Below are 57671 nucleotides of genomic sequence, written 5' to 3' on the forward strand. Positions count from 1 at the left end.
CTTCTTGGGCTGGTGACAGAGCAAAGTAGAACTTATTGATATCGGGCACAAACTTATCGGTTTGATTTAAAAACAGCTGCGGGATTGGTGCTGTCGGTACTGCGGGCGCGGTAGGTGCAGAACCCGATGGCGTGCTGGTCGCAGGGCTGGTGTTGCTGTTCAGTGCCAGCAATTGATCGATTTCATTTGGCAGTAAGGGGCCAATAATAAACTCGGCGCCCGCGTTCACCGCTTGCTGATAGGCCGCTACGGCATCATTGGCGGTATCGTAAAAATTAACCGCAACCTGCTCATTAGGTTTGGCTAAATAGCTGGCCAAAATCCCTTGGCGAATCGCGTTGGCGGCACCCGCGCGCTGGCCTGTAAGCGGAAGCAGAACGGCGATATTCTTCGGCATAAAAGGCTTGGCATTGAGCGCCCGATCCAAATCGGTCGGTAATTTGGCTGCCGCTGGATGATAAGGATTCTGCTTTTGCCAGTCGCCTAAGTAACGAACCAGTTGATTGGGGTCGACCGCATAATGTTTGGCGATATAGGCGAGCTGCAACCAACCAGCAAATACTGGGTTGTTGGCATCGCGGATAAAAGTTTGCAGGGTTTGCTCATGCATTGGCTGCAACACTTGCCAGATTTGGTTATTGACTTCACTCGCCTCGGCGGGCGGTAAGTAGGTGGTCAATAAACTCAGCTCGCGCACTTGCTCGATAGGTTGCTTATTCAACTGGAATAAATGCGCTCTAAATTGATGATACGCGGCCATTTGCCAGCCGGGTAAAACCCAAGTGCTTGGATAGCTCAGGGTCTTGAGCGCCTCGACATAGGTCGATGTATGCTCTAATACCCGTGCCGACAGGTATTTATGCTCGGCCACCAGAGTGGGAGTCTGAGTCAGGCTTGGCTGCATCGACTTCAGCAGTTTCTGCGCCGCCGCATAGTCATTGGCATTGATATAGGCATGCGCCGCCAGCAGCAGGTTAGTATCGCGCTGCTGCGGATCTTTGCTATTCGCGGCCTGTGCTAAATACACATTGGGCGCCAATGGTGCAGAGGCTAAAGAGGTGGCCACTGTGGGGGCAGTACCGGTTGAGCTGGGCGCTTGGCTGCCGCAACCCGCCAACACTGCGGATAAAATGGCCACGGAAACGAACTTAGTTGTATTCAGGCTTTTTAACACTGGGCTTCACTCTGGTAAGATGCTGCCTCTAGTTTAACCTTCTCTTGCGCTTGACGAAAGTCTTGGCACTGTCATTACCGAGGTATATATGGACCAAAGCGTCGCACTCTACATTGTTCCCACTCCCATTGGTAACTTGGGGGACATGAGCCCACGTGCTATCGAAGTGCTCACTCAGGTCGCATTGATTGCCTGCGAAGATACGCGCCACAGCGGCAAGTTATTGAGTCATTTTGGTATTTCTACCAAAACTATCGCATTGCATGACCATAACGAGCGTGCCCGCGCCCAGTGGATTGTCGAGCAGTTAGCCGCAGGGCAATCGATTGCGCTGATTTCCGATGCGGGCACACCGCTGATTTCTGACCCCGGCTATCACTTAGTTTCCCATGTGCGCCAGTCGGGTTTTCGAGTGATCCCCTTGCCAGGCCCTTGCGCGGCGATTACTGCATTAAGCGCGTCGGGTTTACCGTCGGATCGTTTCTCCTTCGAAGGCTTTTTACCTTCTAAAGAGAAGGCGCGCGCCGATAAGTTACTCGAACTTAAGGAAGACCCTCGCACGCTGATTTTTTATGAATCACCGCACCGCATCGAGCATAGCCTGACGACCATGGTCGAAGTGTTAGGCGGCGAGAGGCAAGTGGTGATGGCGCGAGAAGTCACTAAAACCTTCGAGACCTTCCTATCTGGCCCTGTGGCCGAGGTGTTGACCACGGTCAGTAGCGATCCTAACCAGCAAAAAGGCGAGATAGTGCTGATGGTGCATGGGCATCGCGCCGCGGAGGATGATGACGCCATTCCGACTGTCGCCATCAACACCTTGAAATTACTCTGTGAAGAATTGCCCCTCAAAAAGGCTGCTGCCATTGCCGCGCAAATTCACGGTCTTAAAAAGAATGCTCTGTATAAGTTTGGTTTAGAGTCTGATTTATAAGCACTGGTGCACACGGGCGGGATTAACAGTGGTACACGCAGGTTGCTTAGGCTATAATCCGCGCCGAGTTGGCCAGACAGTCGCTGCGCTCGCAAGAGCGGGGAGGAAAGTCCGGGCTTCAAAGAGCGGGGTGCCAGGTAACGCCTGGGCGGTGCGAACCGACGACAAGTGCAACAGAGAGGAGACCGCCATCATAGCTTAGGCTAAGGTGGTAAGGGTGAAAGGGTGCGGTAAGAGCGCACCGTGCGGCTAGCAATAGTCCGTAGCAAGGTAAACTCCACCCGAAGCAAGACCAAATAGGGTTCCGTATGGCGTGGCTCGCGTTGGAACCGGGTAGGTCGCTTGAGCCTGCGAGCGATTGCAGGCCTAGATGAATGACTGTCCAAGACAGGACCCGGCTTATCGGCCAACTCAAACCTTTCGAAATAGAAGGCCTCGCAGCGATGCGAGGCCTTTTATGTTACAGACTGTGCTACAAACTGAGCTACAAAATCTCCCCTATACCTTTCAACGGAATGGGATCTATTACTTGCGGATTCGTGTTCCAAAACTTGTGCAAGAAGCTACAGACCTTCCTCCTGTTATCCGGCAAAGCCTTCATACCAAATCCTCAAGAATAGCGCGAAAGATTGTGGCCAATGTGATTAGTCAATTTGATGATTTAAGGAGTTCATTGGTGGCTAAACAGATAGAAAACACGATTCAAATGGGTTTAATTACCTGTCTGACGGGTTCATTTGAGTTGAAATTTGAAGGGAATAGTCTCAGCGAAGAAAGGAAAGAGCTATCTGCATTTATGAAAGAGTATCCTCAGCACTTTGAGGCTCCTCTGACAAAAGTTATTGAAGTCGATGAATGCGAGTCAAAACCTACAATTGCGGAAATGTCTAAGAAGTGGCTCGAGAGCTGTACGCATCTAAACCACGATGATATGCAAGCCAGAATTAGACATATGGCGTTGATTAATTATTTACATGGTGAACTTTCGGTTGATCTCAATGGGGCACAAGTCGATGAACTGCTTTCTGTTAGCTTGCGTATGCCAAGAGGGAACCTTAAGGATTACAAGAACAAAGAACTCTCGGAACTTATGGAGTTAGCTTTACAGGATGAAGTACCGGAAGAGGATCAAATAACGAATAATACTCATTGGCTAAAGACATACCAAGGCTTTTTCCGTTGGTTGGTCATGGAGCGAGTTTTAGATGTTTCGCCTATGGATAAAAGACGAGTTAAGTCGAAAACTGGTGAGGATAGAGGAGCGTTCGATATCCCTACAGCTAAGAAAATTATCGACTTTGCGAAGGGTTGTGAAAGACCTCATTTGAAGTGGTCGTTGTTAATCATGGCGTATTCCGGCATGAGAAATAATGAAATCCAAAAACTCACTAAAGGAAAGGTTCTACGATGCCCTATGACTGGCATTTGGTACATGCAAATTCAGTTTGGTAAAACAGATGCATCCACTCGGAAGATTCCTATCGCAGAGCAGTTAATTCAACTAGGTTTCATGGATTATGTAAATTCGTTTAAGAATGCAGAAGATCGTTTATTCGAAGTATCAGAGCGTTACCTTACTTCACGCTATCCTGAAATCCGCAAACAAATTGGTTTACCTGAAAGGGATGTTGAAGGTAACAAGCTGAGTATCTATTCATTCAGGCACACGGTCATTTCTTTGATACGAGCGAATGGGGCAAATGAGTTTCTAAGTAAGGCTATTGCGGGTCACAAATCCTGTAAACGTGGAGATGAAATTCATAGTAGATACTCTCATCTTTATCTGATTTCACTAGATAAACTCAAACCGTTATTAGACTCATTGAAATATGAGACTAAGTTTTAGTTGTAGCTATCGACGGAGACTTTGCTTGAGAGTGTTGTCTAGTTGAACAGTGACTATCCGTTTCGCGGACGTCGGAATTATTAGAGAGGGAGTCGAACCCTCTCTACGTTTTCTAAGAAGCTGATTTACGTTGGTTTTTGGTCTAAGGGAACAAAGTCTTGTTACACCTTACTGTATTTCTTCAAGAATTGAAAAGACCAAGTGATATCCATATCATAAACAAAGGAATCATGGGCACTCAGCATGAATACTAATGATTCATGCATTCCTTATATGAAAGGAATACTCATTTTCCTACCTACAGCCCTAATAGGATTGATATGCTGATTTAATGGGAAACTAGTACAATTTGTTGAAAGTCTTTATCTTACTTCTCCGAATTCCTTTGCTTTCGCATCAAATGCTTCTAGATAAATAAGGGCTCGACTTTTCTAGATAAAAATGTTGTTAGCACGAAGGGAATAGTGCTAGCTTATTGGTATTGGTTGATTATTGTTGCAACCAAAATTCCTTATTCAATAAGTAGTTAGCTTTATTAGAGGTGCAGGTGATACACTGTTAAATGCATAAGAAAATATGAGCAAGCCCTTCCAGAGAGTCGATTCCAAATCAAATGCACAAGTCGGAAAGGATTTTGAGCTTTCTGCTCAACAGTATCTTTCATCTATAGGCATTGATTTGGTTAAGGATATTAAAATCCTTGTCGGAATCAACGGCAGGCTGAAGAGACATTCATTTGACCTTGGATGTTTAAAATCAAAAGTCATCGTAGAGTGCAAATCTCACAAATGGACTTCTGGCGATAATGTTCCAAGTGCAAAATTGACTGTATGGAATGAGGCCATGTATTACTTTCTTGCCGCACCTCAAGATTTCCGCAAGATTATGTTTGTCCTGCGAGATTTCAGCAGCAAACGCAACGAAACTCTTGCGGAGTACTACATCAGAACTTATACCCACTTAATACCTGAGGGCGTTGAGATTTGGGAATACGATGACTCAGCATCTAAGGCTGTGCTGTTGTTTATTTAACAAGTAAATAAACAACGTGTTGAAGTGTGTAGATTATTGATAACGTTAGCTGTCACGGAGGAAGAATGGAAGTTCAAGTTATTGCTGCACTAATAGGGACTGTTGGGATAACATTAAGTGCAGTTTTTAGTGGTTTTGGCTATTTCTTTAAATTACGAGCGGAAAAGTTAAGAACTACACGTCAGGTATTGTTCTACCTATTAGAGTTTCGAACCTATGTATTAGCTTCTGCTGTTTCTCCGTCTGAATTGTATGAGCAGTATATCCTTGAATGTCAGAAGTATTTCGATAAGAAAAGAATTTTGGGCATAGTTATCCCGCAACAGAATCAAGATTTAATGTTAGGATATTTTTCTAAAGCTATTGCACAAGTCACACCGGAACTATCTCAGGAATTCATATCTGGGTATTCGAATACTATTAACGAACTTGCTAAAGATAAGCCCATTCTTGCTTTTCAGCTTAGAGGAAAAGACGTAGCTACGAAAATGATTCTGCTCCAAAAAGCATACTTAGAACAACTGCAATGCACTGAATTATTCACATCCAATAAAAGCATTAGTACTTTTCTCCAAAAGCAATTGGCAGACACTCACGAACATGGTCTAAAAGAAATTCTAGGCCTATTAGATGAAGAACTTAAAGTTGTATCTAAAGCATGTGGAGTTAGCTATTACATAAAAATCAGAAAAGTAATTAAAAGTAAGGTCAAACCAACGACTAATCTTGCTGATATCGGTATTGGAGAACGATTCGATCAATTTTTATTAGCATTTACTCACCATATAAACTCAGAAAAAGAGCTTGTAGAAAGTGATCATTAGCAATTTGTTCAGAAGAATTCTACACACATGAAATTTTACTATATCTTGGTTTTAATTATTTAGGCGACTTGCAGTAGCGTCGATGTTGAATGCATCTCCCCTAACAAGGCATTATGTTTACGAGGAAGTATGTTAATACATGTTGAAGTTGAATTAAAATCAAGCTTAGGCATTGATTGGATTGTTAATAAATTGAGAGATTTTGCGACAGCAAATACTTCATGGAGGCTTGATGCTACTAGGAGTCAGCAATTAGCTGACGGAATGCCAGAAGGTAAAGCAATTGTACTAACTATGCTCTATGAGTCGGTGCAGATTGCATTATGTTTATTTGAAAGCAATTCTAAATGCATGAATATTGTTAATATTGTTCCTCAAAGTGGAGACGGCTTATCGGTAGGTACCTATAATCAGATTGCGACTCGTTTTACAAATGAGTTTAAGGTATTTACCAAAGGGCAAAATATCCGAGTTTTTGCATCTAATCCAAATCCTAGTCTCAATGACATTATTTCTGCCAATGTGCCAAGAAAAGCGTTTGAAAACTATTTAAATCAACACCCTCTAAGCTTTCATCCTATTGATATAGCAAGGTTAGATAAGTTCATATGTGCATTTGCGAGGTACTCTCGAAGGCCGATGGATAGCGCCTTATTAGCTATGCGTCTTAAAGAACAGTATGGCTGGACACCGGAGCAAACTAATTGGCTGACCAATCGAATAGATATAGGATTAGAAGTCATTAAAGCATACAGAGATTACTATTAACCAGTTGATAAAATGCCTTAAGACGGTTCACTGCACTTGGTAGCTTTAGATTTAGCTGTAACGAAACAATTGGTTAGAGTTGCAATGGCGTTATCCCTTGATGTGGTGTTATATCTATTGACGTTTAATTCCATACTCTTCATCAATACTACATAAGACTTATATAGACCTTTATATCAACACTAGCCAACATCACCATGTATACTTCAATGAATACATTTGGTATAACGTAGGAATGCGGCTTTCAGAGCCAAATGAATACACCTAAATGTAATGACTTGAGACACCACATGCTGAATACACCTAATCTTACCATTCGTGCCTACCTTCGAGCTTCAACCAAAGATCAAGACAGCTTACGCGCCAAACCGGAGTTAATCGCCTTCGCTAAAGCTCACCACGTAAAGATTACGACCTTTTATCAAGAAAACGTATCAGGAAACGACCCTGACCGCCCAGAGCTAAATCGGCTTATTGAGGAAGCATCCGAGGGGGACATTCTGCTCATTGAGAAGATGGATCGCTTGAGCCGCTTACCTTGGGAAACTTGGCAGAGTTTAAAGAGCAAGATTGCGAGTAAAAGGATCATCATTGTGATAGCCGACCAACCTCAAACACATTCAGCACTAACAGCAAACGATGTGAATTCCGGCTTCATTCAAAAGGCTCTTACTAACTTTATGATTGACCTCGCTGCGGGTATGGCTCGGGACGATTACGAAACGAGAAGGGTTAGACAAGCCCAAGGCATTGCTAAAGCCAAAGCCGAAGGGAAAACATGGGGAGGTCAAAACAAGGATGAAAAGCTTCACCAAGCGATTCACACTCACCTGCAAACGATGAGTATTCGTAAAACTGCCGAGATGCTCGGGTGTTCAGTTTCAACAGTCCAAAGGGTAAAAAAGCAAAACTCGATCAAATAAGAAGCGATCGAACTAAAAGAGCAAAATATTTTGCTGGCACTAACCCGCTGATAAAGATCTACTTTTCTATATATCCACTGATTATGCACAGCTTACAAACAGTTGATGTAGCTATGTAATGTAGCTACATTTTTTCATTATGTGTATAATGCAGGTGTCTGAATCGTAAAGATTTATCCTTATACAGAGTAAAGTAAAATTTATGAGAAATAACATATCTAAAACACTAGATATCTTAATTCTGGATCTCCAAGATCAAGGTTTAGAATTAAGCTATTTAAATCAGCTTTCAGAGCACGAGATTTATCGACTAGCTAATAAATACAAGCAGAATGAACCCCAAAAAATCTCATTCGAGGAGCAAGAACTAATCAATCAACAGTCCAAGCAAAAAGAAGCGCAGAGGAAACAGAGACAGTTAGAGCAGGAGGTCAAGGAAACCTCTAAATATCAACACTTAGGTGGTTTATACCGAATCAGCGCTTCTTTAGCTAAACAAGGACTTAAATAATGTTAGATAGAATTAACTTTTGTTCAGATCTCGTTTCTACAGCCATTAACGCCATTGAGACGAATGATCAAACCTCGGCACTTGCAAACCTTAATGCACTCAAGAATGTCATTAACGGCCTAAAGTTTGGTGATCAAGTCACAGCGAAAGCAATCAAGCAGGTCGCAAAGAACACTGGCCTTGATGACATTAAAGCGTTGGAAGCCTTGGTACTCACTGGTTGCACTACTTTTGGGCGTGGTCACGGCCTACAACAATCCACATTGGCAGACTTCTTACTTCGTGAAGCTAATATTGCTAAAAACGTAACCTTGCCGATCTTGGGGGTGAAGTAATATGAGCATCAACACAAGCCACCCTATTCGTATACGTAAAGAGCTGAATGAAATCATCATTGGGCTTGCTGAGCACTCCGATATGGAGTATCGAGATTTGGTTGCGTATCTGATAGCTGAAGGCTTAAACACTCTCAGATTACGGGCAAACCTGAACGAAGAAGGAGAAGTTATTGGCTAAGACTCCGCCCCATATCGAAGGCGAAGTTTTAGCGATGATTGCGGCAGGTTATTCACTTGCCGCTGTATCAAGCCAGTTCGGCCTTTCGTATCACACCGTCAGAGGCATTCAGAAGCGAGCAGGTATCAAATCCGGTGAAATTAAGAAGCAAGTTATCCTCAAATATCAAAATGCCCTGAAAGACTCCCTAGCTAGTGATTTCATAAGAGATAAGGCATCTGCCCTGCTTATGGATGATCTAGCTTTGTCGTCAAAGCTACGCAGTAAATTACATGTGCTTTTGGATGAGCTACCGGACTCACCAAGGGACACCAAAGAGGCGGTACTTATTGCGCGTTCCCTGTCTGCAATAGCCACCAGCTTAAAGCTTTCAAACGACACCCTAAGAGCAAGCTTTAAGTTAGGTGAAGAACCTGAGGTCAACGAAGATCTACCGGAGTTGATAGTAAGAGAAATGCTAGAGGTTGAAATTCTCGATGTAAAAGGGAAATTCACTACCGTAGAAGCTTCCTAATGTCGCCTTATCTGATGCCTCTCTTGAGAGGCAATTTTTTTATTAGAACATCACTGAGTTTATAAGAGCAAACCGCTATGAAATCTAACTTCGAAACCAATCACTCTAGCCTAGAAAGTGTGCAATTTTTGCCTGAGAAAAATGGTAATGAAAATACGATTTTGGATTTCGAAAATTTAACTTCGGAAAATACCCGTATCCCAGCTGTGTTGCGGGCTATAGAGTATGCAAAAGCAGCTGGAATGGACGATAGTCCAGTAGGTAGTAATATCCATTACTATAACTTACTAGATAGAGAGCAAGAGACAACAGAGCTAGAAGAACAACAATTAGATGATTGCTTAATACAGGATGAGGCTGAAGAGTTAGAAACTCCGAAAGCAGAAGTCAAAGGTAAGGGATCACATCTCAACAGCTATCACTACAAGCCCCTAGTTAGCATCGATAGAAAAGAGAAAAAAAGAGCACGAGAAACAAAGCTATGTCTTACCAATAGTGGCGAGATTAGATTTTTCTCTAGAGAACTAGAAAACGCATTCTTGGCGATGAAAGACCTCATTATTAAGCGAATCGTTACAGGTCGCTTAGTTTTAGCCACGGTATACTTTTCTCACAAAGCCAAGGCTAAGAATCTTTCAGCTCATGCTTACGGTAAGAAGTTGAGAGAAAGAGGGTGGGGACTGCCAACCATAATTGTTTTAGAACACGGGAAGGCCTCTAAAAAGCTCTCACACGCGCATATCATCACAATCAGCGAGGAGTCTGCCTCAAATCGATTTCCTGCGCTGAGAGAGCTTCTCAAGAAGGATGCTAACCATTATGACAGTGCTATTAAGATTCAAGATAGCTACATAACAAAGTTTCGGTATACAGATTTAACCGCTTTAGAGGAAGAACAGAGTGGGAATGTGATTCCTCCAATCGAGGAGCACAATTCTGAATATTGGATGAATACGTGGCGTCCTGAAGGCTCCAATTATATCCATAGAAGATTGCCTATAGACGTCGGCATTGCAGATTATTTGTCAAAGCAACTTACCGATGAGAACGATAACCAACGACTTAATTTCATTAACTTCGGAACTATGATTAGCGATAAAAAGAGAGAGCTAGTAAAGCTATCTAGAGAGTTCAGAAAGAAATATAAGATGTATTAGTTCAGACTAGATCTGACACATCATCTTGAAAAGATGAGAGTTACCCGTTTTGATAAAGGTGTCGAAACTTAATCAAAGCAAAAAGGTAACTCTCATGCTTCATACTAACAATCCCATCATTAAACACAAAGCTGGTTTACTCAATCTCGCTGAAGAATTGGGAAACGTGTCTAGAGCTTGTAAAGTCATGGGGCTTTCCCGTGATACTTTCTATCGCTATCAAGAGCTGGTTGAAAACGGCGGTGTTGAGTCGTTGATTAATCAGTCCAGAAGAACACCTAACCTCAAGAATCGTGTTGATGATGTAACTGAAAATGCCGTCTTAACACATGCTATCGCATTTCCTGCCCATGGGCAGTCTCGCTCTAGTAACGAGCTTCGAAAACAAGGGATATTTGTCTCCGCCAGTGGCGTGCGCTCCATTTGGTTACGGCATGGCTTAGAGAACTTCAAAAAGCGATTAAAAGCCCTCGAAGCCAAAGTCGAGCTAGAAGGGATAATCCTTTCGGATGAACAAGTTGCCGCCCTTGAGCGTAAGCAGCAAGACGATGAAGCATGTGGTGAAATTGAAACGCATCATCCAGGTTATCTCGGCTCACAAGATACCTTTTACGTTGGTAGTCTTAAGGGCGTAGGCAGGATTTATCAGCAAACCTTTGTCGATACTTACAGCAAAGTTGCTTTCGCGAAACTGTATACCACGAAAACCCCAATCACCTCGGCCGATTTACTCAACGACAGAGTATTACCGTTCTTTGAAACACAGGCGCTGCCCATGTTGCGCATTTTAACTGACAGAGGAACCGAATACTGTGGCAAAGTGGAACAGCACGACTATCAGCTGTATTTAGCAATTAACGATATAGAACACACTAAGACGAAGGCGCGACACCCGCAAACGAATGGGATCTGCGAACGGTTCCATAAAACTATTTTGAATGAGTTTTATCAGGTTACTTTCCGAAAAAAACTGTACGCTAACATGGAGGAACTACAAAAAGATCTGGACGAATGGCTGGCTTATTACAACAATGAACGAACCCATCAAGGTAAAATGTGCTGCGGCAGAACACCACTGGCCACATTAATAGATGGGAAACGGTTTTGGGCTGAAAAGAATTTAGCTCAAATCTAAGCTGACAGTAGCACCCTAAAAAATGGGTAACTGTCAGATCAGGTCTGAGCTAGTACATATAAGACCCCACCAGCTTCTAAAACCTCAAAGTCCTAGAAAAAACGCGTTTCCCTAAATCCACCCGTTTCATTGTTTTTGGGGTATTTTTTGAAAATTCACCCCAAAAGCACACCAGCTAAATACTCGTTTGCAAAATTCTGACTATCCGGTAGTCTGGTTTTAGTGTGCTACATTTTGTGTCTCAAACTGAGACACAAAAGATTGTAAAGCGCCTTTAACCCTTACCATTACTGAACAGATTCCGCTGCGAGGAGTCGGCTTATCGGCCAACTCATCAAATTCAGTAAAAAGCCCGTTTATCTAAATTAGGTAAACGGGCTTTTTATTTGCAGAGTAGTTTTATTTGCTGAGTGGTTAGCGGGTTTGATAGCAATAAAAGGGGACTCTTCCCTGTCTATCTGCCGCTATGGGCTTAATTATTCGGTGTTTGTTCTACAGCTGCCGATGAGTGTTTTTGTTCGCTCGCAAGCACTTGCGCAATATTGATAAGATTCTGAGCGAGTTCTTTCGCTTTATCCTCGGGGAATTTGGTCGCCAGTGAGGCTTGCAGTTTTTCCTGCAGGTTTGCTAATACGGCTTGCTTATCGATATCTGTGACTGTCTGTTTGAGGTTGGTGACTCCACTGGCGAGGGCCTGTAGTTCTGGGAACAACTGCGCGTTCTTTAACGGGGCTAAAAGTGCTACGTCCTTTAAATTTGCGTTGTCGACTTTATTGTCTAAGGTGAGGAGCAGATTATCGACTCTGTCGAAGGTCTGTTCACTGCGACTAATTAAAGGCGCGATGGCAGCGTCTTCTATGAGTCCGGTGAATTTATCGACGGTGGCGTATAACAATCCCGCGACGATAATCAGCGGCAGCATGATCCCCGTGAATAATCCCACCCAAAAGTTGTTCAGCCCAGCGGCGAAGTTTTTCATTTTAGTCCCTTATTCCCGTTAAACGCTTAAGTTACGCTATGCGCTTTGTCGATGGCTGACAAGCGTTTACTGCTAAAACTGCGTGCTCAGCGATAAAACGAGGCGCATATCCTAGGCGCGCTAAACCATGGATTAGAAGCTGCGCTTCACCAGAAAACGCCATTCCCAACTGTTGACCGAATCGCCCCCTGTGTAGGGCACTGATAGGTCAATATGGGCGACGTTGCCGTAACTGGAGCGAGAGGAATAAATCCGCGCGCCAATACCGACACTGGCAAGCGGGCCACTGACCTCGTTATTGGCCGCTAACGGACCGCCCGATGCTTGGCCGACATCGGCAAATACCGCCCAGCCGAGTTCGGCCAATTGGTATAGGTTGATATTGGGATAATTACGGATTTCGGCGGTGAGTAACCATTGGTTATCGCCCTGTTGATATTCGTTGGGATAACCGCGAACCCCAGTTTCATCGCCGAGCCCTTCGGTGAGATCGAGGTACGTGTTATTCGACACACTCCCAAGCTTTGCCATAAGCTATCCATTTAGGATTGATTTGATAGAAGTATTCAGCCTGAAGATTGGCTTGATAGGTATCTTTTTGGGTGGTGCCTAAGGTGCTGGTGGCGCCCATTTCGAGTAACCATAAATGCTCATCAAACTTATAACCGCGGGTAGTTTGCCATTTGAAGTGGTAGCCCACTGGGTTATTGTCGCCTATGTCATTGGTTTCGATACCCAATTGAATATAGTGGTGCCAACCTAAGTTAAAGTCCTCGTTATTACGAATAAGGTGCACATTATTGAGTACCTGAAAGTCGTCCTGAATAAACTCATAGGCGACCCAAGGATACATAAAGTCCCTGTCCTGCGGTAACTCGGAAGTGGGGTACACCTCTGAATTGGCAAACTCGTGCTTATCTTGGGTAAAACCGGTGATAAAACGCGATAAGTGTTCGTTATTCTTATTGATTAACCAGCCATATTGCAGATTGAGATAGTCGACAGTGTGTTCAAACTCGTTCACCTCGTGGCCGTTCTGGCGCAAGATATCGGTGCGGCTATCATCCAAAAACTCCGCCGAGTACATGGTCTCAGTATTCAATGAATAGAAGGGCTTGCTGATATACACATGCTTAGCTTGGCCGTCGCTATTATCGTAAAACTCGGCGGCGACAATACCGTGGTCGATAATGCTAATGGGCGCTTCGAAGGCAAACTTATAGCCAGTACGGGATTCATCCGATTGATATTTTAAACGGGTGCGTATGCCTGTACCGAAGAGGTTGTCTTCTTTCACGCCAAAGGAGTAACGGGTATCACCACCCGAGCTACTAAAGCTGGCAGTGGGGAGCAGTGACCAGTTATCCCAGGTCTCAATGACAACAGACTCATCATCTGGGTGGACGTCGGACTCAGGATCCTTCTCGCTGACATAGACTTTAGCATCGCGGATATAGGGTTCGGCGCGCAGTAAACGTTGTGACTCATCGAGGTCTTTTTGGGTAACAGTCTCGTTTTCACCAAAGGTCAGCCTATCTCGAACCACATATTCCTTGGTGTTGATATGCAGATAGTTTGCCCAACGGTGGATAAAAAATGCGTCGGGATCGGACTCATCGAAAATCGGGTTGCTCACCACGACAATCTTGCTGACCTTTTTAGGGGCTTCCTCGGGGGGCGTTTTAGGCAAAGCCTCATCCGCTCTAGCTAGGTTGACTAGACCACAGAGGCAACAAGGTAGAATCGATGCATACAGGGTAAACTTCTGCATAAAACCACTCCCGTAAACTGGATGGCGACAGCTTAAGGTTCTGCTGCGCTTCACAATTTAATAACACACGGGAAGTGGCCATTAGTCAAGGAAACATTTTAATAAGATTATGATTTTACTTAAGGTTGCTTTAAGAATCGGGCTGGAGTTAGCGCCAGCCCTGAGGGGAGATGTTACAGCGTACGTCTTGGTGGTACCACGACGTTGGCAAAAATCAGTCCGGCGATAAGCGACATAAAGATCAAAAAGATCTGCGACCCAATATGGGATTGGTTGAGCATGGTTTCGCCGGAGATCAGCGCGTTCAGCCCTATGTAGGTTTTACTGCCAGGCACTAAGATCACAATACCTTGCAGCAGTGCAATCGAGGCGGGCGCCTTCATCCAGCGGGCATAGAGATTGGAATACACTCCTACCGCCAAGGCACCGAAGAATATCCCCACCGAATCCCCAAAAAAGTGTCCGCCTAACATGGCGGAGAAGAATGCCACTATCCCCGCCAGAACGCCCCAAGGTGAATCTTGCATCCGTGCCTTAAAGATAAACACCAGTGCCATCGACAGAATAGGCACCGCTGACCAAATCGCCCAGCGCGGTAAGCCCTCTGGTTCGATATGAATGGCTTCACCGAAGAAGGCTTTACCAATTGCCATCCCCAGCACTGCGCCAAAGTACAGCTTAAACAACAACATACTAGCGTCCATAATCCGCGCTGTGCCCGAGATCAGGTCGCGTGCCGCCAGTTCTGCCAACCCTAAGGTTAAGGCTAAGCCGGGAATAAAGATGATGATGGAGGAGAGGATCACCACGGGAATATTAATATTGGGGTCAATGCGGGCAATGGCGCAGGCGGCAATGGCGCAAACAATCGTCGCGAAGGGCTCTAACACTTCTGCCATGCGCGTCGAGCGCTCGGCGCGGTACACAAAGCCATAGACTAGCAAACCTAACAAGCCTGACCAAAAGACATCGTTCCAACCCGTGCCCATCAACATGGCAAAGGCGGCCGCCGAGGTACCAAAGGAAAAACAGGTTAATGCTGGGCCGTAGGGGTTGGGTTTGTTGGCAATTTCCTCTAGCCTGTCTAAGGCTTCGGTGAGTGTGCGTTTACCCGAGGTGAGCTCATCTACCAGTTCATCGGTGCGGGCGAGGGAGCCTAAATCCAATTCGCCGGGCTTAACCCGCGCAACATGGTTATATTCTTGATCGGTATCGTGTTGTAATACGAAGGTCATCGAGGTCGGCGAGATTAAAAAATAACCTTCGATTCCGAGCGTCCGTGAGACGGTTTGCAAATGGGTTTCAAGACGGTAAGCGGGTGTGCCAAACTTATGTAAAGCCTTGCCTAGCTTAATGATAAATTTACGCTTTTCGAGAAACTGTTCGTTATCCAATCGGGCTATTCACTGTATAAAAAGTTGTAAGAGATCACGCGCGCATATTAACCTATCTTGTCGCTAAAAGGTTAATGGCTTTTAAGCTTAATACAAATAAATTGCTGAATTTTTGCGGTCTACACCGCGGTGATGTTAATCAAAAGGGAATCGCTATGCCGTTGATGGTAACAGGGTTTTACGCCAGCTTGACTGGGTTGTTGATAATCGCGCTGGCTTATCGAGTGGTGAAATTAAGACGAAGCCAAAAAATCGGTATCGGTGATGGCGGCAACAATGCCTTGACGCTGGCGGGCAGGGTACATGCGAATCTGATTGAGAATGCGCCCATCGTATTGATTTTAATGCTGGTGGCCGAGGCGGGTGGCTTAGCGCATTTCTATTTGCATTGTTTTGGTACCCTGTGGATTGTGGCGCGCTTGCTCCATGCGATAGGGTTAACTCAGGGTAAAGGCGGTTATCATTTCGGCCGTTTTTGGGGCGTGTTGCTCACTTGGTTAGTGACTATCAGCCTAGCCTTAGTCAACTTAGTGCATTTTGCCCAAAGTCTGTAATGGCTGAGATAGGGTAATGGCCGTCTAAGCCATATCCATAGCCACTTTAGGGGTATTGAGCACATTGGTGCAAATACCCCGAAAAACACCTCGGCTGCTGTTTTTTTAATCGCACTTATCCCTGTTTGCCTGCTATACTCCGCGTCCCTAAATCGGTGCGGACTGTTTTTGCCTGCACCTTTGTTTGACATTACGCTTTTGGGTCAAAATCGATGCAAGTTGAATCCACACTGTTTAGCCATCCCGAGTATTGGGCCGAGTCCTTCGGCACCGCGCCTTTCTTACCTATGTCTCGCAAGGAGATGGAGAAATTAGGCTGGGACAGCTGTGACATTATTATTGTCACTGGTGATGCCTATGTGGACCACCCAAGCTTTGGCATGGCGGTCATTGGCCGGATGTTAGAAGCCCAAGGCTACCGTGTCGGGATTATTTCTCAGCCCGATTGGTCGAGCAAAGATGCTTTTATGCAGCTTGGCCGCCCGAATCTGTTTTTTGGTGTCACCGCCGGCAACATGGATTCGATGATCAACCGTTACACCGCCGACCGTCGTATCCGCAGCGATGATGCTTATACTCCTGGCGATGTGGGCGGTAAGCGCCCAGACCGTGCCGTGACCGTTTATACCCAACGTTGTAAAGAAGCCTTTAAAGATGTGCCAGTGATCATTGGCGGCATCGAGGCGAGCCTGCGCCGTATCGCGCACTACGATTATTGGTCGGACAAAGTCCGTCGCAGCGTGATTTTCGATGCCAAGGCCGACATCTTGATGTACGGCAACGCCGAGCGTCCGCTGGCCGAAGTGGCGCGTCGTTTAGCGGCGGGTGAAGCCATTGGGGATATTCAGGATGTGCGCGGCACTGCCGTTATCCGTAAAGAGCCTATGCCCGAGTGGCGTGGGATGGATTCTCGCAAGATAGATCAACTGCATAAGATCGATCCGATCCCGAACCCCTATGGCGCCGACGATGTGGGCTGTGCCAATTTATCTGGCCCATCGGATGTTAAAATTTTCGATAACGATGCGCCAAAACCCATCAGTGTGCAGCCGCCACGCCCTAAGCCTTGGGATAAAACCTATGTGCTGCTGCCTGCCTTTGAAAAGGTCTCTGAGGACAAATACTTATACGCCCATGCCTCGCGGATTTTGCACCAAGAGCAAAACCCGGGTTGTGCGCGAGCGCTGTTCCAGCCCCATGGTGACCGTGGTGTGTGGGTGAACCCACCGGCTTGGCCGCTCAATACCGACGAGATGGATGCCGTGTTCGATTTACCCTATCAACGGGTGCCGCATCCTGCCTACGGTAAGGACAAAATCCCCGCCTATGACATGATCAAAACCTCGATCAACATCATGCGCGGTTGCTTTGGTGGCTGTTCATTCTGCTCGATTACCGAGCACGAAGGCCGGATTATCCAGAGCCGTTCGCAAGAATCGATTATTAAAGAAATCAAAGATATTCAGGATAAGGTTCCCGGTTTTACTGGGGTGATTTCCGACTTAGGCGGCCCCACCGCCAACATGTATCGCCTCGGCTGTACCAGCGAAAAAGCGGAGAAAACCTGTCGCCGTTTATCTTGTGTGTATCCATCGATTTGCGGCCATTTAGGCACAGATCATAAACATACTATCGACTTGTACCGCGCCGCTCGTGCCGTGCCCGGCATTAAGAAAATCTTGATTGCTTCGGGCGTGCGTTACGACTTAGCGATTGAAGATCCGGCCTATGTCAAAGAGTTGGTCCAGCACCATGTGGGCGGCTATTTGAAAATTGCCCCTGAGCATACCGAAGAAGGACCGCTCAGCAAGATGATGAAACCCGGCATGGGCGCCTACGATAAGTTTAAAGAGCTGTTCGACAAGTATTCTAAGGAAGCGGGTAAAGAACAGTTCCTGATCCCTTATTTTATTTCGGCGCATCCGGGCACGACCGACGAGGATATGCTCAACCTCGCGCTTTGGTTGAAGGAGCGTAAGTTTAAGCTCGACCAAGTGCAAAACTTCTATCCATCGCCAATGGCAAACGCGACGACCATTTATCACACTGAGTTGAACTCGCTGAAAAACGTCAAGCACACCAGTGAGGTGGTGCCCGTGCCGAAGAAGGGCCGCCAACGCCGCCTGCATAAGGCGCTGCTGCGTTACCATGATCCAGCGGGTTGGCCTATCATCCGCGAAGGCTTGATTGCCATGGGACGTGAAGATTTGATTGGTAATAGTCCGAATCACCTCGTTCCACCAGAGGGGCGCAACGAACGAGGCCCGAAATGGATGAAGGATGCTAACCAAGGGCAAAAAGCCCTGACACGCTTCTCGGGTAATCAGTTTGATGAGCGTAAAGGCAAAGGCGATGCCAAGGGCAAACCGAGCGCAAGCAAGCCTAAAGGACCCAAGTCTGGTGCGAATGCAGCGCAAAATCAGCAGCCTAAGAGCAGCCGTCCGGGGGCTAAGGCACCTTTTGGTCAGTCTGGCTTTAAGGGAAAATCTGAGCAGGGTAAAGCTGGGCACCAAGGCCGCGGAAATAAGGCCTCTTCAGGCCGTCAGCACGCTAAGTAACGGCGAAAAAAAAGCCACTCCAGTAAACCGATTTGGAGTGGCGCAGAGATGATGGTAAACCAGCGGTACCATCCAGTGAGTGTGTAGCGAGCGTTTGTAGACGGAACGTGCGCCGCACCTCAGTCTCAAATGGGCCCACGGATATGAGGAACGTGAGCCACTATCCCTCAATGTACGGGAGAGCCTGATGAAGACTTTCCATTCCTAAAAGAAGTAGTTAATCCCTACCGCAAAGCCATTATCTTCCTGCGCTTCGAGTGCTGGATCATCCATGTCGCTGAAATCTAACTTCATTTCGGCAAACATCACAGTGTCATTACTGTAACGGTAGTGCAGGCCAAGCATGGCGAATTGGCGGGTCCATTTGCCTTGGATGGGCGTGCTCGCATCTGTATCTAAGTCCAAATAGCTGAGGACAATCATGGGCACAAAGCCATTATCGAATTGGTAGGCCGTCATCAACTCGGCACCAGTGGCATCGTAGAGGTCGCCGCCGACCAGCTCATTGTTCTTACTCTGATGGGCGTTAAAGCCGACGTAGAGACCACTGGCTTCGCGGTTATCGGCATAGTGGTAATAGTCACCATACATGGCGCCGATACCGACGATTTCGTTGGTTTCATCGACTTGCGTATTACCTAGGTGGCCTTCAAAGTCGCCACGGTTAAAGCCAGCGAGCAGTTTAAATTTGTCGGTGAGTGAGTAGGTCAGGCTGGCACCGTAACTGCTGTCGAAATCGAGTTCAGAGTTAGCCATTTCGCTGCCGTCATCGTTTTTTAAGGTGACATTACCGTTGGTTTTGGCGGCGTATTGTAGGGCAATTTGCACTGGGCCAAAGCTATTACGATAGATAAACGCGGAGTCGGCGCGGCCTGTTCCGGTTAACCCGCCATCGCTAAAGGCGTAGGCGCCGACGCTATATCCGGCGAAGACGTTCGGTAAATCCGTGGTGCCTGCGACATCATAGTAAGCGCCCCATTGCTTACCAAAGCTGAGGCTACCCCATTCATCGTGTGACATACCGACATAACCTAAACGGTTGTAGAGGAAGTCTTCGGTTTTTTCGGCGGCCAGTTTGCCACCTTGCATCACTAAACTGTCATCGCTGGACACCATGTTGATGCCCCATTCCGTGGTGGCAAAGGCGGTCCAGCCGTTTCTCTCGCTGCGTTCAAAGCTAAATCGTACACGGGAGGAGTCATCAATTACTGAGGTATCGTGGCTGTCGTTAAGTGCCGCGAAGCCTAACCAACCACTTAAATCTAATGAGTTTTTTTGATCGTTATAGAGTTCAACCGCTTGGCTGCTGGTGGCGGCCAACAGCATAGGTAGCATTAACGCGATGCATGTTTTTTTCATAGTTCCACCGAAATTAGGCAAGTTTTGTCTGGGGACCTTAGGCACTGTGGCTTAAGGTCCCTGAAGACGGATTGGTTTTATGTTTCTTATCTAGTAATGGGTGAGAATCGCTGGGGAGACGTGCTCACGCCGCTTTGATCTCAGCTGTTGGTGTTTTATTAGAAATCACCCCGTAGATGGTCCAACCGAAGAAGGTCGCGATAGCGCCTAACATCACGGCGGTTTCACCAGAGCTATAGAGGGCGTAGAAGCTATACAGGGCGCCGATAACCGCAATCACGTTGGCGACACGGGCCTTGTTCGCTGGTACTTTGAGTTGTTTTTGCATCACGCCTAGGGCTGCCATCGACAGGATGTAAGGCACAATGTTAGTCACCACGGCGAGGTTCACTAGGGCTTCAAACTGTTTGCTCAGTGATGGACTGATGGTCATCAGAGACAGCAGGGTTTGAATCGAAACGATGATGGTCATCCCCCAAATTGGTGCATCGGCTTTGCTGACTTTAGCGAACACTTTAGGGAAGAAACCTTCATCGGCAGAGGCTTTAAACACTTGCGCGATAGTAAACTGCCAACCCAGCAGTGAGCCGGTACAGGAGATAATGGCGCAGGCCATGACGATTTTACCGACCACAGGGCTAAACATTTGCGCAAAGGCTAAACCGAATGGGGCGTTTGAGCTGGCAAGCTCGGCGTTGGGTACAATACCGGCAATCACGTTGGTTGAAACAATATAGATAAGTGCTGCACCTAAGGTTCCGCCCATTACGGCGATAGGTACGTTTTTCTCTGGATTATCAACAGCCTCTGAGTTAGCGCAAGCCGATTCTAAGCCAAGGAATGCCCATAAAGTCATCGCGATTGAACCGCCTAAGGCTTTGAAGAAAGGCATATCATGTGGGTTCCAAGCGCCTTTGTAGAGGTCGATGTCGAACCAGAACCAACCGATTAATGACACACCAATTACAGGCAGAATAATCCCCCACACGGTCACACTACTCACGCGACCCGTAATGCGGGCGCCACCAAAGTTAGCCACTGTTGCTAACCAAAGCACGCCAATGGTGGCAAGACATATAGCCATTGGGCTTAAGTTTACTTCGAGCAGCACCGCGGCATAACCCACGGCGGAGATAGCGATGGCGACGTTGGCGATAAGTAGCGAAACCGCATAGGTGTAGTTCGCCATAAAGTTACCGCTGCGGCCAAAGGCATATTCGGCGTAACCGCCCATACCACCGGATTTTTTACTGAACATACCGCACTTAGCAAATGCAAAGGCCAGCGCGGTTGAGCCAGCAGCGGTAACAAGCCAAGAAAGCACAGAGATAGTACCGACTTGCGCTAATTGGGTGGGCAACATAATAATACCTGAGCCCATCATATTGACTATGGTAATAATCGTTAATTGGATAACGCCAATTTTATTTGCTGATTTACTCATAATAATGACCTAATAATATAATTCATTATAGAAGGTTGAAATTGACTGCAGAGCGGGGTTAATTAACTCTGCAGTCTGATTTCAATTATTTATTTAATACATAACCTAGGGCTTGGATTTTTCCTTCAGGGGTGCTTTCGAGGTAAACACCTTGTAATTCAGGGGAGAATCCGGGTAATAAGTTGATGCCTTCTTCAAGGGCTAAGAAATAACGTTGTACTGCGCCACCCCATATTTCACCTGGCACCATACATAACACCCCTGGTGGATATGGCAGGGCGCCTTCTGCGGCAATTCGACCTTCGATTTGCGACAGTGGCACTAATTCGACATTGCCACGAATAAATTCAAGATTGGCCTCCTGCGGGTCCATCACCTTGGTTGGGAAATGCGCCTGACGGAACATTTCTTTTTGCAGTTGTTTTACGTCATGGCTGACATAAAGGTTGTGCATTTCTTGGCAGAGTTGACGAATGGTATAGTCTTTATAACGGGCTTTATTGGCGTTATAGACGTTAGGCAATACTTCCGATAATGGCGCATCTTCATCGACTAATTTCTCAAAGCGAGATATTTGCGACACTAAGTGTTGCATCTTTGCCATATCTTCCGCAGGCGTCATCAGGAATAAAATCGAATTTAAGTCGCACTTCTCTGGAATAATATTATTTTCACGTAAGAAGTTAGCCAGAATAGTTGCTGGAATACCAAACTCAGTATATTTACCGGTTTCGGCATCGATACCAGGCGTGGTTAATAGGAACTTACAAGGGTCTACAAAATATTGGCCTTTTTCGTAACCGTCGAAGGAGTGCCATTTTTGTCCGGGTTCAAACTCGAAGAAACGTAAATCATCGGCCATTTGTTCGGTTGGATAATCCTGCCATGGGCGTCCCTCGATCATGCTTGGGATAAATGGCTTGATATATTTACATTTTTTGAGCAGTAACTTGCGAGCTTCAATACCGGCTTTAACCGCCTCACGCCACAGATAACGGCCGCTGGCGCCTTCGTGCATTTTAGCGTTCACATCCAATGCGGCAAACAGCGGATAGAAGGGGCTGGTAGAGGCGTGCATCATAAAGGCGTTGTTGAAGCGTTTATGGTTGCAGTATCTGGCTTGGCCTTTGATATGTGAGTCTTTTTTGTGAATTTGCGAGGTTTGTGAGAAGCCAGCCTGCTGTTTGTGCACTGACTGAGTCACGATAATACCGGGATCTTCAGGCGTCAGTTCGAGCAGCAGAGGTGAGCAGTCATTCATCATAGGAATAAATTGCTCATAGCCAACCCAAGCTGAGTCAAACAGGATGTAATCACATAGATGTCCAATACGATCAACTACTTGGCGAGCGTTGTAGATAGTGCCATCGTAGGTACCCAGCTGGATAATGGCTAAACGGAATGGACGTTGTTCATCGGCACGCTCAGGCGCAACCGCGCGGATCTGCTCCCTTAAATAAGACTCTTGGAAACAGTGGGCGTCAATACCGCCAATAAAGCCGAAGGGGTTACGGGCGGTTTCTAAATAAATCGGTGTCGCACCAGCTTGAATTAACGCGCCATGGTGGTTGGATTTATGGTTGTTACGGTCGAATAATACCAAGTCACCCTTCGCCAGCAGTGCGTTGGTCGCTACTTTATTTGAAGAAGAAGTTCCGTTAAGCACAAAGTAGGTTTTATCGGCGTTAAAGACCTTAGCCGCGTATTTTTGTGCATCCAGTGGCGCGCCTTCATGGATTAACAGATCGCCGAGTTTAACGTCCGCATTACACATATCGGAGCGGAAAATGGTTTCGCCAAAGAAATCGAAAAATTGGCGACCCACAGGATGTTTACGGAAGAATTGACCGCCCTGATGGCCTGGGCAGGCGAAGGTGGAGTTGCCCATTTCCACGTATTTTTTCAGTGTGCCAAAGAACGGCGGTAATAGGGCTTGCTCATATTTTTGGACGGCGGTTTCGACCTGTTTGCCATAGAAATCGGTATTGCTACCGCAGAGCTCAAATACCCCGGTAATAGAAGAGCAAATATCATCTGGGAAGGTTTCTTCACAACAAACTGATACGAAAATAGGCAGTTTCAATCCGGTATTTTTAATTTTCTCAACAATACCATTTCTAACATCATCAACAGAGACTACAGCCGCACCCACATCGCAAAAATCTGTGGTTAATACATTGACGACTTCTCTGTCTATTTCAAAACATGATCTAACAGATAAGCTGGCGGCAACTTTTAATGATTTCATCGTTAATTTCCCTTTTACTTTAAAAAGTTTTGGATACAACTTGGCCTATACCTAATTAAAAAATATTAATGGCATTAAATTAGATATGGCTATTCCGTGTGCAGATATGATGAGGCTATAAATCGTCCTAGAATAAAATAGATAGATTTATTCCGAGAGAATTATTTGGCCGCAGCTTGGCTGCACTGACTAAAGAATGCTTTGATTTGGATGCGAGATAATAAACCTATAAAAACAGTACGATAAGTGTATGTGCTTACAAGGGCAATACCACTTTAGACCTGTTAGTTGGCCTACTACCTACGCGAAGATTAGCGAAGGAAGATGTATGAATGGTCGAAATAGTCACGTTGGCTTGGCATCATGATATGTCTGGTGCGCCGGATGTGAGCCATAATTTTTGATTTCCTCTTCATATACAACTCCATTATGAGATTAGAGAAAATGATTGATACGTTTTATTACGGTATGGAGTTTATCTGTGTGTTATCAATAAAAATATGATCAGTGTCGTATTTTTAATTAGCTGTAATTATTTATTTCAATATTTTTACCAAATTTAATACAGTCAATCATCCTTAAGTATCATTATCTAAATAACGAAAGTAAATATTGTCAAATTAATAATGAAAATTAAAAAATGCATAAATTAATAAATGATAAATATCTAATTGCTCGCAAACCACAGTATTAATTTGCTTGGTGATTTATAAGGTACGCTATATTTGAATAAAAATGCAGATAAAGTCTTTACAAAATCACTTCAGTGCTTAAAGATGACAAAAAGCCGACACTTTTTCTCAATTTTGAGCATTTAGGGAAGAAACTTGGCGTTTTGAGGCAGGTTTGCCACTTAAGACTGGCGTAAATTAGCCCTAATCTAAAGGAGATAATGATGATGCATTTACATAAGTGGATAGTCGGACTTGGGTTATTAACAGCGGCATTCAGCTCGGCGCAGGCCATGACCTTATCGAGTAAAGATATTGGCGAAGGTCAGCAATTATCGAATCAATTTGTTTTTAATGGATTCGGCTGTAATGGCGAGAATCTTTCTCCCGAGCTCACTTGGCGTGATGCGCCCAAGGGCACAAAAGCCTATGCGGTGACGGCTTATGATCCAGATGCGCCAACAGGCAGTGGTTGGTGGCATTGGGCCGTCTACAATATTGGCGGCGAGCAACAACAGTTAGCCCAAGGTGCGGGCTCTAAAGCCAATGCCTTACCTAAAGGAGCGATTGCGCTGAAGAATGACTTTGGCACCACCGACTTTGGTGGCGCTTGTCCGCCGCAGGGGCATGGCATGCACAGATATATATTTACTGTGTGGGCGCTACCTTCGCCATTAGAGTTACCTAAAGAGGCATCTCCCGCGCTATTAGGCTTTATGCTCAATTCGCAGGCCTTAGGTAGTGCTAAGCTGACCGCTGTGTATCAGCGTTAATCGTGCAGGGCTGATGCATGATCCGCATGTTTGAATACGACTCTAAACTGGCGCAGTCACTTTCGCGGGTGCCAGTACATCAGCCCTCGATTATCCGCGTTATCCAAGGCGAGAAGTCGCTGCTCTGGCAAGATGATGCCCTGGCCGTGAATGCTGAGCAGCTATTATTGTTACCCGCCGGAAGCCATATCAGCTTCGTTAATCGACCGATGAGCGGGCGCTATCGAGCGGTGCAACTCCTCTTACCCTATGAGTTACCCTCAGGCGTTACGCTGGCGGCAACCGATAGGATGATACCAAAGCCCACGCAAACGATTTCACGCTCGGTCGATTTTGCCTGGAATGCGTTACTGCACAGCCTGACCCTAGCTCTACCCACATCGGTGCAGATGCATTATTTAGCCGCTTTGCTGCTGAGTCTGCCGCAGCAAGCGAGCGTCAATTGGCTTTACAGTCATAAACCTGCAAACGTGAGCCAAGCGGTGCTGGGCATACTGGGACAACATCCTTCAGCCCCATGGCAGCAAGAGGACATCGCCGACAAGTTGCATATGAGCAGTGCCAGTTTAAGACGTAAATTGGCACAGGAAGACACCAGCTTTAGGCAATTGCTCGCCGAAGTGCGTTTGTGTCAGGGCTTAACGCTGCTACAAAACTCTACGGATTCCGTGCTGCAAATTGCCTTGGCCTGCGGGTATTTGTCGGCAGAAAAATTCTCGGTGCGCTTTAAGCAGGCTTTTGGCCTGACACCCGCCGCGTATCGCCGTACTTTATGAATAATCTGAGCAGTGGAGAGGAGTGCCATCCTTGGCTGGGTTTGGTTAACCTTTCCAGTTTAAATCGAAGTCGTAGCGAACCCCGATAGCGATGCTGTTATCTGTATCTCGGTTGTCATTGTCTTGATATAAGTACTCTGCATGCAGGCGCACATTGTGGGTGGGATTCCACTCTATTGTGGTGTTAATACCTTGATAATTAAGGCTGCTATGGTCGTTTAACCCATCGTCGAATCGGAAGTAACCCAGCTTAAGCTTATAGTCCTGACCGAGTGGCAGGGCCAGTGCACTATCGAGGCTATAGCCCTCTCTGTCTTCGCCTTGATTGAGTTGGTAGTCCTTATATTGATAGGCAAATGCAAGATAGACACCATTGGTAAAGCTATAAGCCATTGCAAAGCCAATAGTATTTTCTTTGCCAGTATTAAGATTGGACTCGAAAGTATCCTGTTCTAGGTAACTTAGCCCCAGGTGCAACTGCTGCCAATCGAAGCCCACTCCAGCGTTCAGCATATCGGCACCACTGTTGGCCTCTTCGCTCTTAAATTGCGCTGATCCCATAAGGGTAAAATAGCCGATTTTGGCTTGATAAAGCGCGAGATTATCCGTAAAAAAAGGACTCTCCTGATTGTAGGCGAAAGGCGAGTTGGCATTATTGAAGATGTCGGTATATTCGGCGACTAGGCTATATTGTACGGGGCGTTGACGGCCGAGAGTGAATTGTCCCCAAGGAGAGCTTACGCCCGCAAAAGCTAAGCGTGCATCACCAAAGCTACCATCACCGTTCAGGTTTATTTTCCATTCACCCTGTGCCAGCAGTGCCCAGCCGGGGGCGAATTCAGTTTTACCCTTAATTCCTATACGTGAGAGTGCATCTCCGACATCCCAGTCGTCGGTCAAACTACTATCGCTGTAGACCAGCGTGGGTCTCACTGAGCCGTAGAGGCTAAGTTCGGTATTTTGCAGTTGAGTTGTTTGTTGTTCTAAGTGTTGTAGGCGGCGATCGAGTTGTTCCCAATCACTATTTTCTGCGGACATAGTGCCAAAAGGCAGTGTGAGACCGAGTAACAGTAGCGAGGTTTTATTCATAATTTTCCCCTTATTTTAGGGTGTAACGGGTTTTTAAGCTGCAACTAGCCCTGACCTTAAAGATCGCGGACATGGGTGTGGGTGACTCCCCCCGAATGGGGGGATACTGGCGTTAGTGACTAACTTGGAGTTGCAGGGACCCCAAGCAGTCAGCTTTTACTTGCTTTTAGGTAACTTCTGGAACCAGAGATTGTGGTGTTGTTTAGCCCAGTTCTCATCGCATTGTCCTGTGAGCATGCATTCCATACCACCTTCAGAGATCACTGTGGCCATATAGATATGTACGACTGTGAATGCCCCTAGCACGAAAGCGCTCACGAGATGCAGGATCAGGGCGAGATTGGCGCCATCTTTAGTTGCGACCAAGCTTGGGAACATCAAGACTAAACCCGAGCCAATCATCAGGGCGCCAAACAGGGCAAAACACCAGAACCAAAGTTTTTCGCCCGCGTTAGCAAAGCCTGCATCAGGGTGTTTACCTTTGAATGAGCCGAAGTTGAGGTAGCCGCCGAGCGCCTTAAACCAACCTAAGTCGCAGGCTTCGGGGAGCTGTTTGTTAGCCCATTTCACCACCATCACTAACCAACCCATTATAAAGGGGAAGGCCATAAGGTTATGAATGGCTACAGAGCTTCCAATAAAACCGATCCAACGTTCAGCGCCCATATTGGGTTCTAACCAAAAACGGCCTGCGATCATTGCCAGCCCGGTGCCGATCAATAGTAGACAGGCGATAGCTCCTATCCAGTGGAATAGCACATCCATCCCACTCCAACGGTTGACCTTTTGGCCAGAGAAGCCTTGAGTCAGTTTTGCCTTGCCGTTAATTAAAACAAACAGGGCTAAGACAAAAAACATCCCAAAGAAACTGTAGGTCAGTAGATCTGCCCACCAAGTCGCTGGAGCAAGTGTTTCGAGATAGCCTTGATTAACAGGCGCCAAAGGCGCAGGAAACTCGGGTTGTAGTGGCATACCTCGAAGTTCAGGAATGTCCCCTTGTACGGCGATTTCCTGTATGGGTTGCCATTGTTGAGGTTGGGGTATTAACGTTTCGCTCGCCAGTAGCGGTAAGCTGTAGATACCCGCAGTAAGACTAGTGATAGCAGTGATTAATCTGTTCATATTATATCCTTAAGCATCGAGTCGAGGCTTTTCAGATGAGGCATAGGCCCCTGTAATATTTAATCTGTTCGCCAAAAAGTCGGCTAGTGCCTTGGCATAGCAGTCCCAAAATTTGAGCTGAGCATGGTGTGACATTCCATTGGTGAAATCTTCAAACCAAGTACCGAGGTGTTGTTGTAAAAAACGCTGCGCCATCTGATTCAACTCATTGGCCACCGCAGGGTTTGTGTGGCTATGGTGGTGACACAAAGCTTCGGCACAAAACAGAAACTCCATTTCATTGCCAATGTAGTCAGCAGGTTCATTGAGTTTGTTATTTATTACCAAGCCAAGTTTTTGGTAAAACGAGGCCACAGCGGTGGTGTTGTCGGTGTTAAGTTGCCTTCCGCCATCGCGATATACAGACTCGTAAGGGGGGACTAACAACCGTGTCGGCCCGATACACATGCGGTTGTAGTCACATTCGAGTTCCATTGGTTCTGTGAGCCAGTTACGCGCCTCTTGCAACAGCATAGGATATTGCTGGTTATGCTCTAACCAAGTGATCAGCAGTTGCAGAGTGTCAGGGTTTGATGGGGTAAATAGCATCCCCTTGAACGCCTGATACCCTGTCGCTACTGGACCAAAATCTGCTGATGTCATAGCCGCTCCTTAACAATTACCATGTTAGGTTTAGTGACGCAGTTACCGTAACCAATCCCTTGTTTCGAGACTGAAGGTTTTTGAGCGAGAAGTTGGTTAATGCGGTCGGTATCAGGCATTTAACTGGGCAGCCATCAACACACGCAGGCTTAAGACCTTGATCAATTAGTTCTATGCACATATTGCATTTAGCGGCTTTACCATCAGTTTTCAGCATGACGACTGCATCGTAAGGACAGGCGCTGACACACAGACCACAGCCGGTACACTTATCGCGGTTAAGCACGACGAGTCCGTCACTGCGAACGGTATAAGCTTGGGCTGGGCAGGCTATTAAGCAGGCTGGATTGCCACAGTGCATACAGGAGTGGCTTAGCCATACGTCTACTGCGCCGTCATCGCGTTGTACTTCGTATCTGTCGACTTTACGAAAGCGTACGTCTTCGGGAAGTTCATTGTGGATTTGGCAGGCAATAGTGCAGGCTTGGCAACCGACACAGTTTTCTTGTCTGAAGACGAATCCGAGTTGATGTTTATTTTCCATGGGGTTCTCCATCAAGCTTTAGCCAAAGACACGCGGGTTGAATGGTAGGCAGAGCAACCACCCATATCGGTCAACCTGTCTGTTGTCAATGAGTTAGTACAACCTTCTGTGCCGTTAGGATTAAGTCTGAGCCAGTTACATTTAGGACTCATCAAGGTTCCTTGAGGGACGCCCGTCGTAATCATGGCTACAAACTTGGCATCACCGCGGTGATTACTGAGTTGAACTCTGTCGTTGTTTTTGATGCCGTAGGTTTTTGCATCTTCAGGATTGATTTTTACGTAGTAGGCAGGAATGGCGCGAATGTATTTTACATTGTAGAAAGAGCTATTCACCCGCTGTGGAACACCTGATGAGAGTAGGCGGAAGGGGAGTGCTTTTTCTTTGGCTTCCATCTCATCTTCGGGCAAACCCCAATCGAGTACAGGGTGAAAACCTGCATCGGCCATGAGCTGAGAACTAAATTCAATCTTGCCACTTGGCGTATCGTATTTACCATCGGCGAGTACAGGTTGGGGAATGTCTAGCTTGATGTATTTTTCCTTCATTAATCGCTCGTAGCTGACACCCTTATAGTAAGGTGAATCTGTTGTTAGCAACTCGCGAATGATGTCATCGTTACTGGCTTTGAAGGCGGGGTCTTCAAATCCCATGGCTTGACCTAATTCACGGAAGAAGGTCCAGTTGCACTTAGATTCTCCCAAAGGTTCAATGACTTTCTGACAAACTTGCACATAGTAGCCGTGGTAGTCGCCGACGATATCATCGGTTTCAAATTGGCTGGCCGCAGGCAGGATAATATCGCAGTACTGCAATGAGTCAGTCATGACCATATCATGGCCGACCACAAACAGATCTTCCCGTTTCATCCCTTCGATAACGGCATTGGTATCTGGGGCAACCACGACAGGATTACCGTTATAGATAATCATACCGTGGATGGGTTTACTCGGTTTGTCATGGCTGGTGGGATGCGTAGGATGTAGCGCCTTGGCTAGCTCCGTCATATTGATCCGCTGCGCATCAGGGTTGGAGCGCATATATTTACCGCTCGCTTGATACTGATTGAGTCCGCCACCTGCATGAACGTTATCGTAAATTAATCCGTTACCACGTTTACCAAAGTTTCCTGTAACGGCGAGCAACATGGCTACGGCGCGTGACATGCGGGCACCATTAAAGTTACGTTGGAAACCATAGCCCATTCGTAACATGGTTTTTTCGTTTTCACCTAGCACCTTGGCAAACTCGAACATTTTGGCGCGGGGAACCCCTGTAATCTTCTCGATTTCGTCGTAACTGATCTCATTTAAGCGTTGCAATAGGGCGTCGTAGCCGATGGTCTGTTCTGCGATAAACTGATGGTTAACAAGATCTTTCTCTACAAGATATTTCATTATGCCCGCGCAGAGTTGCACATCTGTACTGGGGCGAGGTTGCAGATAAATATCCGCTTGTGAACATAAGGGGGTCCGCTGCGGATTTACTGCTAACAGTTTGGTGCCGCGGTCGCGAGCTTGGTTAATAAGTTTGATAGCAATAGTGTTAGAAACAACTTCATCATGTCCCCAAGTTAGGTACACATCGCTGAGTAAGATATCCTCAGGATCTGGGCCTAGGAAGGTGCCATACAAGGATTCGAGTCCATCATAAGCGGCATAGGTACAGACTTTACGTTCAAGAATAGAGGAGCCGATACGGTTCCAGAAGCGCTCACCGGAGGCGGACATACCAATGGCGCCATAATTACCAGAATAGCTATAGGGAAGAATGGCCTCTGAACCGTGATCTGCAATGATCTGTTTGAAACGGCTAGATATCTTACTGTAGGCTTCATCCCAACTAATACGGCGCCATTTACCTTCTCCTTTGTTACCAACACGCTCCATTGGATGCAGGATTCTGTCTGCGGCATAGGTATACTGGACGTAGCTTTGGCCTTTTAGGCAGGGAGCCAAACCAGTCTTGGCTTGCTCTTCCGCTCCAGAGACATAGGTCATACGACCATCTTGTACTCTAAACTTGAGTAAACATCGGGCTGCACAGTTGCGTAAACAACTATGATAAACAACATCTCCATTGCGTTTTGCCAATAGACCTGTATTGGCACCTGGTTGTTTGGCATGTGCTATGCCGGGGGTTAACCCTGACAGAGAGGACAGCACAGCGCTTGCTGCAGCTCCCTGTAAAAACGTGCGTCTATCGATTTTCATCGTCATCACCCACCATTATTTGAACCTTAGGTTCGTTTTGATTATTGGCTTTGTGCCTTTTATATCGCCGGGGAACCGGCATGCCCCGAGAGAGTCCCGGGGCGAAATTACTTACATCACATAGGTTTGTAGTTGGTTTTGCCCATTGATTTGGCTAATGGTTAACAGCTTGCCACCTTGAACTAACAGTCCTTGTGGATTGGTGGTGCCAGCCAGCTTGGCCATAGGTGTTACTTCACCTGTGAGTAGATTGAGTTTTAGTACCTCGCTGCCATCATTGTTGAGGATCCAAGCTTGCTCACCTTGAACGCTGATGCCCGTTATCTGTGGTAATGCAGGAAGACCTTGCAGATTAGATTCGGCGGAGAGCGTCATATCTGTGCTGTCAAAGCGTGATAACACTAAGTGCTCATTGAGCGCATCGCGGGTCGTCACAGTGACAAATTGTGCGAGTGTATTGCTGTAACCCAATGCTAGGCTGTAGCTGGTTTTAGCGCGTACAGTGCTGAACTGGCCGCGAGCGGTTTCACCTATGCCATCGCTACTCTGATTAAAGCGGCGATAGTTCATTTCCCAGTTTTGTGCAGGATCTAGGGTCAATTCTGCCCAAGCCTTATTGAAGCCCATCACCAGCAGGCTGTTGGCGGAAGTAAAGGCAACTCCTTGAAGTGTTTCGATATGCAGCATATACATGCCATCAATTTGCGCTTGGCTAAGGATTTGCATCTGCTTATCAAGGATGTAGACCCAATTATCTGTCGTTGTCAGAGCATAAATTCCTGCATCGGCCTGATAATCAATGGCGGTTACGCGGCCATGTATTTCCGATGGTAATGTTTGTTCTGTGGCTAATTTTGCTCTTGGCGCTTCAGCAAATAACGGTTCTGTTGGCTGCCAAGTTTCAATATCAGGATTATCAATGGCATAAGCACCGCGAGCATTGGGGGCATAAGTTGGCCAGTGATCTAGTTCCCAGCTCATGTATTGAGGATTAAAAGACACTCGGCCAGGGCTATCTTGACCAACGAAGGGCAGAGGACCTGTTTGCGTAAAGGCTTGTACAATATTGCCACTGATCACGACGAGGAATACCCCACAGGCTACCTTAGGGAGCGTATCAAGTGGTTGCTTACCGTAGCCGTTATTCGGGAACTTATTGCCAAGTGTGAGCATGAGTAATGCCACAACAATAAGGACAACGACAAACACGAATAGCGCCCAAGTATAGGTATGAGCACCCATGATTTTCAGCGAGAAACCTTGACCAATATCACTACCTAAATTAATTGAGGTATGAACGGAGGCCATAAAGGCGCCATATATTCCGAGCCACACTAACGCAGCGATATATTTAGGTTTTAGACCAAAGCGAACGATATAGAGCGCAGTGAGTGCGACTAAAATCATAGCAGTGCGCTCTTGCCAACAGAAAGCACAAGGATTATCTAAATAAATGAAACCGAAAATAAAACAGGCAATACCAACGGGTAAAGCCATAATGATAATAGAAGCAAATGAAGCTAACTTGTTAAATAAATGCTCTTTCATGGTAGCCCTTTAATAATTGCCAATAGGAAGTAAAATGCCCCAAGACATCATTATCCAAATGAAGAAACTGAAACCTATGCAACCAAATAATAATTTGTCTGCGAGCGACTCTTTTTCCGGTTTTTTTAACACCAGATAAGCGGCAAATGCCGTGATACAAAAAAGTGTGAACTCCATTAACTACCTCTTTATTGACGTGTGACTTATCTCTTAAACGGCCGAGGCTAATCGCCATTCTCTTTCTAATCCATAAACAAGCTTTGATTTAACCCAGTTGAATGCGGGTGAGTTATTTATATTTCCATAGAGGATGTAATTGCCCACGGTTCTTTGTTCGCTGCGGATCTCTTTAATATCTTTAATCATCTCATCTGTTAATCTTCGATAATTTACCGAGGGGATCATATCGACAAATTGACGAGTAAATTGATTACAACTTAACGTGATGCTGTTAGATTGAGCGAGCATTTGCATGGCTGTTGCTACACTGTCGGTATAACCCGTTACATCCATTTGTAAGCCATTGTCACGGCAGAGGTTGACTAACAATGGACAGCTAAGATCGTTATAGTTATCGATTTCTAATAAAGGGTAATGCGATAATTGCTCTAACGACATTTCACCCTCTAATATGGGGTGATTATTATTGGCTAATATGTAGATATCCCCGGTTTCAGAAAAGATTTCATTATTGAGTCTGTTATCGTCAAAGCCTTCATAAACAACAACAAAATCAATGTCACCTGCTATCAGTTCATTGTTGCAGTCATGGCTTAGGCTGCGAACATCAAATCTAAGGTTGGGAGCTTCTGGTTGAATATAGTTAGCGATTACTTTGTGTACGGCATAAACGAATTCATCGTAGGCACGTATTACAAAATGACCACCTGATTCACTTGGTGTAAATACTGAGTGTTGGCGTTCGAGTAATTGATATTGTTCAACAAGATACTTGGCGTGTGGAATGAGTTCTTCCAATTTTTTAGTTGGAATTAATCCATGAGATTTACGAATGAATAAAGAATCCATAAAAATATCGCGTAGTGCATTTAATGTACGCGTGACGTTACAGTTGGATAAACCTAGTTCAGCTGCGGCAAGGTTACCTTGACCATGTTTGTAGACGGATAGCAAGACTCTAAGCTGAAGGTAATTAAGGTTATCTATTTTCATTGTCTGAACTCTTAGATTTATTTTTATATTACTATGAGTTCTTTATGGGGTTGTTGCCAAGATTAATGTGGCATTATTCCTTGGTTAATTCTTTTATTTATGAGTTTCCTCCTGTTTTTAAATGATTGAAATAATCTTATTTCTGATGGTGAAATTTAGCTTTTATTCGTTTTGTTTATGAATGTGTGAATGGATTCAAATATAAAGTTGAAATATATTTTGATATAAATATTTGTGATTTTTGTGCTTGCGTTATCTGTTATAGTGTTATAGGAAATCGTAAAAGCTAAATAACCATGTGATGTTGAGATTGAATGTTTGCTGTATTCTTTAGTGAATGTGTGATTAGTTATCCTTAATGTTCGTATATTGTTCATTTACAACAGTACTGCTGAATAGCATTACTCGTGTTATGTTTAGAGCTTAATTAATCGGAGGTTTTGATGGCAGAGGAACAATTCACTGAGACTGGTTTTTGGAACAAAATCAAAATGTTTGGTCGCCAAGCAGGGCGTGAAGTGGTTGAGCGTGCCCTGTGGCTTTACTATGCGGCGCAAAAGCCCAATACGCCTAAGTGGGCCAAGTCGGTGATTTTTGGGGCCTTGGCTTACTTTATCTCCCCCTTGGATGCGATCCCGGATTTGACACCTTTGGTGGGTTTTACCGATGACTTGGGTGCCTTAGCGGCGGCGCTCACTATGGTTATGCTCTATATTGATGATGAGGTGAAATCCCAAGCGGCTGATAAGTTGGCGCTGTGGTTTGGTGATGAGCCTACAGAGCCTAAGTCTTAGTCGCGAAATAGCGGCATCTTTTAGGCTAAAAATATGATTTCATTAGTGGTTAATGAATAGGCTTTACCCTAGTTTTTTAAGGGTAAAAATATTTTTTGTGAAACGTTTCACTATTGGTTAATTGCGCTATATGCTAGCGCTGTTTTGTGAACCCATTGTGTGTGTTTAGGCAAATAAATGAAAAATATTATGGCGGTGATCCTGTGGTTTATAGGAGTCTCTGCCGCCACCCCCGTGTTCGCCGATAAGGCCTCGCCAGAACAACTCGCCCGCCTGTACCTCGATTTTATGGCTCAGACCAGTCGCCAGAGTGAAGCCCTGTGGCCAGGATTTCGTCTCGACGATAAAGTGCACCTCTTTAGCTACGCAGGCAATGTTTGGTTGCGCCAACCCGGCGGTGAAATTATCCAAGACAACAGCGTGTTAGAGTCGGTTAACTTGCACTCTGGGTTATCGATTAACTTTGGTTTTCCCCAATATCAAGGGCAAGCGGGTGTGCTTATCCAGCTCGAGTCGCCGACAATTCAATTCGAAAGCACGACTAAAACCGCCGATTTACCTTTTGTGATTTGGGCCGGCAACAGTGTGCACGAGGCGTTTCATTTTTATGCCCAATCCGAGTGGCGGGTGTTAGAGGATGCGCGTCGATATGAAGGCGAGGTTTATCCACTCAACCTCGATGCCCGTTTTTACCGCTTACAGCTGTTCAATGCCTTAATGGCGGCCTTAAAACAACCCGATCAGCAGGCGCAGTATTTAGGCTATGCCGCTTACTGGCTACAAGTGTGGCGGCAAACGGCGCCTAACGAAGATAAAGTCAGTTATGTAAATGACTTAGTCGAAGGCAGCGCCAGATATGTCGAGTTAATTGCGGGTGCGCGCTTCTTAAGTCAAAACCAGTCCTACCTCGGCTATCAGCAAATCTTGCTGCAGTACGTGCAGGATTATTATCAACAACAGCAAATGCTCGGTGGCTGGACGGCCGAGGCCGAGAATATCGGCGCGCTGGCTGGAATATTGCTCGATAGCACTCAAGATGCCTATGTGTGGAAAGAGTCTGTGATGTCGGGCATGTTGCCCGTGGATTTACTGCTGAGTCGCATCAAGCCGATTGCTCCGCCCGTTGCCCAAAATATGGCGCAGAAGAAAAGGCTGCAGGACATGCTGGCTTACTATTCGGCGACTGAGCAAAAACTGACCCAGTTACTTAAGGATGTGCAGGACCCGAAAGTGCCGTTATTGGTGATGCCGAGTGTGAGCGATAGCAGCAGTTTTATCGACGTGGGTGAGGTGCGCTCTGGGTTTTATGTGGTGCCCTATCAAGAAGAAATGACCCAAGCCTATTTAGGTATGAGTTCACAATTCAGTAACTTAAATGTGAGTGGCAGTCCGTTGTTGGATGTGCCCTTACAGAATTATTGTGAGGGCATTGAAGCCGCAACTCTGTTACCTTTGGGGTTCACCTTTCAGCGCGAAGGTCAGTATTTGGTGTTCAATGAGCCGGAAATCCATGGCACCATCCGGGTTTCTGCAAGTGTTGTTGAGGGAAGAACCCTCTACTGTGCGATGAATTAATATGAGAAAAAATCAGCTCGAATTTACCTACATGCGCGGCATCGCGATTATTTTTATCGTGCTTGGCCACAGTATTTATAACTCTGGGGAAGGGTTTCCGTTACTGCTAGAAAATTTACTCAGGGGTGGCACGGCGTTGTTCGTGTTTATCTCTGGTTATTTTTTCCATCGGATTTTTTATAAGGACTTCGATTACGGTAAGTTTATGAAGAATAAGGTACAAAACGTACTTTATCCCTTTTTATTCGTTTCTGTTATTGGCTTGTTCTGCTTAAGTTTACGTTGGGTTTTCCTAGAGCATCAACCGCTTGAACAGGTGTTACTCAGTATTTTTTATACCGTGCGTAACGGCTACATCCTGTATCCGCACTGGTATATCCCGTTTATCATGGCGGTGTTTTTATTCTCGCCAGTGTTTTTGTGGTTTATCCGCTGCTCGCAGCAGATGCGTTGGACCCTATTCGTGCTGAGTTGTGTGGTAGCAATTCTGCTCCACAGACCCATAGGTAACGTCAATTTTATCCACTCAGTGGTGTATTTTATGCCTTTCTATTTGATTGGTATTTTATATTCCCAAGATGAACATATTGTGACGCGCTACGGCTCAATTTTCAGTGCGTTAGCGGTGATCTTCCTGGTTGTGAGTCTAGTCGAGCAAAGCTACATAGTGCAGCACATTGGTAACTACCATAAGGCGCCGTTTGAATATAATGGCATCGACTGGCAGTTTATCCAAAAGCTGAGTCTGTGTGTGTTAGTGCTTAACTTCTGTGATTGGTTGTCGAAACGCAGTCGCATCCCTTGGCTAGTCGAAACCGCCGAGATGAGCTTTGCAATTTTCTTCATCCATCCGTTATTCGACATGTTGTTTAATACGGTCGCCACAGTGTTACGTTATCGCTTACCACCGGGGTCTTGGGTCACCAGTATCCTGTTCTCGGCAGGGATTTTTATCTTCCTGATGGTGGGCAGTATTATCACGGCACGCTTTATCAAAAAACGCTTAGGCAACCGTTCACGCCTGTATATAGGTTGGTAACGCCAAGCGAGCTTACGCAGGGGAATTAAGTTTAAATTTATTCCCCTGTGTTAGCGTGTTTTTCATCGAATTTTCCATGGAAAACATAATGAAAACTATCACCCTACCACGCCTTGGAATCGTCGGCCTTATGATGGCGACACCGGTATTTGCCAATGCGGCTACCGAACCTGCACTTGCCATAGAGCAAGAGACTTTCTTCAATCAATTAGCATCCCATTGCGGTAAAGCATTTGCGGGCAAAGTGGTGTCAACGGACAGCGCCGATGCGGCTTTTCGTGATAAAGCACTGGTGATGCATGTGCGCGAATGCAGTGATACTGAGCTGAAAATTCCGTTCCATGTGGGTGATGACCACTCCCGTACTTGGGTGATCACAAAAACGGCTCAAGGCTTAAGGTTAAAGCATGATCACCGCCATCAAGACGGGACGGAAGATAAAGTGACTATGTATGGCGGCGATACGGCGAGTGTCGGCAGCAGTCAAAAGCAGTCATTCCCTATCGATCAGGCATCGATTGATAACTTTATGCAAAATGGCCTGACCCAGTCAGTCACCAATGTGTGGCATATGGAGGTTACGCCAAGTACCTTCAGCTACCTGCTGACCCGCGAGAATCGTCATTTCCAAGTGGATTTTGACTTGAGCCAGCCGCAACCGTTGCCGCCGACCCCTTGGGGACATAAGTAAGCGTCATCGGGGATAAAAGAAAACCTCCTAATCCTGTGGAATAGGAGGTTTTTTTAATGGGGACGACATGACTAAAGCTTAGTTGCCTCTGGGCTCGAAGGAGAAGGATTGTCCCGCCAGAGCCGCTTCAAACATTAATCCACCTTTGGCAACGGTAAATACCGCCATACCATTGATATAGGCGGCAGTTGCCGATTGATTACCACCCGCTTGGCCCGCGCCTGCCGAGTTGCCTGTGGTGCCCGCTTTCGCATTTGCGCCCATGTTAATCGCAACGGCCGAGGCCTGTGCATCGAACTCGAAACTGCCACTGGTGAACTCGTTGTAGGATTTGGCATCTTTAAAGAAGATGATTTCGCTATAGGCTTGTCCGCCTAGCTGAAAACCAATGGAGAGCTGGGTCAGGCTAGAGTCTCCCATATATTGACCCGCTTGAAAGACGCGACCTTTGCCGTAGGCGGCGCCAATACCTATTCCGCCTTTACCTACTGTGGGGAAAAGGGCATAGCCATAGGCGGTATCAAAAAATTTGCGGGTTTCCTTTGCTTGGTGAAAATTATTTAAGGCCTCAGTGTAGCTATCATCTGCCTGTGCTACAGGAGCCATAAAGCTGGCAATAAGGCAGGTTGATGCGGCGATAAGGGATAAAAATGATTTCATGGCGTTCTTCCTTTGTTCTTAGGGTCCATCAGACTACCCTTTGTTTTAACAAATGACAGTCTAAAGCTGCGTTCGTGTCAGCTCGGGTTCAGTTTTTCAGTGTGGCATCTTGCCTGTTTGGATTGCTAAGTGCTGTTTTAGTTCTGCTGTTTGGGATGCGTGCTGGTGATTTTTTCTGAACGCTCGTTCGACTCCTGCTGCAGTTGTTGAATAAATTCAAATTCTTCAGGTGTTAGTATTTCTGAGGATTGAGGGTCTGTTTTGGGTTGTTGGGCTGATAAATGGCCTTTTAAATAGGCGGCGCGAGTGATCTGTTTAATGCCGTATGCAGCAAGCAGGTAAAAGCTTAATAGTAAGCTTAAGCGCGGTATGGCATGGGATAGCGGTAAAACATAGTCCCCTGAGTAAAAGGGCAATACCACCAGAAATACGCGCAGTAGCCAGTTAAGTAACATGGCTAGAGTGAGGCCAAATAACCAGCGAAAACGGATGACTCTTAAGGTGTTCTGTGGCGTGCTGTTGGTTGACGGCTGATGTAATTTATATTGTTTAAGTAGCTGCCACAGAGCGGCAAAGTAGGCTGCAGTTTGGATAAATAGCAGTAACGGTAGGACTAAACTCCAGTGGCTGAGGTCGATATCTTGCCGATAATTAAAGAATTCTTCCTGAAACTCAACGACATTTTTATGTAAATTTAATCGTAAAATGATGTCCAGCACCGCGAGCAATAATGTGATGATAGCTGGCCAGTAATGCCATGAAAACCCAATGGGTTCAGTGCGTTGCTCTAAGCTACGTTTACAGTAGAGATAGAGCAACGGCATGAGTAAAAAATAAATTGGGGTGATAAGGTTAAATAATACATGGATAGGAATTGGAGTATTTTCGGGGTTGAGCATACCCGTCAAAAAATAAAAGGCGACGAGACTAAGAAAACCTGCCAGCAGCTTTTGATTACTGCCCGAATGATAGAAGTAGCGAACATAAATAGCTAACGCGAGGCAATGTAAGCCACCAAATAGGGATAACCACCAATAGGCTTGGGCAAAAAAGGTATTAAATTCGTTCATTTTGTCACCTCGACGCCCTGTTATAACAGGGAAATTCGAGGCGAAAAAGTGTTCCTAGATATTTTTATTTGAATTTGCGATACGTTGATGGCGATTAGAAGCTGCCTCGGGCACTGATGCGGGTACAGGCTGACGCTCCGCGAGTAAGTGTTTGATTGCTCTAATGGGATGCGGTAACAGCATTCGCGGACCTGCGAAAATCATGATCTCTTTGACCTGCGCCTTTTGCGCGGGTTTATAACAGTGCACTGGACATTTATTGCATGTGGGTTTGTGTTGTCCGTAGGGGCAGCGATCGAGACGAACGGCGGCATACTCTAAGAGAGCGATACATTCTTCACACAGGCCAGATGCAGTTTGTCCTTGATGATTGGCTTGGCAATAAATCTTCGCCATTGCGCAAATGGTCTCATGTTCATAGCGCAGTTTACCTGTGAGCTGGGCCGCTGAGTTCATGGTAATACCTTAGTTTGTTACTCGGTTAATTCCATCATAAGCAGCGGCGCAGGCTTGTTCAAAACGTAAGTGTCAATTTATGAAGATGCGCACAAAATAAGACTTTAAATATGCATCACCTTATCGGCATCAAGTGTCCAGCGGGTAAGATCCTGCAAAGTACCAATTTGAGTGCCTTCAATAAGCATTTCGGTACTGACCCCCCTCGCTTGAGCACAGGTTTTGCACAGTAATACAGGTACTTGCTGGGCGCTTAGGATTTCAAACATCTGTTGTAGGTTGTAACTTAAGTCAGGCGTTGTTTGATGTTTAAGGGCGCCAAAAACTGCGTCTGACATTAAAAATATTTTTAAATCAATTTGTTGATCAGTTTGATCCTTAAGTGCCAAAGCAATTCGTAGACTATTAAACAGTTTTTCTGTGCCGTAAGGGCTGGCGTGGGCAACAATAAGAATTTTTTGCATTAGTCTTTCCTTAATTTTGCAAATGGCGAAAACCCTAACAGTCTAAACGAATTGTGCCTATCGATTTGCGCGCAAGATCGGATAAAACGGCATAAATACTTGATTTTCTCAGACACTATGAACTTTAATAGCGGTTAATCTCTGCTCAACTTTTGGACAACATCCTTGCCGGCTGTAGGCTATTAAGTCGCGTTGGCAAGCCAACAGCAATAGCTTCTGACGAGAAGCTGCCATTAAAGGTGAAGAAGAATGAAAGTCTTGGTCGTTTTTATACTGATAGCTATCGGAGTGTTTTTATTTCGTCGTGCCCAGCGATTGGCGAAGGAAGAGCAAGAGGCGATGATGGCAAAAAAATCTGCTGAAAAGACAATAGAGACAAGTGCTTCGCCTGTTGCAACCGAATCTGCTCCTGAGGTTGTTTCGCCTGCTGCTCACGCGCCAGGAGAGGTCCCCACTGCTACAAAAGCCCCTGAAGTTGAATTAATGCCAAGAGAGCTGGTGCAATCTAGCCGGGTCGAGATGAGCGATGATGTTATTGATGTAGAGATCCCAGCTTCAACCAACGTTGATAGTGTGATTATCCTCGGCGATACCAATTCAGTTAATGGTAAAGAGGTTGAAATAACTCCGGTTGTATCTCTTAAGGATAAGGTTTCAGTAGTCAAGGCGACTGAGGTTAAAAATGATGCCGTAGCAGAGCCTGTTACGTCTAAAGAGAGCGTTGCTAGCACTCATGAGGCAGTAAGCACAAGTTTGGCAAAAGATGAGATACTCGAAAGTCTTGGCACATGGGCGAATGTGACTTTGCAGCGCGCAGTAGAGGAATATCAAGGTGCAGAGACTGAATTGGCTCGCTATAACGCCTTGCAAAACGTGATTGCCGAGTGTTACAAGCAGCGCAAATCGACCGAATATTTAGCCTATGGCGCAGCATTACATGCGCACTATCTTGCGTTATTCCACAGCGCGAATGCCAAAAAAACAAATGAGCTTGAGCTTAAAACCACTGGCTTTATGCAACTCGCAACATTATTAAATGATACTCAAGCCTTTGCCCAAGCTATTGCGCTTTGTCAGGAAGCGATCGCGCTTGGTTTAAGCGACGGCACAGTGACGGGATTTGAAGGACGGATTAGCCGTATCCTCAAGGCGCAGGCGAAAGCGGCAACGGTTTAATGTTGCAGCGTCCCTGTACGGATTTAAGCCTTTAATGCGAAATTCCATTAATAAGTGGCTCGATGCGTTTGAGATACCCATATCCGAAAAGCGGTTATTTAAATGGATTAAGCCGTGTAGAATCCTAATACTTACCGCGCAAAAGGCGAACTAAGGTTCGCTTTTTTTATGGGCTATTTTTTATGAAGTGTGTTTCGAGCTGTTTTAACCGAATCGTCAAAATCAAATTACCCTTGGCCATCTTATTTGCTAGCCTCAGCCTTGGCTTGAGTGGTTGCACTAAAACCCCCGAATGGACGCTATTTTATTATCCTGCGTCGATGTCACTGCCTACGACGCCATTACAACCCGATGATATCAATGGTTATTACGATACCCTCGAACAATGTCAGCGCAAAGGCCAAGGCTTACAACGCTTAACCGGGATCGGGTGTCAGTGGCTTCGAGGCTAGCGGTGCCGGCGTCTATCAATGTGGGCAACAGTGTGAGTTTAACGACAAGTCCGTGCTCGTATGTAAGCAGCTCGTTCAATAGGGAAAGCATTGATGAAGTTTAAACAGGATTTTTTTACCCAGTTGCCTGAGTTTTACGCTCAAGTCTATCCACAGGGGATAAGCAATCCCCATTGGCTGGCGTGGAGTGAGGATGCCGCCAAATTAATCGACTTACAGCAGCCGACAGATGCCTTATTGCAAGGATTATCGGGTAACGCGGCCGTTGAGGACGCAAGTTATTATGCGCAGGTGTACAGTGGTCATCAGTTTGGTGGCTATACGCCTAGATTAGGCGATGGTCGCTCGATTATTTTGGGTGAGGCATTAGGCCCCCAAGGCGCTTGGGATGTGGCACTCAAAGGCGGCGGGCCGACACCTTATTCTCGCCATGGTGATGGCAGAGCAGTGATGCGCTCAGCGGTGCGGGAGTTTCTTGTCTCCGAAGCGCTGCATCATTTAGGTGTGCCGACGACCCGAGCCTTGGCGGTGATCGGCTCAGATATGCCCGTCTGGCGTGAGAGCCAAGAAACCGCAGCCATTACCGTACGTTTGGCACGCAGCCATATCCGTTTCGGTCATTTCGAATTTTTCTGCCATAGCGAGCGTGGTCAAGCCGATAAGCTCACGCAGCTACTCAACTTTACCTTGAAGCAGCATTATCCGCATTTGAGCTGCGATTTGGCGGGCTATAAAGCATGGTTTTTACAGGTAGTACAAGATACCGCTAAGCTCATCGCCCATTGGCAGGCTATCGGCTTTGCCCACGGGGTGATGAATACCGACAATATGTCGATTCTGGGGGATAGTTTCGATTTTGGCCCGTTTGCCTTCCTCGATACCTTCCAAGAAGACTTTATTTGCAATCATTCCGATCCAGAAGGGCGTTACGCCTTTGGTCAGCAGCCCGGTATTGGCCTGTGGAACCTGCAACGTTTAGCGCAGGCGTTGACGCCTGTGATCCCGTCCGATGATTTAATTGCCGCCTTGAATCAATATCAACATGCTTTAGTGCAGCATTATTTGATGCTGATGCGCGCTAAGTTAGGGCTGACTGAGCGAGCGGATTCGACAGCAGAGCAGGATCAGCAGGACTTAGAACTGATTGGCCGCTTTACCGTGCTGATGGAGAAAAATCAGCTGGATTACAGCAACACCTGGCGCCGCTTCGGTCAGCTTGACCCGAGTAGTGTGCATTCTTCGCTACGGGATGATTTTATCGACCTTAATGAGTTTGATGCTTGGTATCAGGCCTATCAGACGCGGTTGGGTAAAGTTACCGATGTTGAGGCCTGGCAGCAGGCGCGTAATAGCGTTAATCCCAAATACATCCTACGCAATTATTTGGCTCAGGAGGCCATTATTGCCGTGGAGGAGGGCAATCTGGCGCCGCTAGAGCGTCTGCACCAAGTATTGCGCCAGCCGTTTGCCGAACAAGTTGAGCATGAAGATCTGGCCAAGCGTCCACCCGATTGGGGACAAGGGCTGATTATGTCGTGCAGCAGTTGATGGAAGTAAAAATGAAATTAGAAGCCATTCAGTTAGATAGAGCCGCGTTAAGCTTAAGTGTGAGCGGCGATATCGATTTTGATCATTTCGAGGCCTTTGCCGAGCCATTAGCCCATGCCTTAGATTGCCAAGTGCGCGAGCGCCAATGGGGCGCGGATCGCCATCAATGGCTATTGGAGTTTGAGGGCACCTCGCTTTGGCTCAATTATGAGTTTTACGGCAATATCTGTTGGCTGAGTGTGGAACGTGAGGCCGATTTTGAGGTATTGGAATACCTTGCCACACTGTTAAAGTCCTATGTATGAGAGAGTCGCAATGAGCCAAGATAAGTTAGTTCCATCTCAGGGGGCCGTCGATGATACGCATTCGGGTGCAGCCTTTGACTTTCAAGCTTTGACGCCGGATTTGATTTTAGATGCGATCGAGAGTCTCGGGATATACCCAGAGACTGGCCTGCTCGCGCTCAATAGTTACGAAAACCGCGTGTATCAATTTCGCAGCGATGAAGGGCAACGCTATGTGGTGAAGTTTTATCGCCCCGATCGTTGGACCGATGCGCAGATCCAAGAAGAACACGACTATGCCATCGCGCTTGCCGAGCAGGAAATCCCGATGGCGGTGCCCGCATGTGTGCAAGGGCAGACCTTGCATCATTTCCACGGCTTTCGGTTTGCACTGTTTCCCTCCATCGGCGGTCGCCCCTTCGAAGTGGATAACTTAGAGCAGTTGGAATTTGTTGGGCGTTTTATCGGTCGTATACACCAGTACGGTGCCCAGTCGACATTTAAAGCCCGTGAGCCGCTGAATCCGCAGATTTTAGGTGATGAACCTTTAGCCTGGTTAAAGCTGTCAGACTTAGTGCCAAGCACACTGCGCCCCGCGTTTTTTACCGTGGTGGAGCAAGTGCTGGCGAAGGTGAATCAGCTTTGGGCGCAGCAAGCTTTTACGCCTATTCGTCTGCATGGGGATTTGCACCCGGGGAATATTCTTTGGACTCCCGATGGGCCGGGATTTGTGGATTTAGACGATGCCCGCATGGGACCGGCTATTCAAGATTTATGGATGATGCTGACGGGCGATAGAGCGCAGCAGCAACTGCAACTCGAGGTATTACTCGAGGCCTATGAAGAGTTTTGTGAGTTCGATACTCGGCAGTTGTCCTTGATTGAACCCCTACGCGCATTACGGATGGTGCACTATAACGCTTGGATTGGCAGGCGTTGGCAAGATCCTGCTTTCCCTATGCATTTCCCCTGGTTTGGGGATGAAAAGTATTGGGAGCAGCAGATCTTAGCCTTTAAGGAGCAACTCGCGGCACTCGATGAACCGCCGCTGAGCCTGATCCCCTACTAAATGTGTGAACAGGGTGGAATTACGCACCTCTTAGCCCAAACCGATTGAACTCTCGGCTTGAGTTACACTCAAAAAATGAAATATGTTAGGCTCCAGCTAGTTTTGAAAATTGATTTAAGGAAAATTCATGAAAAAAGCATTACTTATGGTGGCAGCGCTGTTATTGGCTCCATTAACTGTATCGGCAGTTGAATACAAAGAAGGCGTACACTACACAGTGATTAACGACGGCCCAGCGACAGCTAAGCCTGAAATCACCGAGTTTTTCTCTTTCTATTGCCCACATTGCTACAACTTCTCTAAAACAGTGGTGCCTAAAATTTTGGCTGAGAAGCCAGAAGGTGTGGCATTTAACCAAGCCCACGTAGACTTTATCGGCAAGGAAATGGGCGTAGAAATGTCTCGCGCCTTTGCGGTAGCGCACCAACTGAATGTGGACGATAAAATGGATGCGGCTCTTTTTTCTGCTATCCATGAGAAGAAACAACACTTCACTAACCGTGATGACGTGCGCGCCCTGTTCGTGGCTAACGGCGTTGACGGTAAGGCCTTCGATTCGGCCGCTGACTCCTTTATGGTGAAAGCGCAAATGGCAAAGATGAAGCGTGATACTGAAAACGCGAAGATTTCGGGTGTGCCTGCATTAGTGGTGAATGGCAAGTACCGCGTCGAAACGGGTGCGATCAAGTCTTACGATGAGCTGTTAGATATCGCTTATTATTTAGCTAAGAAACAGTAATGATCACCAGATTGCCGCTGTTTTATCATCATTTTGTAATCTAACTGATTGATACTGCGAGCATAAAATTAAAGGAGCCTAGCGCTCCTTTTTTATTGGGTGTGATTGCCTAGTCTGCAGAGCGCAATTGGGTCGTGTTGTGCTTGGCCGAAATTTGGCAAAAAAAAAACCGTACTTCCGATGATGGAGAGTACGGACTTGAGTCATATGACTCATTTTTACCCTGAGTAACGCAGATGATTCTAAGTGTGCGTCAAAATAATGTCAATAGTCAAAATTTTGACTATTGAGTTAACTTGTCGTGGAGTTTTTCATTATCTAGGAAAATCAAATGACTAACGGTTTTGAAATGTAAATCTTGAAAATATTACTTAAAGGATGAAACTCAATTGGTAATCTTTCTGTCAAATAGCAGTAGTCAATAACAACAAGAAAGCATGTAGGGGGTTGTATGAGAGTTTTCCCTGTATACGCACCGAAGCTGATTGCAAAGCATGCGCGTATTTTTCTCACTGGCGTGATATGGGTTAAAGACTTAGGTCGATTAGAATTTGAAAAGGGGCGTTTTTTATTGCCAAGAAAAAGCCTGCCAAAAGTGAAGCAGGCTATCTTAGAGCTGAACGAACTGATTGAATCGCAGAATCATCAAACTAAAACAGCTTAGATTTCACTGTTGAGCAGGCCAACAAGTCCGGTGACTTTGTCGTTCCAAGAAGCGAGTTCTTGTTGCAGTTGTTGGTTTTGCTCAGATAATTGTTGATTTTGCTCACTCAAGGTCGACGTCTTTTGCTTCTCTTCCTCTAGCTCCATTTTTAGAAGCTCGATAGTTTCGAGTGTAGCCTGGATCTTGGTTTCCAGTTTGGACAGTAATTCAAGGCTCATCTGGAGAGTCCTATAGTTTCTGGATGGGACTGTGATTCTAGCAGTGCCAATAGCATAAGGAATAGCAGTCTTTGTCGTTTGGTTAAAAAATACCCGATAACCGCGTGCGAATTTAAGTTTTTTTGCATTTGTTACTAACTCGTTAGTATTCTTGGGTTTATTTATTATCGGAAAGGCCCATGTCGCCGAATCTGCTTGCGATACTTCCCCTGTTATTAACCCTAGTGTTAGCCCTTTGGCTACGGCGTACCTTAGTGGCGCTGGGTGTCGGTATCCTCTCGGGCGCCTTAATCATTGCCCACTTCGATATAGTGCAAAGCTTGGGCTATCTCTTGGAGATAGGCGCTAAGCAGTTTTACAGCCAAGGCGCTTGGCAGTGGTGGCATTTAAATGTGTTGATGGCCATGTTGCTGCTGGGCAGCATGACGCAGCTCCTCGCCAGAAGCGGTGCGGTAGAGCAATTTGGTGATTGGCTATATCGACGCATTCGTACGGGGCGACAGGCGCGTATAGGTGTGGTGCTGTTGGGCTGGCTAGTCTTTATCGACGGTATTTTTAGCTGCCTCGCCGTGGGGCATGTGTGCCAACCTCTGAGCCAGCGTTATGGTATCCGTCAGACGCAGTTGGCCTATTTAGTCGACTCTAATGCGTCGCCACTCTGTTCGCTCTTACCTTTTTCTAGCTGGGGTCCCTATGTGATGGCGCTCTTGGCGGGACTCAGCTTTTTACCCGTTTCTGCCCTTGAGGCCTTTATCGACGTCGCCTTATTCAATTTTTATGCGATAACCACCTTAGGCTTGTCGCTGATTGTGGCTTGGTTTGGGATGGGGTTTCGCCCCATCGAGAATGAAGTATTGGCGGCAGATCCCGTTGAGCCAAGTTTAACTCCCTCCCAAGGCAATCCTTGGCTGCTTGCGATCCCCATGCTGACCTTATTGTGCGCTTCTGTCGGTTTAACTCTCTGGTCTGGTGCGCAGCAGGTGCCGTCATGGGATATTTCGGCCTGGTTAGCTAAAGCCGATATTGGCGCTGCGATGCGCGATGCTTGTCTGTTATCGACCTTAGTGACGCTAGTGTTGTTGATGTTGTCGGGCCGAAGCATAGGGAAACTGCTGGGGGACTTAGTGCATGGGGTGCGGATGATCGCCTTTGCCATCGCGATTTTACTCTGTACTTGGATGATAGGCGCAGTGATCCAAGATCTGGGCGTGGCGAGCTTGTTAGCGGCTTGGGCTAAATTGTACTTATCCCCGAGTCTGCTGGTGGCGGGGATGTTTCTACTCTGCGCTATCATGGCCTTTGCCACTGGCTCAAGCTGGGGCACCTTTGCGATTATGATCCCCATCGGTGGGGAAATTGCCCATAACATGGATGCCAGCTTGCTGTTACCTGTATTGAGTGCGGTGATGGCGGGCTCGGTGTTTGGCGATCATTGCTCGCCGATTTCCGATACTAGCGTGCTGAGTGCGACGAGTTCAGGCTGCTTACCCCATGACCATGTGGTGACTCAACTGCCGTTTGCGTTAATCGGGGCTGGTGCGGCATTAGTGGGATTTCAGTTAGTTAACTTATCGGTTGCAACCCTGTTCGTGTGGTTTGGGGTCATAGGCACTGCGCTAGGGTTATTGGCCTTAATGACACGCTTTTATCCACCTTGGCTGAGCGCTCGTTCGCAGACAAACTGAGCCTTTCGGGGTAGAATGCCCGTAGAATTAACCATTTGATTTAAGAGATTATCCCTATGAGCATTACCCGTTTAGATGTTGGTACACGTATGAGCAGCATAGTGATCCACCAAGGCACAGTGTACTTATGTGGCCAAGTGGCGAAGGATAAGTATCAAAATATCACCGAACAAACGACGACTATGCTAGAGGAAGTCGACACTCTGTTAGCGCAGGCGGGCAGTTCTCGGGAGCACTTGTTGTCAGCCACTATCTATCTAAAGGATATGAATGACTACGATGCCATGAATGCCGTTTGGGATGCTTGGGTGCCACAGGGTCATGCGCCAGCCCGTGCCTGTGTGCAGGCGGCCATTGCCGAGCCAGAATATCTGGTTGAAGTTTCAGTGATTGCCGCAGTCGTTAAGGCGTAACTCGCTATCTAATCTCAGTAAGCAGTAAAGCTAAGTCGAACTTGGCTTTACTCGCCCTCAACCATTGCTGCCTTAAATGCTGCGGCATATCTACCGTGACAAGGCTACGCCACGCGATCTTCAATTAGAACGCGATCATTAGCTAGAGCAAGATCTTCAGTTAGAAATAGCGGGCTAAGTTCGCCGGAATATTGGGGCGGTGCGAGGGATACTGCGCCAGTAAGCCTTGAGCGATGGCCTCTATATCCAGCGTTGGTAAACCTTGCTCTATGATGGTCGTGACCCAAGGAGCGTGGTGCTTGAGTTGGGCATAATGTTCAGTTTCAACAAACCGTGCCAACGAATAACTGCTGCCGCCTAATCCGTGTCCCCAACCTTCGCTAACGTCAAAGGGAAAATCCAGTCGCTCGCTATCAAACTCCACCAAGTAGGGGGACTGACCGTGGTGACCTCCAGCCCAATCGCCTAATTCCAGCAACAGTACCATCCTTGTCATTTATTTATGCTCCTTTACTACTGACTCGCAATCATAACACGGCCAAAACTGGCATGGGGATCTGTGGGCGTGATGGCGATAATGCTATCTAGCCGCAGTGTTTGCTGGCCAGCTTGATGTTCGACGACCAGCCATTCAGTCTTATCGGCGTGGGTCTGGGTCGTGATTGCCCGTGCTTGGCACAGACTGCCGTCCTGCAACTCAATGTCGAGGCGATAGCCGTGCATACAAGCCAGCTCTAGGTAGTCGTAGTGGGCACAGGGGATCATTTTGTAGTCAGACATCATCTTTCCTCTAGTGTGAATGATTTGGATGTGATTCAAGGTCTCATACTCAGCGATAGGAGAATTGAATATGAAGTGCATCTTACTCGTTGGTCTTTTGTGGTTGCAGTTTTGGCAACCCGTATTGGCTCAGACATTGACCCCTTTTCAAGCGCAGAGTGCCGTGACTCGCCCCTATATTATCGAACTTTATACGTCACAGGGCTGCAGTAGTTGTCCACCCGCCGAGGCTTGGTTATCTGAGCAGTTTAATAAGACCGACCTATGGCAGAAATATTTTCCGTTAGCCTTTCATGTGACGTATTGGGATTACCTAGGATGGAAGGATATTTTTGGCCAAAGGGCTTTCAGTGAGCGCCAATATCAACATTTAAATCAAAAGCATACGCGGCAAGTGTATACGCCGCAGTTTGTGATTAATGCTAAGGAGTGGCGTGGTTGGTTCTCGGGTGAGTTAAATGGGAACTTTGCTCTGCCTCAACCTGAGGTGGGTGTGCTTAAGGTGCGCATCGCTAACCAGCAGCTTGAGGCGAGTTTTGTGCCGCAGTCCACTTGGGTGCAGGATAAAGACTTGCATCGAGCGCGTTTGCATTTGGCCTTGGTCGGCTCGGGTTTTACGACTGAGATAAAACGCGGCGAGAATCGCCATAGGCAATTAACCCATGATTTTGTAGTGCTGAGTTTGCAATCTTTGCACGCGAGTCGTGTGCATGAGGGCGCCACAGACCCAGCACTGCAGTTTACCCAATCCTTAGATGCCATTCCCGCATCAGCGTTTAACGCGCCCCGTTTGGCGTGGGTGGCCTGGTTAACGCTAAATGAAGAGCCCATACAAGCCGTGGGCGGCTGGCTTGAGGCGCCGCATGACGAAATCCAAAGTCAATAAGGGGAGTCAAATGAAGCGATTTGCCCTAACGGCAAGTTGTTAAGACATCTTTTTAACCGCTTATTTTATCGGCTAAGACTTTTAGATGAATCTCACCTATTGACTTTATTCCTGCCGCTACCTAGTCTGCTTGTTCAGTAATCAAGGTGGTATGCGATGGAAATAAAATACGATTTAAAACCTGCGTCCGAACGCCGTACTGAGCAATTCAAGCCCGAAGGAAATGTGGGCTTCGGTAGCCTCAGAACCGATCATATGTTTTTAATGGATTATCGCGATGGTGAATGGCGCGATCCACGTATTGTGCCCTACGGTCCGTTTGAAATGGCGCCGGGTGCGATGGCCCTGCATTATGGTCAGTCAATCTTCGAAGGCGCCAAGGCCTTTATGCATGAAGATGGCGAAATTTACACTTTCCGTATCAACAAAAACGCCGAGCGTATGAATCGTTCTGCGGATATTGTCTGTATTCCTAATATCGATGAGCAGATGCAAATCGATGCGATCAACGCCTTGATCGACGTAGACCGTCTCTGGTTCCCGATGCAAGAAGGTGCCTGTTTATACATTCGCCCCTTTATTTTTGCGACCGAAGACCGTCTGTCTGTGAGTCCAAGTACGCGCTACACATTCTGCGTGGTGTTAAGCCCAAGTGGTGCTTACTACGCGGCGGGTGTGAATAAAGGCATTCGTCTGCTGATCAGCAAGACTTACCATCGCGCCGTATCGGGTGGTACTGGCGCCTCTAAAGCGGCGGGTAACTATGCTGCCTCATTGCGTGCCGGTAAAGCTGCCGCGCAGTTTGGTGCATCACAGGTGCTGTATTTAGATGCGAACAACCAACAGATTGAAGAAGCGGGCGCCATGAACCACTTCCACATTCTGAAAGATGGCACAGTGATCATCCCAACCTTCACCGATACCATCTTAAAATCCATTACCTCGCAATCCATTATGGAGCTGGGTGAGTTACTCGGATGCGAAGTGCGCCAAGAGACTGTCATGCTGGATAAGTTTATCGCCGATATCGAATCTGGTGAGATTATCGAAGCGGGTGGTTTTGGTACGGCTGCCGTGGTATCAGCTGTCGGTTCCTATATTTTTGAAGATGGCCGAGTGGTGACCGTAGGCAACGGTGAAGTGGGTGAGCATATTCAGCGCATCTACAAGCTGTATACCGATATCCAGAAAGGGCATATCCAAGGCCCGGATGGCTGGGTGAAACGTGTTGAGCGTGTCGCACCTTAATCGTGAAATGATTCAATGAAATAAGGCTCCTTTAGGGAGCCTGTTTTTTTATCTGGTTTTATTTTATCCGTTGTTGCAACAGCGCTAAGCAATCTTGGGCGCTGAGTGGTTTACTCAACAGGAAGCCCTGTACTTGATCGCAGCCTTGTAGCGCCAAGAAGTTCAGCTGCTCTTGGGTTTCGACCCCTTCCGCCACCACATTTAACTCTAGGCTGTGGGCGAGGGCGATAATCGCGCTTGTAATGGCCGCATCGTCGGGGTCGTTGGTAATGTCGCGCACAAACTCACGGTCGATTTTTAAGGTGTCGATAGGGAAACGTTTAAGATAACTCAAGCTCGAGTAGCCAGTACCGAAATCATCCACCGCGATGGTTAAGCCTAGTGCCTTGAGTTTAGATAGGATATTAACCGACTCCTGCGGATTACCCATGATCATCGACTCGGTTAATTCCAGCTCGAGCGCCTTGGCGGGTAGGCCGGATACAGCGAGAGCCACTTCGATGGTCGAAATAATATCGGCCTTCAACTGCCTGGCCGAAAGGTTCACCGCCATGCTGATATCGCCAAAACCTAGCTCATTCCACTCAGCGAGTTGCTGGCAAGCGTGGTTGATCACCCAATGGCCAATTTGGTTAATGATGCCGGTTTCCTCCGCCAGCGGAATAAACTCGGCGGGCGAGATTGGGCCTAGTTCGCAATGTTGCCAGCGCAGCAATGCCTCAAGCCCTGTGAGTGAGCCATTGCGTAAACAAAACTTGGGCTGATAAACCAAGCTTAATTCATTGCGTGAGATGGCCTGTTTAAGCCCTGCCTCAAGTTGCACATGGCGCGTTGCCATCTCATTGAGTTTATTGGTATAAAATTGAAAGTTATTCCGACCTAGCGCCTTGGCGTGGTACATGGCGGTGTCGGCAAACTTGATCAGCGAATCCACATCTTCCGCATCGTTGGGATACAGGCTGATACCAATCGAGGTTGAGATAGTCAGGGACTTATCATCGAGTAAGAAGGGCGCCTGAAAGGCTTTGAGCACTTTCTCTGAGATCAGCGTCGCCGCCTTGGTTTTCGCCACACCTTCCAAAATAATGGTAAATTCATCGCCGCCTAAACGGGCCACCGTATCCCCTTCGCGAACAGCACTTTGCAGCCTGTGGGCTACGGCTTTGAGCAGCAGATCGCCAATATGGTGCCCCATTGAGTCATTGATATGCTTAAAGCGGTCGAGGTCTAAAAACAGCAGGGCGACGATATTATTCGATCTATGGGCTTGAGATATGGCGTGGTTGAGCCTGTCCTGGAACAAGGTGCGATTCGGCAGCCCTGTCAGAGTATCGAAGCTGGCGAGGAAGCGGAGATCCTCTTCGGCCTTTTTACGTTCTGTAATATCGGTAAACACCGCCACAAAGTGGCTGGTTTCCCCTTTCACATCGATAACTTGGTTGATCTCAAGCCATACTAGAATCGCCTTGCGTGCCTTGTTGCGGATCCAAATTTCACCCGCCCAATGTTTATGGCGCAGCAGTTGCTGCTCAATGCCATTGAAGAGATCTCGCTGTTGTCGGCTGTAGGCTAAGTGAATTAAATATTTATCGCTGATTTGCCGCTCCGAATATCCGGTAATAGCGCTAAAGGCGGGGTTTACCGAGCGGATACGATAGTCCAAACCTGCCACTACAACGGCTTCGTTCATGCTGTTAAGCACTTGAGAAGAGAGGACTAGCTCGTTTTCGATCAACTTACGCGAAGTGATATTACGGGTGGTGCCCGTCATACGAACGGGTCTGGCCAGCTCATTGGTTTCGACTACTTTGCCGCGCTCAAGGATCCACAGCCAGTTACCCGGTGAATGCTCGATGCGATATTCCATTTCAAAAAATGGTGTGCGCCCCTGTAGATGGTCGGTCAACACTTGTTTAAACCGCTCCCTATCCTCAGGGTGGGCATTGTCGTGCAACAGTGTGTGGCTACTCCACTGGGAAACCGGAATATCCGTATGGGTTCGATAGACCTGCTGCTCTTGGATATTCCAATCCCACATGCCATCGCCCGAAGCCCAGAGTGCCAATTTTAGCCGCTCTTCGGAGGCGCGGATGCTGGTTTCAAACTCTTGTTGCTGCTGGCGTTTTTGCTTACGCCACCGATAGATAATGACCAATAAGGCTAATGCCAGTAACCCATAAAGCACATAGGCAAATTGAGTGCGGTAGAAGGGGGCGTTTACACTTAAATCGACCAACAACGCATAATTACCTTCGTTGTTGTACTCCAAGGAATGCCGTACATGCAGCACATAATAGCCTGGTTCGATATTGGTAAAAGTGATTTCATTCCCCGTGGGTAAATCGTGCCATTGGTTATCGAAACCCTCGAGGTAGTAGCTAAAACGGTTTTTGCCCGTGTAGCTAAAATCCATCGATGTGACCTCAAAGCTGACCAATTGGTCAGCGTAGTTCATCACGATTTGCGGCGGGTGGCTAAGATCGAGGATGGTGTGTTTTTCACCAGCAATCTTATAGGCGGTGAGTGCGACTCGGGCTTCGCCCCGTTTGTCGGGCAATGCTTTAGGATTAAAGCGATTGATCCCGTTAATGCCGCCAAACCAGAGGTCGCCATCTTGATCTTTGAGTTTCACGCCACCGTTAAATTCCAGCGCCTGCAGGCCTTCTTGCTCGTTAAAATTGATGACTTTGCCACTGATGGGATTTAACTTGCCGATGCCCGCATTACTACTAAACCAAATATGATGATCGGCATCCTCCAGCAGGGCGTAAATGGTGTCGCTGGGCAGACCTTGCTCACGGGTATAATCCTTAAATATCGGAGTGTCGGCTTGTGCCGATAAGCGGCTCATACCGCCATGGGTCGCAAACCAGATGTCGCCATTACTGGCGACTAAAATGTCTCTAATTCGATTGTTGATAATGCTATTTTTGTCATGGGGGTCGTGGTAAAACGCTTCCCCTTTCCCCGTTTGCATATCCAGTTTAACTAAACCATTGAGTGAGCCAATCCACAGTGTAGTGTTATCCACTCTCAGGGTGAGCAGAATATTTTGCTCGGGGTGAAAGTTATCAATATTGGTGATGGAGACGGGCGTAAACTCATCATTCTCTGAGGCTTTTCGATACAGGGCATGGGTAGTCGCAACCCACAGCCTGTTGTGGTCATCTAGCGCTAAACTACGGATATGGTTAGCTTCTGTGGAGGTATCTCGATTATCGGAAACCTTTAATAGACTAAAGTCACCGCTAGAACTTAGGCGGCCCAGCCCATAGTTACTGGCAAACCAGAGCGTGCCTTGCTGGTCTTGAACAATGGAGCGCACGGTCAGGTTTAAATTTTGCGCCTTAAGGCCTAAGGCGTTGGCAAAAAAGGAAGTGTAATGCTCGTACTGAGTGTGATTGAAGGCGAGCCGCTTGAGTCCTGCGCCTTCGGTCCCTATCCATAGAGCGTTATCTTGGCTACGGTAAATGGAGCGAATATTATTACTTTGTAGGGGAAATTCTGTTGAGTATTCAGATAAATGCTGAAAATACTGCCGACGGGTATTGATCTTATTCAGCCCCGAATAACTCGCGCCAATCCATAGGTTGCCAAACGAGTCCTCTAACAGACAAAGCATATTGTTTTCGCTGATGCTCGTGGGGCGCTTGGTATCGTACTTATGGTAGGCCGCGACAAAATGTTCACCTTCACGATCTAGCTGGATCAAACCCGCCTCAGGCCCCACGACCCAAAACTGCCCTTGGGGTGTTTGGATAAAGTCTTTGATGTAAGGGACATTATGCTCTGTTTGCCAGAGTACTTGTCCCTGCTGTGATACCAGATCATAGTGCCAGAGCTGATTGCCAAGGGCCAAGGTAATGGCGCGGGTCGAATTCGCCTTGATCTGATAGGCCACCACATCCTGAGGTACATTGAGTCGGCTGATGGTATTGGCCGTCACGGCAAAGGTGCCACTGGCCTTAGTGCCCGCCAGCAAATAGGTGTTATCCACATTGGCTAAGCTGGTAATTTGGGGTTCGATACTTGTCCCCAGTGACACTTGGGTAATTCTGTTGGTACGGGTGGAGAGCGAAAATAGTCCGCCCTGTGTACCAATCCACAGCGTATTGCCGACAATGTTGAGTTTAGTGACTCTAGGGTCGGTCAGGCCTTGCTCGACACCGAAGCGTTCAAAGGTGCCGGTTTTTAAATCTAAACGGTTGATCCCTTGGCTAAAAGTGCCAACCCAAATATAGCCATGTGCATCTTGAATAATGTCTGATACATAGCTTTCGGAAATGCTCTTAGGATCGTTCGGCGAGTGGATAAAGAGATTGAAGTTGTAACCGTTGTAGCTGTGTAATCCATCCTGAGTACCAATCCAGAGCATGCCTGCGCTGTCCATAAACAGGCTGGTAATGGTATTTTGATTTAAGCCTTCTTCGCTGCGGATATGTTCAAATTTCAGCTGTGTGTTAGCCGCATTTAAGGGTAATGCCAAGCCTGTAAGCGGCGCTCCAGATAAGCCAAGAAGACAGAGCGCGGCGAAGAAAAGTTTAAGGATTGGATGGCTCAAAGTTACCCCTATCAAAACCCATTAACCCAAAACTGGGCGGTATAGTGCACTTACCTTGGGGATGCCGCGTATAGTGCAACAAAGACGCGAGCTCAGCTAAATATCAAATTAATAATCAGTATATTCACGGATTTACAGGACGCAAAATGTGGCTTGTGATTATCTTGCTATCGAGGGGGAGTTTAGCAGTTTTTACCGAATGCCAACATATTGGGATTTGCCTAATGCCGAAATAAAAAAAGACCTTGCCGGAAGGGGGAGAAGCAAGGTCTTTGGTTGAACGCTTTTCTTGGCTTAAGCCGCCGGTACGCGAACAAAGCCTTCCATCAGCACACGGGCGCTACGGCTCATAATGGCTTTGACGACAGTCCATTCGCCGTTTGTTTGCATGGCCTGAGCGCCGACGCGAAGGGTGCCTGAAGGGTGGCCAAAACGTACCGCTTCCTTCTCACCACCGCCTGCCGCGAGATTGACTAAAGTGCCGGGAATCGCCGCCGCTGTGCCAATCGCCACGGCGGCTGTGCCCATCATCGCATGGTGTAATTTGCCCATGGATAGGGCGCGTACCAGCAGATCGATCTCCTCTGCCGCTACGGCTTTTCCACTGGATGACACATAGTTTTTCGGCTTAGCAACAAAGGCAACTTTTGGCGTATGTTGGCGCGAAGCTGCTTCATCAATATGCTTGATAAGCCCCATGCGCACCGCGCCATGGGCACGAATGGTTTCAAACTTGGCTAGAGCGGTATTATCGCTGTTGATATCGTCCTGCAGCTCACTGCCCGTGTAACCTAAGTCTTCGGCATTGATAAAGATGGTCGGAATTCCGGCGTTAATCATGGTCGCATTAAAGCTGCCAACACCAGGCACTTCGAGCACATCCACCAAGTTACCCGTAGGGAACATGCTGCCACCATCGCCGTCTTCGTCAGCGGCGGGGTTCATAAATTCGATTTGCACTTCGGCGGCGGGGAAGGTCACGCCATCCAGCTCAAAATCCCCCGTCT

At 46.8% G+C, this 57671-nt stretch carries 54 protein-coding genes, 1 other RNA gene and 1 pseudogene (2 of these 56 only partly in view); 32 read left to right on the forward strand and 24 right to left on the reverse strand.

What is annotated here, in order from left to right; translation table 11 throughout:
* Positions 1-1174, reverse strand: partial view of a penicillin-binding protein activator gene (locus ACUZ8J_RS01645; RefSeq protein WP_446692875.1) — the 5' portion only. 713 nt of this gene lie to the left of the window's left edge; only the first 1174 of its 1887 coding nucleotides appear in the window; it begins with the start codon at positions 1172-1174; its stop codon lies off the left edge, out of view.
* 88 nt (positions 1175-1262) lie between these two features.
* Between ACUZ8J_RS01645 and rsmI the strand changes: the two genes are divergently transcribed.
* The 13 genes from rsmI (at position 1263) to ACUZ8J_RS01710 (ending at position 11334) form a co-directional block, all read left to right on the forward strand.
* Positions 1263-2108 (forward strand): 16S rRNA (cytidine(1402)-2'-O)-methyltransferase, encoded by an 846-nt coding sequence (gene rsmI, locus ACUZ8J_RS01650; protein WP_249556408.1) that lies wholly within the window; start codon positions 1263-1265, stop codon positions 2106-2108.
* A gap of 64 nt (positions 2109-2172) precedes the next feature.
* Positions 2173-2526, forward strand: an RNA gene (rnpB, locus tag ACUZ8J_RS01655) — RNase P RNA component class A.
* A 39-nt stretch (positions 2527-2565) separates the two neighbouring features.
* The gene (locus tag ACUZ8J_RS01660) at positions 2566-3954 is read left to right on the forward strand and encodes a DUF6538 domain-containing protein (protein WP_446692876.1); all 1389 of its coding nucleotides are present in this window, start codon (positions 2566-2568) and stop codon (positions 3952-3954) included.
* 576 nt (positions 3955-4530) lie between these two features.
* Positions 4531-4986: a hypothetical protein gene (locus ACUZ8J_RS01665; protein ID WP_446692877.1), complete on the forward strand. Its 456-nt coding sequence runs from the start codon at positions 4531-4533 to the stop codon at positions 4984-4986.
* A gap of 65 nt (positions 4987-5051) precedes the next feature.
* Complete coding sequence (locus tag ACUZ8J_RS01670) at positions 5052-5810, forward strand: hypothetical protein (protein ID WP_446692878.1); 759 nt, start codon at positions 5052-5054, stop codon at positions 5808-5810.
* Positions 5811-5939: 129 nt separating this feature from the next.
* Positions 5940-6578: a hypothetical protein gene (locus ACUZ8J_RS01675; protein ID WP_446692879.1), complete on the forward strand. Its 639-nt coding sequence runs from the start codon at positions 5940-5942 to the stop codon at positions 6576-6578.
* A 254-nt stretch (positions 6579-6832) separates the two neighbouring features.
* Positions 6833-7501 (forward strand): recombinase family protein, encoded by a 669-nt coding sequence (locus ACUZ8J_RS01680; RefSeq protein WP_446692880.1) that lies wholly within the window; start codon positions 6833-6835, stop codon positions 7499-7501.
* Positions 7502-7703: 202 nt separating this feature from the next.
* A complete protein-coding gene (locus tag ACUZ8J_RS01685) occupies positions 7704-8012 on the forward strand; it encodes a hypothetical protein (RefSeq protein WP_249553563.1) in 309 nt (102 codons plus the stop codon).
* Positions 8012-8347 carry a hypothetical protein gene (locus tag ACUZ8J_RS01690; RefSeq protein WP_279774942.1) on the forward strand — a complete coding sequence of 112 codons (336 nt, stop codon included), beginning with the start codon at positions 8012-8014 and terminating at the stop codon, positions 8345-8347. Before ACUZ8J_RS01685 ends, ACUZ8J_RS01690 begins: the two co-directional genes overlap by 1 nt.
* A 1-nt stretch (position 8348) precedes the next feature.
* Positions 8349-8528 (forward strand): hypothetical protein, encoded by a 180-nt coding sequence (locus ACUZ8J_RS01695; RefSeq protein ID WP_041416821.1) that lies wholly within the window; start codon positions 8349-8351, stop codon positions 8526-8528.
* Positions 8521-9042, forward strand: coding sequence for a helix-turn-helix domain-containing protein (locus ACUZ8J_RS01700; RefSeq protein WP_169548301.1), 522 nt, complete (start codon positions 8521-8523; stop codon positions 9040-9042). Before ACUZ8J_RS01695 ends, ACUZ8J_RS01700 begins: the two co-directional genes overlap by 8 nt.
* 77 nt (positions 9043-9119) lie before the next feature.
* Entirely contained in the window at positions 9120-10199 is a 1080-nt protein-coding gene (locus ACUZ8J_RS01705; protein ID WP_446692881.1) for a hypothetical protein, read from the forward strand.
* 94 nt (positions 10200-10293) lie between these two features.
* Positions 10294-11334 (forward strand): IS481-like element ISShes15 family transposase, encoded by a 1041-nt coding sequence (locus tag ACUZ8J_RS01710; RefSeq protein WP_011625997.1) that lies wholly within the window; start codon positions 10294-10296, stop codon positions 11332-11334.
* Positions 11335-11806: 472 nt separating this feature from the next.
* On the opposite strand, the gene ACUZ8J_RS01715 is transcribed toward ACUZ8J_RS01710, so the two are convergent.
* The 3 genes and pseudogenes from ACUZ8J_RS01715 to ACUZ8J_RS01725 all read right to left on the reverse strand — a co-directional run bounded on the left by ACUZ8J_RS01715 (position 11807) and on the right by ACUZ8J_RS01725 (position 15478).
* Positions 11807-12313 carry a hypothetical protein gene (locus ACUZ8J_RS01715; protein WP_446692882.1) on the reverse strand — a complete coding sequence of 169 codons (507 nt, stop codon included), beginning with the start codon at positions 12311-12313 and terminating at the stop codon, positions 11807-11809.
* A gap of 132 nt (positions 12314-12445) precedes the next feature.
* Positions 12446-14084 (reverse strand): annotated as a pseudogene (locus ACUZ8J_RS01720) (ShlB/FhaC/HecB family hemolysin secretion/activation protein).
* Positions 14085-14257: 173 nt separating this feature from the next.
* The gene (locus tag ACUZ8J_RS01725) at positions 14258-15478 is read right to left on the reverse strand and encodes a threonine/serine ThrE exporter family protein (protein WP_011624395.1); all 1221 of its coding nucleotides are present in this window, start codon (positions 15476-15478) and stop codon (positions 14258-14260) included.
* A gap of 155 nt (positions 15479-15633) precedes the next feature.
* Between ACUZ8J_RS01725 and ACUZ8J_RS01730 the strand changes: the two genes are divergently transcribed.
* Positions 15634-16032, forward strand: a complete 399-nt coding sequence (locus ACUZ8J_RS01730) for an MAPEG family protein (RefSeq protein ID WP_249556405.1) — start codon at positions 15634-15636, stop codon at positions 16030-16032.
* Positions 16033-16244: 212 nt separating this feature from the next.
* Positions 16245-18590 carry a YgiQ family radical SAM protein gene (locus ACUZ8J_RS01735; RefSeq protein WP_446692883.1) on the forward strand — a complete coding sequence of 782 codons (2346 nt, stop codon included), beginning with the start codon at positions 16245-16247 and terminating at the stop codon, positions 18588-18590.
* A gap of 204 nt (positions 18591-18794) precedes the next feature.
* Here the strand turns inward: ACUZ8J_RS01735 and ACUZ8J_RS01740 are convergent, their stop codons facing one another.
* From ACUZ8J_RS01740 to speFL, 4 genes are all read right to left on the reverse strand, one after another.
* Positions 18795-19949 (reverse strand): porin, encoded by a 1155-nt coding sequence (locus ACUZ8J_RS01740; protein ID WP_039977503.1) that lies wholly within the window; start codon positions 19947-19949, stop codon positions 18795-18797.
* 124 nt (positions 19950-20073) lie between these two features.
* Positions 20074-21393, reverse strand: coding sequence for a putrescine-ornithine antiporter (gene potE / locus ACUZ8J_RS01745; RefSeq protein ID WP_446692884.1), 1320 nt, complete (start codon positions 21391-21393; stop codon positions 20074-20076).
* Positions 21394-21478: 85 nt separating this feature from the next.
* Complete coding sequence (gene speF, locus ACUZ8J_RS01750) at positions 21479-23641, reverse strand: ornithine decarboxylase SpeF (RefSeq protein ID WP_446692885.1); 2163 nt, start codon at positions 23639-23641, stop codon at positions 21479-21481.
* Between the two features lie 311 nt (positions 23642-23952).
* Positions 23953-24069 carry a leader peptide SpeFL gene (gene speFL, locus ACUZ8J_RS01755; RefSeq protein WP_374897525.1) on the reverse strand — a complete coding sequence of 39 codons (117 nt, stop codon included), beginning with the start codon at positions 24067-24069 and terminating at the stop codon, positions 23953-23955.
* Between the two features lie 467 nt (positions 24070-24536).
* Between speFL and ACUZ8J_RS01760 the strand changes: the two genes are divergently transcribed.
* Both ACUZ8J_RS01760 and ACUZ8J_RS01765 read left to right on the forward strand, forming a co-directional pair.
* Positions 24537-25085 carry a YbhB/YbcL family Raf kinase inhibitor-like protein gene (locus tag ACUZ8J_RS01760; RefSeq protein ID WP_446692886.1) on the forward strand — a complete coding sequence of 183 codons (549 nt, stop codon included), beginning with the start codon at positions 24537-24539 and terminating at the stop codon, positions 25083-25085.
* A gap of 17 nt (positions 25086-25102) precedes the next feature.
* Positions 25103-25861, forward strand: coding sequence for a helix-turn-helix transcriptional regulator (locus tag ACUZ8J_RS01765; protein WP_446692887.1), 759 nt, complete (start codon positions 25103-25105; stop codon positions 25859-25861).
* 45 nt (positions 25862-25906) lie between these two features.
* Here ACUZ8J_RS01765 and ACUZ8J_RS01770 read toward each other — a convergent pair whose 3' ends face one another.
* The 7 genes from ACUZ8J_RS01770 to ACUZ8J_RS01800 form a co-directional block, all read right to left on the reverse strand.
* Positions 25907-26950 carry a porin gene (locus ACUZ8J_RS01770; RefSeq protein WP_446692888.1) on the reverse strand — a complete coding sequence of 348 codons (1044 nt, stop codon included), beginning with the start codon at positions 26948-26950 and terminating at the stop codon, positions 25907-25909.
* A gap of 156 nt (positions 26951-27106) precedes the next feature.
* Positions 27107-28072 carry a formate dehydrogenase subunit gamma gene (locus tag ACUZ8J_RS01775; RefSeq protein ID WP_126512119.1) on the reverse strand — a complete coding sequence of 322 codons (966 nt, stop codon included), beginning with the start codon at positions 28070-28072 and terminating at the stop codon, positions 27107-27109.
* A gap of 9 nt (positions 28073-28081) precedes the next feature.
* Positions 28082-28714, reverse strand: coding sequence for a TorD/DmsD family molecular chaperone (locus ACUZ8J_RS01780; RefSeq protein ID WP_446692889.1), 633 nt, complete (start codon positions 28712-28714; stop codon positions 28082-28084).
* A 16-nt stretch (positions 28715-28730) separates the two neighbouring features.
* Positions 28731-29258: a 4Fe-4S dicluster domain-containing protein gene (locus tag ACUZ8J_RS01785; RefSeq protein WP_446692890.1), complete on the reverse strand. Its 528-nt coding sequence runs from the start codon at positions 29256-29258 to the stop codon at positions 28731-28733.
* A gap of 11 nt (positions 29259-29269) precedes the next feature.
* Positions 29270-31471, reverse strand: coding sequence for a molybdopterin-dependent oxidoreductase (locus ACUZ8J_RS01790; RefSeq protein ID WP_446692891.1), 2202 nt, complete (start codon positions 31469-31471; stop codon positions 29270-29272).
* 111 nt (positions 31472-31582) lie between these two features.
* Entirely contained in the window at positions 31583-33019 is a 1437-nt protein-coding gene (locus ACUZ8J_RS01795; protein WP_446692892.1) for a disulfide bond formation protein B, read from the reverse strand.
* Positions 33020-33229: 210 nt separating this feature from the next.
* A complete protein-coding gene (locus ACUZ8J_RS01800; RefSeq protein ID WP_126512116.1) occupies positions 33230-34192 on the reverse strand; it encodes a LysR family transcriptional regulator in 963 nt (320 codons plus the stop codon).
* A gap of 443 nt (positions 34193-34635) precedes the next feature.
* Between ACUZ8J_RS01800 and ACUZ8J_RS01805 the strand changes: the two genes are divergently transcribed.
* From ACUZ8J_RS01805 to ACUZ8J_RS01820, 4 genes are all read left to right on the forward strand, one after another.
* Positions 34636-34986: a YkvA family protein gene (locus ACUZ8J_RS01805; protein WP_446692893.1), complete on the forward strand. Its 351-nt coding sequence runs from the start codon at positions 34636-34638 to the stop codon at positions 34984-34986.
* Between the two features lie 177 nt (positions 34987-35163).
* A complete protein-coding gene (locus ACUZ8J_RS01810) occupies positions 35164-36561 on the forward strand; it encodes a hypothetical protein (RefSeq protein ID WP_446692894.1) in 1398 nt (465 codons plus the stop codon).
* 1 nt (position 36562) lies between these two features.
* A complete protein-coding gene (locus ACUZ8J_RS01815) occupies positions 36563-37600 on the forward strand; it encodes an acyltransferase family protein (RefSeq protein WP_126512114.1) in 1038 nt (345 codons plus the stop codon).
* Between the two features lie 88 nt (positions 37601-37688).
* Entirely contained in the window at positions 37689-38291 is a 603-nt protein-coding gene (locus ACUZ8J_RS01820; protein ID WP_446692895.1) for a hypothetical protein, read from the forward strand.
* Between the two features lie 78 nt (positions 38292-38369).
* Here the strand turns inward: ACUZ8J_RS01820 and ACUZ8J_RS01825 are convergent, their stop codons facing one another.
* From ACUZ8J_RS01825 to ACUZ8J_RS01840, 4 genes are all read right to left on the reverse strand, one after another.
* Positions 38370-38951 carry a YSC84-related protein gene (locus ACUZ8J_RS01825; RefSeq protein ID WP_086903019.1) on the reverse strand — a complete coding sequence of 194 codons (582 nt, stop codon included), beginning with the start codon at positions 38949-38951 and terminating at the stop codon, positions 38370-38372.
* A 137-nt stretch (positions 38952-39088) separates the two neighbouring features.
* Complete coding sequence (locus ACUZ8J_RS01830) at positions 39089-40021, reverse strand: hypothetical protein (protein ID WP_446692896.1); 933 nt, start codon at positions 40019-40021, stop codon at positions 39089-39091.
* A gap of 54 nt (positions 40022-40075) precedes the next feature.
* Complete coding sequence (locus ACUZ8J_RS01835) at positions 40076-40477, reverse strand: nitrous oxide-stimulated promoter family protein (RefSeq protein WP_446692897.1); 402 nt, start codon at positions 40475-40477, stop codon at positions 40076-40078.
* Positions 40478-40581: 104 nt separating this feature from the next.
* Positions 40582-40941 carry a DsrE/DsrF/TusD sulfur relay family protein gene (locus ACUZ8J_RS01840; RefSeq protein WP_446692898.1) on the reverse strand — a complete coding sequence of 120 codons (360 nt, stop codon included), beginning with the start codon at positions 40939-40941 and terminating at the stop codon, positions 40582-40584.
* 249 nt (positions 40942-41190) lie between these two features.
* Here ACUZ8J_RS01840 and ACUZ8J_RS01845 point away from each other — a divergent pair, with 249 nt between their 5' ends.
* From ACUZ8J_RS01845 to ACUZ8J_RS01875, 7 genes are all read left to right on the forward strand, one after another.
* Positions 41191-42117, forward strand: a complete 927-nt coding sequence (locus ACUZ8J_RS01845) for a hypothetical protein (RefSeq protein ID WP_446692899.1) — start codon at positions 41191-41193, stop codon at positions 42115-42117.
* 182 nt (positions 42118-42299) lie between these two features.
* Complete coding sequence (locus ACUZ8J_RS01850) at positions 42300-42569, forward strand: hypothetical protein (RefSeq protein WP_446692900.1); 270 nt, start codon at positions 42300-42302, stop codon at positions 42567-42569.
* A gap of 93 nt (positions 42570-42662) precedes the next feature.
* Positions 42663-44117, forward strand: coding sequence for a protein adenylyltransferase SelO (locus ACUZ8J_RS01855; RefSeq protein WP_446692901.1), 1455 nt, complete (start codon positions 42663-42665; stop codon positions 44115-44117).
* Between the two features lie 11 nt (positions 44118-44128).
* Positions 44129-44422, forward strand: a complete 294-nt coding sequence (locus ACUZ8J_RS01860; RefSeq protein ID WP_083757946.1) for a DUF3630 family protein — start codon at positions 44129-44131, stop codon at positions 44420-44422.
* Between the two features lie 10 nt (positions 44423-44432).
* Positions 44433-45470 (forward strand): serine/threonine protein kinase, encoded by a 1038-nt coding sequence (locus ACUZ8J_RS01865; protein WP_446692902.1) that lies wholly within the window; start codon positions 44433-44435, stop codon positions 45468-45470.
* A 127-nt stretch (positions 45471-45597) separates the two neighbouring features.
* Entirely contained in the window at positions 45598-46209 is a 612-nt protein-coding gene (locus ACUZ8J_RS01870) for a thiol:disulfide interchange protein DsbA/DsbL (protein ID WP_011718574.1), read from the forward strand.
* Positions 46210-46660: 451 nt separating this feature from the next.
* Positions 46661-46873 (forward strand): DUF1107 domain-containing protein, encoded by a 213-nt coding sequence (locus tag ACUZ8J_RS01875; protein WP_011624366.1) that lies wholly within the window; start codon positions 46661-46663, stop codon positions 46871-46873.
* Here the strand turns inward: ACUZ8J_RS01875 and ACUZ8J_RS01880 are convergent.
* The gene (locus tag ACUZ8J_RS01880) at positions 46870-47091 is read right to left on the reverse strand and encodes a cell division protein ZapB (protein WP_089066742.1); all 222 of its coding nucleotides are present in this window, start codon (positions 47089-47091) and stop codon (positions 46870-46872) included. The genes ACUZ8J_RS01875 and ACUZ8J_RS01880 overlap by 4 nt on opposite strands.
* Before the next feature lie 179 nt (positions 47092-47270).
* Here ACUZ8J_RS01880 and ACUZ8J_RS01885 point away from each other — a divergent pair, with 179 nt between their 5' ends.
* Positions 47271-48776 carry a Na+/H+ antiporter NhaC family protein gene (locus ACUZ8J_RS01885; protein ID WP_446692903.1) on the forward strand — a complete coding sequence of 502 codons (1506 nt, stop codon included), beginning with the start codon at positions 47271-47273 and terminating at the stop codon, positions 48774-48776.
* A 56-nt stretch (positions 48777-48832) separates the two neighbouring features.
* Positions 48833-49189 carry a RidA family protein gene (locus ACUZ8J_RS01890; protein WP_208661269.1) on the forward strand — a complete coding sequence of 119 codons (357 nt, stop codon included), beginning with the start codon at positions 48833-48835 and terminating at the stop codon, positions 49187-49189.
* A gap of 160 nt (positions 49190-49349) precedes the next feature.
* On the opposite strand, the gene ACUZ8J_RS01895 is transcribed toward ACUZ8J_RS01890, so the two are convergent.
* Positions 49350-49685: a hypothetical protein gene (locus ACUZ8J_RS01895; RefSeq protein ID WP_446692904.1), complete on the reverse strand. Its 336-nt coding sequence runs from the start codon at positions 49683-49685 to the stop codon at positions 49350-49352.
* A 17-nt stretch (positions 49686-49702) separates the two neighbouring features.
* The gene (locus ACUZ8J_RS01900) at positions 49703-49969 is read right to left on the reverse strand and encodes a Rho-binding antiterminator (protein ID WP_011624863.1); all 267 of its coding nucleotides are present in this window, start codon (positions 49967-49969) and stop codon (positions 49703-49705) included.
* A 70-nt stretch (positions 49970-50039) separates the two neighbouring features.
* Between ACUZ8J_RS01900 and ACUZ8J_RS01905 the strand changes: the two genes are divergently transcribed.
* Both ACUZ8J_RS01905 and ACUZ8J_RS01910 read left to right on the forward strand, forming a co-directional pair.
* Complete coding sequence (locus ACUZ8J_RS01905; protein ID WP_446692905.1) at positions 50040-50855, forward strand: DUF1223 domain-containing protein; 816 nt, start codon at positions 50040-50042, stop codon at positions 50853-50855.
* A gap of 156 nt (positions 50856-51011) precedes the next feature.
* Positions 51012-52103: a branched-chain amino acid aminotransferase gene (locus ACUZ8J_RS01910; RefSeq protein ID WP_011624359.1), complete on the forward strand. Its 1092-nt coding sequence runs from the start codon at positions 51012-51014 to the stop codon at positions 52101-52103.
* Between the two features lie 58 nt (positions 52104-52161).
* Here the strand turns inward: ACUZ8J_RS01910 and ACUZ8J_RS01915 are convergent, their stop codons facing one another.
* Both ACUZ8J_RS01915 and prpF read right to left on the reverse strand, forming a co-directional pair.
* The gene (locus tag ACUZ8J_RS01915; protein ID WP_446692906.1) at positions 52162-56679 is read right to left on the reverse strand and encodes an EAL domain-containing protein; all 4518 of its coding nucleotides are present in this window, start codon (positions 56677-56679) and stop codon (positions 52162-52164) included.
* 279 nt (positions 56680-56958) lie between these two features.
* Positions 56959-57671: the 3' portion of a 2-methylaconitate cis-trans isomerase PrpF gene (gene prpF / locus ACUZ8J_RS01920; protein ID WP_446692907.1), read on the reverse strand. 481 nt of this gene lie beyond the right edge of the window; 713 of the gene's 1194 nt are visible here — the last part of the coding sequence; the start codon falls outside the window, past its right edge; the stop codon is at positions 56959-56961.

This window comes from Shewanella sp. Koi 1 (assembly GCF_052907445.1).

Excerpts from the sequence above, each read along its gene's own strand:
- ACUZ8J_RS01675 (WP_446692879.1), top strand. The coding sequence starts at position 5,940 with ATGTTAATACATGTTGAAGTTGAATTAAAATCAAGCTTAGGCATTGAT.
- ACUZ8J_RS01730 (WP_249556405.1), top strand. The coding sequence starts at position 15,634 with ATGCCGTTGATGGTAACAGGGTTTTACGCCAGCTTGACTGGGTTGTTG.
- ACUZ8J_RS01770 (WP_446692888.1), bottom strand. The coding sequence starts at position 26,950 with ATGAATAAAACCTCGCTACTGTTACTCGGTCTCACACTGCCTTTTGGC.
- ACUZ8J_RS01665 (WP_446692877.1), top strand. The coding sequence starts at position 4,531 with ATGAGCAAGCCCTTCCAGAGAGTCGATTCCAAATCAAATGCACAAGTC.
- ACUZ8J_RS01825 (WP_086903019.1), bottom strand. The coding sequence starts at position 38,951 with ATGAAATCATTTTTATCCCTTATCGCCGCATCAACCTGCCTTATTGCC.
- ACUZ8J_RS01845 (WP_446692899.1), top strand. The coding sequence starts at position 41,191 with ATGAAAGTCTTGGTCGTTTTTATACTGATAGCTATCGGAGTGTTTTTA.
- ACUZ8J_RS01835 (WP_446692897.1), bottom strand. The coding sequence starts at position 40,477 with ATGAACTCAGCGGCCCAGCTCACAGGTAAACTGCGCTATGAACATGAG.
- ACUZ8J_RS01710 (WP_011625997.1), top strand. The coding sequence starts at position 10,294 with ATGCTTCATACTAACAATCCCATCATTAAACACAAAGCTGGTTTACTC.
- ACUZ8J_RS01670 (WP_446692878.1), top strand. The coding sequence starts at position 5,052 with ATGGAAGTTCAAGTTATTGCTGCACTAATAGGGACTGTTGGGATAACA.
- ACUZ8J_RS01795 (WP_446692892.1), bottom strand. The coding sequence starts at position 33,019 with ATGAAAGAGCATTTATTTAACAAGTTAGCTTCATTTGCTTCTATTATC.
- ACUZ8J_RS01740 (WP_039977503.1), bottom strand. The coding sequence starts at position 19,949 with ATGAAAAAAACATGCATCGCGTTAATGCTACCTATGCTGTTGGCCGCC.
- ACUZ8J_RS01685 (WP_249553563.1), top strand. The coding sequence starts at position 7,704 with ATGAGAAATAACATATCTAAAACACTAGATATCTTAATTCTGGATCTC.
- ACUZ8J_RS01780 (WP_446692889.1), bottom strand. The coding sequence starts at position 28,714 with ATGACATCAGCAGATTTTGGTCCAGTAGCGACAGGGTATCAGGCGTTC.
- ACUZ8J_RS01810 (WP_446692894.1), top strand. The coding sequence starts at position 35,164 with ATGAAAAATATTATGGCGGTGATCCTGTGGTTTATAGGAGTCTCTGCC.
- ACUZ8J_RS01890 (WP_208661269.1), top strand. The coding sequence starts at position 48,833 with ATGAGCATTACCCGTTTAGATGTTGGTACACGTATGAGCAGCATAGTG.
- ACUZ8J_RS01870 (WP_011718574.1), top strand. The coding sequence starts at position 45,598 with ATGAAAAAAGCATTACTTATGGTGGCAGCGCTGTTATTGGCTCCATTA.
- ACUZ8J_RS01850 (WP_446692900.1), top strand. The coding sequence starts at position 42,300 with ATGAAGTGTGTTTCGAGCTGTTTTAACCGAATCGTCAAAATCAAATTA.
- ACUZ8J_RS01800 (WP_126512116.1), bottom strand. The coding sequence starts at position 34,192 with ATGAAAATAGATAACCTTAATTACCTTCAGCTTAGAGTCTTGCTATCC.
- ACUZ8J_RS01735 (WP_446692883.1), top strand. The coding sequence starts at position 16,245 with ATGCAAGTTGAATCCACACTGTTTAGCCATCCCGAGTATTGGGCCGAG.
- ACUZ8J_RS01695 (WP_041416821.1), top strand. The coding sequence starts at position 8,349 with ATGAGCATCAACACAAGCCACCCTATTCGTATACGTAAAGAGCTGAAT.
- ACUZ8J_RS01765 (WP_446692887.1), top strand. The coding sequence starts at position 25,103 with ATGATCCGCATGTTTGAATACGACTCTAAACTGGCGCAGTCACTTTCG.
- ACUZ8J_RS01660 (WP_446692876.1), top strand. The coding sequence starts at position 2,566 with ATGTTACAGACTGTGCTACAAACTGAGCTACAAAATCTCCCCTATACC.
- ACUZ8J_RS01705 (WP_446692881.1), top strand. The coding sequence starts at position 9,120 with ATGAAATCTAACTTCGAAACCAATCACTCTAGCCTAGAAAGTGTGCAA.
- potE (WP_446692884.1), bottom strand. The coding sequence starts at position 21,393 with ATGAGTAAATCAGCAAATAAAATTGGCGTTATCCAATTAACGATTATT.
- speFL (WP_374897525.1), bottom strand. The coding sequence starts at position 24,069 with ATGGAGTTGTATATGAAGAGGAAATCAAAAATTATGGCTCACATCCGG.
- ACUZ8J_RS01905 (WP_446692905.1), top strand. The coding sequence starts at position 50,040 with ATGAAGTGCATCTTACTCGTTGGTCTTTTGTGGTTGCAGTTTTGGCAA.
- rsmI (WP_249556408.1), top strand. The coding sequence starts at position 1,263 with ATGGACCAAAGCGTCGCACTCTACATTGTTCCCACTCCCATTGGTAAC.
- ACUZ8J_RS01840 (WP_446692898.1), bottom strand. The coding sequence starts at position 40,941 with ATGCAAAAAATTCTTATTGTTGCCCACGCCAGCCCTTACGGCACAGAA.
- ACUZ8J_RS01885 (WP_446692903.1), top strand. The coding sequence starts at position 47,271 with ATGTCGCCGAATCTGCTTGCGATACTTCCCCTGTTATTAACCCTAGTG.
- ACUZ8J_RS01895 (WP_446692904.1), bottom strand. The coding sequence starts at position 49,685 with ATGACAAGGATGGTACTGTTGCTGGAATTAGGCGATTGGGCTGGAGGT.
- ACUZ8J_RS01805 (WP_446692893.1), top strand. The coding sequence starts at position 34,636 with ATGGCAGAGGAACAATTCACTGAGACTGGTTTTTGGAACAAAATCAAA.
- ACUZ8J_RS01910 (WP_011624359.1), top strand. The coding sequence starts at position 51,012 with ATGGAAATAAAATACGATTTAAAACCTGCGTCCGAACGCCGTACTGAG.
- ACUZ8J_RS01860 (WP_083757946.1), top strand. The coding sequence starts at position 44,129 with ATGAAATTAGAAGCCATTCAGTTAGATAGAGCCGCGTTAAGCTTAAGT.
- ACUZ8J_RS01775 (WP_126512119.1), bottom strand. The coding sequence starts at position 28,072 with ATGAACAGATTAATCACTGCTATCACTAGTCTTACTGCGGGTATCTAC.
- ACUZ8J_RS01855 (WP_446692901.1), top strand. The coding sequence starts at position 42,663 with ATGAAGTTTAAACAGGATTTTTTTACCCAGTTGCCTGAGTTTTACGCT.
- ACUZ8J_RS01785 (WP_446692890.1), bottom strand. The coding sequence starts at position 29,258 with ATGGAAAATAAACATCAACTCGGATTCGTCTTCAGACAAGAAAACTGT.
- ACUZ8J_RS01715 (WP_446692882.1), bottom strand. The coding sequence starts at position 12,313 with ATGAAAAACTTCGCCGCTGGGCTGAACAACTTTTGGGTGGGATTATTC.
- ACUZ8J_RS01880 (WP_089066742.1), bottom strand. The coding sequence starts at position 47,091 with ATGAGCCTTGAATTACTGTCCAAACTGGAAACCAAGATCCAGGCTACA.
- ACUZ8J_RS01830 (WP_446692896.1), bottom strand. The coding sequence starts at position 40,021 with ATGAACGAATTTAATACCTTTTTTGCCCAAGCCTATTGGTGGTTATCC.
- speF (WP_446692885.1), bottom strand. The coding sequence starts at position 23,641 with ATGAAATCATTAAAAGTTGCCGCCAGCTTATCTGTTAGATCATGTTTT.
- ACUZ8J_RS01875 (WP_011624366.1), top strand. The coding sequence starts at position 46,661 with ATGAGAGTTTTCCCTGTATACGCACCGAAGCTGATTGCAAAGCATGCG.
- ACUZ8J_RS01680 (WP_446692880.1), top strand. The coding sequence starts at position 6,833 with ATGAATACACCTAAATGTAATGACTTGAGACACCACATGCTGAATACA.
- ACUZ8J_RS01690 (WP_279774942.1), top strand. The coding sequence starts at position 8,012 with ATGTTAGATAGAATTAACTTTTGTTCAGATCTCGTTTCTACAGCCATT.
- ACUZ8J_RS01790 (WP_446692891.1), bottom strand. The coding sequence starts at position 31,471 with ATGAAAATCGATAGACGCACGTTTTTACAGGGAGCTGCAGCAAGCGCT.
- ACUZ8J_RS01760 (WP_446692886.1), top strand. The coding sequence starts at position 24,537 with ATGATGCATTTACATAAGTGGATAGTCGGACTTGGGTTATTAACAGCG.
- ACUZ8J_RS01820 (WP_446692895.1), top strand. The coding sequence starts at position 37,689 with ATGAAAACTATCACCCTACCACGCCTTGGAATCGTCGGCCTTATGATG.
- ACUZ8J_RS01815 (WP_126512114.1), top strand. The coding sequence starts at position 36,563 with ATGAGAAAAAATCAGCTCGAATTTACCTACATGCGCGGCATCGCGATT.
- ACUZ8J_RS01865 (WP_446692902.1), top strand. The coding sequence starts at position 44,433 with ATGAGCCAAGATAAGTTAGTTCCATCTCAGGGGGCCGTCGATGATACG.
- ACUZ8J_RS01900 (WP_011624863.1), bottom strand. The coding sequence starts at position 49,969 with ATGTCTGACTACAAAATGATCCCCTGTGCCCACTACGACTACCTAGAG.